55 protein-coding genes and 5 pseudogenes (1 of these 60 running past the window's edge) are annotated in these 56588 nt (G+C 64.1%); 27 read left to right on the top strand and 33 right to left on the bottom strand.

Annotation, left to right across the window (positions count from 1 at the left end; all coding sequences use genetic code 11):
* From QN397_RS18080 to QN397_RS18055, 6 genes and pseudogenes are all read right to left on the bottom strand, one after another.
* Positions 1–637: the 5' portion of a nitric-oxide reductase large subunit gene (locus tag QN397_RS18080; RefSeq protein ID WP_323501582.1), read on the bottom strand. 1718 nt of this gene lie to the left of the window's left edge; only the first 637 of its 2355 coding nucleotides appear in the window; the start codon lies at positions 635–637; the stop codon falls past the left edge of the window.
* 754 nt (positions 638–1391) lie between these two features.
* Positions 1392–2527, bottom strand: a protein-coding gene (locus QN397_RS18075) for an IS3 family transposase (protein WP_323501586.1) whose coding sequence is annotated in 2 segments (ribosomal slippage) — positions 1392–2266 and positions 2266–2527 — 1137 coding nt in all. Because the reading frame shifts where the segments join, the coding sequence is not laid out codon by codon here.
* Positions 2528–2823: 296 nt separating this feature from the next.
* Entirely contained in the window at positions 2824–3120 is a 297-nt protein-coding gene (locus tag QN397_RS18070) for a hypothetical protein (RefSeq protein WP_323501581.1), read from the bottom strand.
* A gap of 144 nt (positions 3121–3264) precedes the next feature.
* On the bottom strand, positions 3265–4389 hold the full coding sequence (locus QN397_RS18065; RefSeq protein WP_323501580.1) for a sensor histidine kinase: 1125 nt from the start codon (positions 4387–4389) through the stop codon (positions 3265–3267).
* 493 nt (positions 4390–4882) lie between these two features.
* A pseudogene (locus QN397_RS18060) lies at positions 4883–5105 on the bottom strand (IS3 family transposase); the annotation flags it as partial.
* 217 nt (positions 5106–5322) lie between these two features.
* Positions 5323–6190 (bottom strand): annotated as a pseudogene (locus QN397_RS18055) (IS5 family transposase); the annotation flags it as partial.
* 399 nt (positions 6191–6589) lie between these two features.
* On the opposite strand from QN397_RS18055, the gene QN397_RS18050 reads away from it, so the two are divergent.
* The 3 genes from QN397_RS18050 to QN397_RS18040 are packed head-to-tail and all read left to right on the top strand — an operon-like array spanning position 6590 to position 9475.
* Entirely contained in the window at positions 6590–7519 is a 930-nt protein-coding gene (locus QN397_RS18050) for a type III polyketide synthase (RefSeq protein ID WP_323501579.1), read from the top strand.
* A 10-nt stretch (positions 7520–7529) separates the two neighbouring features.
* Positions 7530–8237 (top strand): hypothetical protein, encoded by a 708-nt coding sequence (locus QN397_RS18045; protein WP_323501578.1) that lies wholly within the window; start codon positions 7530–7532, stop codon positions 8235–8237.
* Positions 8234–9475, top strand: a complete 1242-nt coding sequence (locus QN397_RS18040) for an NAD(P)/FAD-dependent oxidoreductase (RefSeq protein ID WP_323501577.1) — start codon at positions 8234–8236, stop codon at positions 9473–9475. Before QN397_RS18045 ends, QN397_RS18040 begins: the two co-directional genes overlap by 4 nt.
* A 63-nt stretch (positions 9476–9538) precedes the next feature.
* Here QN397_RS18040 and QN397_RS18035 read toward each other — a convergent pair.
* The 6 genes and pseudogenes from QN397_RS18035 to QN397_RS18010 form a co-directional block, all read right to left on the bottom strand.
* Positions 9539–9937: pseudogene (locus QN397_RS18035) on the bottom strand (transposase); the annotation flags it as partial.
* A 224-nt stretch (positions 9938–10161) separates the two neighbouring features.
* Positions 10162–10542 (bottom strand): PepSY domain-containing protein, encoded by a 381-nt coding sequence (locus tag QN397_RS18030; protein ID WP_323501576.1) that lies wholly within the window; start codon positions 10540–10542, stop codon positions 10162–10164.
* A 236-nt stretch (positions 10543–10778) separates the two neighbouring features.
* Positions 10779–11588, bottom strand: a complete 810-nt coding sequence (locus QN397_RS18025) for a metallophosphoesterase family protein (protein ID WP_323501575.1) — start codon at positions 11586–11588, stop codon at positions 10779–10781.
* Between the two features lie 12 nt (positions 11589–11600).
* Positions 11601–12512, bottom strand: a complete 912-nt coding sequence (locus QN397_RS18020; RefSeq protein WP_323501574.1) for a diacylglycerol/lipid kinase family protein — start codon at positions 12510–12512, stop codon at positions 11601–11603.
* Positions 12509–13195, bottom strand: a complete 687-nt coding sequence (locus QN397_RS18015; RefSeq protein ID WP_323501573.1) for a phosphatase PAP2 family protein — start codon at positions 13193–13195, stop codon at positions 12509–12511. The genes QN397_RS18020 and QN397_RS18015 overlap by 4 nt, the downstream gene beginning before the upstream one ends.
* Positions 13196–13272: 77 nt before the next feature.
* Positions 13273–13479: a hypothetical protein gene (locus QN397_RS18010; RefSeq protein ID WP_323499487.1), complete on the bottom strand. Its 207-nt coding sequence runs from the start codon at positions 13477–13479 to the stop codon at positions 13273–13275.
* On the opposite strand from QN397_RS18010, the gene QN397_RS18005 reads away from it, so the two are divergent.
* Together QN397_RS18005 and QN397_RS18000 are read left to right on the top strand one after the other, a co-directional pair.
* Entirely contained in the window at positions 13426–13800 is a 375-nt protein-coding gene (locus QN397_RS18005; RefSeq protein ID WP_323501572.1) for a GyrI-like domain-containing protein, read from the top strand. The two genes, QN397_RS18010 and QN397_RS18005, sit on opposite strands and share 54 nt — an antisense overlap.
* A 20-nt stretch (positions 13801–13820) precedes the next feature.
* Positions 13821–13979, top strand: a complete 159-nt coding sequence (locus QN397_RS18000; protein ID WP_323501571.1) for a hypothetical protein — start codon at positions 13821–13823, stop codon at positions 13977–13979.
* Here QN397_RS18000 and QN397_RS17995 read toward each other — a convergent pair.
* Entirely contained in the window at positions 13971–14306 is a 336-nt protein-coding gene (locus QN397_RS17995; RefSeq protein WP_323501570.1) for a hypothetical protein, read from the bottom strand. The two genes, QN397_RS18000 and QN397_RS17995, sit on opposite strands and share 9 nt — an antisense overlap.
* A 149-nt stretch (positions 14307–14455) precedes the next feature.
* On the opposite strand from QN397_RS17995, the gene QN397_RS17990 reads away from it, so the two are divergent.
* The 3 genes and pseudogenes from QN397_RS17990 to QN397_RS17980 all read left to right on the top strand — a co-directional run bounded on the left by QN397_RS17990 (position 14456) and on the right by QN397_RS17980 (position 16967).
* A protein-coding gene (locus QN397_RS17990; RefSeq protein ID WP_323501569.1) for an IS6 family transposase occupies positions 14456–15146 on the top strand; the annotation gives its coding sequence in 2 pieces (ribosomal slippage) (positions 14456–14679 and positions 14678–15146; 693 coding nt in all).
* A complete protein-coding gene (locus QN397_RS17985) occupies positions 15094–15786 on the top strand; it encodes a Tn3 family transposase (RefSeq protein ID WP_323501585.1) in 693 nt (230 codons plus the stop codon). The genes QN397_RS17990 and QN397_RS17985 overlap by 53 nt, the downstream gene beginning before the upstream one ends.
* Before the next feature lie 41 nt (positions 15787–15827).
* Positions 15828–16967 (top strand): annotated as a pseudogene (locus tag QN397_RS17980) (IS3 family transposase).
* A 41-nt stretch (positions 16968–17008) separates the two neighbouring features.
* Here the strand turns inward: QN397_RS17980 and QN397_RS26760 are convergent.
* Complete coding sequence (locus QN397_RS26760) at positions 17009–17203, bottom strand: transposase (protein WP_409054307.1); 195 nt, start codon at positions 17201–17203, stop codon at positions 17009–17011.
* Between the two features lie 126 nt (positions 17204–17329).
* On the opposite strand from QN397_RS26760, the gene QN397_RS17975 reads away from it, so the two are divergent.
* Positions 17330–17503, top strand: a complete 174-nt coding sequence (locus QN397_RS17975) for a hypothetical protein (protein WP_323501568.1) — start codon at positions 17330–17332, stop codon at positions 17501–17503.
* Positions 17504–18074: 571 nt separating this feature from the next.
* Here the strand turns inward: QN397_RS17975 and QN397_RS26755 are convergent.
* Positions 18075–18224, bottom strand: coding sequence for a hypothetical protein (locus QN397_RS26755; RefSeq protein ID WP_409054306.1), 150 nt, complete (start codon positions 18222–18224; stop codon positions 18075–18077).
* Between the two features lie 301 nt (positions 18225–18525).
* Between QN397_RS26755 and QN397_RS26750 the strand changes: the two genes are divergently transcribed.
* From QN397_RS26750 to QN397_RS17940, 7 genes are all read left to right on the top strand, one after another.
* On the top strand, positions 18526–18819 hold the full coding sequence (locus tag QN397_RS26750; protein ID WP_409054305.1) for a hypothetical protein: 294 nt from the start codon (positions 18526–18528) through the stop codon (positions 18817–18819).
* Between the two features lie 247 nt (positions 18820–19066).
* Positions 19067–19354 (top strand): hypothetical protein, encoded by a 288-nt coding sequence (locus QN397_RS17965; RefSeq protein ID WP_323498745.1) that lies wholly within the window; start codon positions 19067–19069, stop codon positions 19352–19354.
* Between the two features lie 10 nt (positions 19355–19364).
* On the top strand, positions 19365–20540 hold the full coding sequence (locus QN397_RS17960) for an MlaE family lipid ABC transporter permease subunit (RefSeq protein WP_323501566.1): 1176 nt from the start codon (positions 19365–19367) through the stop codon (positions 20538–20540).
* A gap of 1 nt (position 20541) precedes the next feature.
* Positions 20542–21384, top strand: a complete 843-nt coding sequence (locus QN397_RS17955; protein WP_323501565.1) for an ABC transporter ATP-binding protein — start codon at positions 20542–20544, stop codon at positions 21382–21384.
* Positions 21381–22322 (top strand): MlaD family protein, encoded by a 942-nt coding sequence (locus QN397_RS17950; protein ID WP_323501564.1) that lies wholly within the window; start codon positions 21381–21383, stop codon positions 22320–22322. The genes QN397_RS17955 and QN397_RS17950 overlap by 4 nt, the downstream gene beginning before the upstream one ends.
* On the top strand, positions 22319–22993 hold the full coding sequence (locus QN397_RS17945; protein ID WP_323498740.1) for an ABC-type transport auxiliary lipoprotein family protein: 675 nt from the start codon (positions 22319–22321) through the stop codon (positions 22991–22993). Before QN397_RS17950 ends, QN397_RS17945 begins: the two co-directional genes overlap by 4 nt.
* Before the next feature lie 85 nt (positions 22994–23078).
* Positions 23079–24206: an alkene reductase gene (locus tag QN397_RS17940; RefSeq protein WP_323501563.1), complete on the top strand. Its 1128-nt coding sequence runs from the start codon at positions 23079–23081 to the stop codon at positions 24204–24206.
* 76 nt (positions 24207–24282) lie between these two features.
* Here the strand turns inward: QN397_RS17940 and QN397_RS17935 are convergent, their stop codons facing one another.
* Together QN397_RS17935 and QN397_RS17930 are read right to left on the bottom strand one after the other, a co-directional pair.
* The gene (locus tag QN397_RS17935) at positions 24283–26448 is read right to left on the bottom strand and encodes a copper-transporting P-type ATPase (protein ID WP_323501562.1); all 2166 of its coding nucleotides are present in this window, start codon (positions 26446–26448) and stop codon (positions 24283–24285) included.
* 20 nt (positions 26449–26468) lie between these two features.
* Positions 26469–27017, bottom strand: a complete 549-nt coding sequence (locus QN397_RS17930) for a Dps family protein (RefSeq protein ID WP_323501561.1) — start codon at positions 27015–27017, stop codon at positions 26469–26471.
* 190 nt (positions 27018–27207) lie between these two features.
* Between QN397_RS17930 and QN397_RS17925 the strand changes: the two genes are divergently transcribed.
* The gene (locus QN397_RS17925) at positions 27208–28779 is read left to right on the top strand and encodes an oleate hydratase (protein ID WP_323498736.1); all 1572 of its coding nucleotides are present in this window, start codon (positions 27208–27210) and stop codon (positions 28777–28779) included.
* 45 nt (positions 28780–28824) lie between these two features.
* Here QN397_RS17925 and dnaK read toward each other — a convergent pair whose 3' ends face one another.
* Positions 28825–30771 (bottom strand): molecular chaperone DnaK, encoded by a 1947-nt coding sequence (gene dnaK, locus QN397_RS17920; RefSeq protein WP_323498735.1) that lies wholly within the window; start codon positions 30769–30771, stop codon positions 28825–28827.
* 254 nt (positions 30772–31025) lie between these two features.
* On the opposite strand from dnaK, the gene QN397_RS17915 reads away from it, so the two are divergent.
* Positions 31026–31343 (top strand): hypothetical protein, encoded by a 318-nt coding sequence (locus tag QN397_RS17915; RefSeq protein WP_323501560.1) that lies wholly within the window; start codon positions 31026–31028, stop codon positions 31341–31343.
* On the opposite strand, the gene QN397_RS17910 is transcribed toward QN397_RS17915, so the two are convergent.
* Both QN397_RS17910 and QN397_RS17905 read right to left on the bottom strand, forming a co-directional pair.
* Complete coding sequence (locus tag QN397_RS17910) at positions 31280–32785, bottom strand: mercuric reductase (protein WP_323501559.1); 1506 nt, start codon at positions 32783–32785, stop codon at positions 31280–31282. The two genes, QN397_RS17915 and QN397_RS17910, sit on opposite strands and share 64 nt — an antisense overlap.
* A 21-nt stretch (positions 32786–32806) precedes the next feature.
* Positions 32807–34099: a glucoamylase family protein gene (locus tag QN397_RS17905; protein WP_323501558.1), complete on the bottom strand. Its 1293-nt coding sequence runs from the start codon at positions 34097–34099 to the stop codon at positions 32807–32809.
* Between the two features lie 377 nt (positions 34100–34476).
* On the opposite strand from QN397_RS17905, the gene tpiA reads away from it, so the two are divergent.
* From tpiA to QN397_RS17885, 4 genes are read left to right on the top strand one after another with little or no spacing between them, the layout of a single operon-like run.
* Positions 34477–35223, top strand: coding sequence for a triose-phosphate isomerase (gene tpiA, locus QN397_RS17900; protein ID WP_323501557.1), 747 nt, complete (start codon positions 34477–34479; stop codon positions 35221–35223).
* The gene (locus QN397_RS17895; protein WP_323498729.1) at positions 35220–35684 is read left to right on the top strand and encodes an RpiB/LacA/LacB family sugar-phosphate isomerase; all 465 of its coding nucleotides are present in this window, start codon (positions 35220–35222) and stop codon (positions 35682–35684) included. The genes tpiA and QN397_RS17895 overlap by 4 nt, the downstream gene beginning before the upstream one ends.
* Positions 35685–35689: 5 nt before the next feature.
* A complete protein-coding gene (locus QN397_RS17890) occupies positions 35690–36721 on the top strand; it encodes a class I fructose-bisphosphate aldolase (protein WP_416352341.1) in 1032 nt (343 codons plus the stop codon).
* Positions 36718–37317 carry a histidine phosphatase family protein gene (locus tag QN397_RS17885; RefSeq protein WP_323498727.1) on the top strand — a complete coding sequence of 200 codons (600 nt, stop codon included), beginning with the start codon at positions 36718–36720 and terminating at the stop codon, positions 37315–37317. The genes QN397_RS17890 and QN397_RS17885 overlap by 4 nt, the downstream gene beginning before the upstream one ends.
* A 24-nt stretch (positions 37318–37341) precedes the next feature.
* Here the strand turns inward: QN397_RS17885 and QN397_RS17880 are convergent, their stop codons facing one another.
* A complete protein-coding gene (locus QN397_RS17880; protein ID WP_323501555.1) occupies positions 37342–37908 on the bottom strand; it encodes a PRC-barrel domain-containing protein in 567 nt (188 codons plus the stop codon).
* Between the two features lie 385 nt (positions 37909–38293).
* Here QN397_RS17880 and QN397_RS17875 point away from each other — a divergent pair, with 385 nt between their 5' ends.
* Complete coding sequence (locus QN397_RS17875; protein ID WP_323498725.1) at positions 38294–38554, top strand: hypothetical protein; 261 nt, start codon at positions 38294–38296, stop codon at positions 38552–38554.
* 94 nt (positions 38555–38648) lie between these two features.
* On the top strand, positions 38649–39683 hold the full coding sequence (locus QN397_RS17870) for an NADP-dependent oxidoreductase (RefSeq protein ID WP_323501554.1): 1035 nt from the start codon (positions 38649–38651) through the stop codon (positions 39681–39683).
* A gap of 65 nt (positions 39684–39748) precedes the next feature.
* Here the strand turns inward: QN397_RS17870 and QN397_RS17865 are convergent, their stop codons facing one another.
* From QN397_RS17865 to QN397_RS17850, 4 genes are all read right to left on the bottom strand, one after another.
* Complete coding sequence (locus QN397_RS17865; RefSeq protein WP_323501553.1) at positions 39749–40573, bottom strand: PRC-barrel domain-containing protein; 825 nt, start codon at positions 40571–40573, stop codon at positions 39749–39751.
* A 23-nt stretch (positions 40574–40596) separates the two neighbouring features.
* Positions 40597–41418: a PRC-barrel domain-containing protein gene (locus QN397_RS17860; protein ID WP_323498721.1), complete on the bottom strand. Its 822-nt coding sequence runs from the start codon at positions 41416–41418 to the stop codon at positions 40597–40599.
* 149 nt (positions 41419–41567) lie between these two features.
* Positions 41568–41813 (bottom strand): F0F1 ATP synthase subunit gamma, encoded by a 246-nt coding sequence (locus QN397_RS17855; RefSeq protein WP_323501552.1) that lies wholly within the window; start codon positions 41811–41813, stop codon positions 41568–41570.
* 84 nt (positions 41814–41897) lie between these two features.
* Positions 41898–45782, bottom strand: coding sequence for a GH36-type glycosyl hydrolase domain-containing protein (locus tag QN397_RS17850; RefSeq protein WP_323501551.1), 3885 nt, complete (start codon positions 45780–45782; stop codon positions 41898–41900).
* Positions 45783–46008: 226 nt separating this feature from the next.
* Between QN397_RS17850 and QN397_RS17845 the strand changes: the two genes are divergently transcribed.
* The 3 genes from QN397_RS17845 to QN397_RS17835 are packed head-to-tail and all read left to right on the top strand — an operon-like array spanning position 46009 to position 49156.
* Positions 46009–48393 (top strand): phosphoketolase family protein, encoded by a 2385-nt coding sequence (locus QN397_RS17845; protein ID WP_323501550.1) that lies wholly within the window; start codon positions 46009–46011, stop codon positions 48391–48393.
* A complete protein-coding gene (locus QN397_RS17840; protein WP_323501549.1) occupies positions 48390–48779 on the top strand; it encodes a TraR/DksA family transcriptional regulator in 390 nt (129 codons plus the stop codon). Before QN397_RS17845 ends, QN397_RS17840 begins: the two co-directional genes overlap by 4 nt.
* The gene (locus QN397_RS17835; RefSeq protein WP_323498716.1) at positions 48776–49156 is read left to right on the top strand and encodes a hypothetical protein; all 381 of its coding nucleotides are present in this window, start codon (positions 48776–48778) and stop codon (positions 49154–49156) included. Before QN397_RS17840 ends, QN397_RS17835 begins: the two co-directional genes overlap by 4 nt.
* Before the next feature lie 21 nt (positions 49157–49177).
* Here the strand turns inward: QN397_RS17835 and QN397_RS17830 are convergent, their stop codons facing one another.
* The 8 genes and pseudogenes from QN397_RS17830 to QN397_RS17800 form a co-directional block, all read right to left on the bottom strand.
* Positions 49178–50161 carry a zinc-dependent alcohol dehydrogenase family protein gene (locus QN397_RS17830; RefSeq protein ID WP_323501548.1) on the bottom strand — a complete coding sequence of 328 codons (984 nt, stop codon included), beginning with the start codon at positions 50159–50161 and terminating at the stop codon, positions 49178–49180.
* A gap of 17 nt (positions 50162–50178) precedes the next feature.
* Positions 50179–51174 carry a 2-hydroxyacid dehydrogenase gene (locus QN397_RS17825; protein WP_323498713.1) on the bottom strand — a complete coding sequence of 332 codons (996 nt, stop codon included), beginning with the start codon at positions 51172–51174 and terminating at the stop codon, positions 50179–50181.
* A gap of 75 nt (positions 51175–51249) precedes the next feature.
* Positions 51250–52179: an MFS transporter gene (locus QN397_RS17820; RefSeq protein ID WP_323501547.1), complete on the bottom strand. Its 930-nt coding sequence runs from the start codon at positions 52177–52179 to the stop codon at positions 51250–51252.
* A 20-nt stretch (positions 52180–52199) separates the two neighbouring features.
* Positions 52200–52628, bottom strand: a pseudogene (locus tag QN397_RS26745) (MFS transporter); the annotation flags it as partial.
* Positions 52625–54181: an NAD(P)H-hydrate dehydratase gene (locus QN397_RS17815; RefSeq protein ID WP_323501546.1), complete on the bottom strand. Its 1557-nt coding sequence runs from the start codon at positions 54179–54181 to the stop codon at positions 52625–52627. The gene QN397_RS17815 and the pseudogene QN397_RS26745, both read right to left, overlap by 4 nt.
* Positions 54182–54203: 22 nt before the next feature.
* Positions 54204–55097: an oxidoreductase gene (locus QN397_RS17810; RefSeq protein ID WP_323501545.1), complete on the bottom strand. Its 894-nt coding sequence runs from the start codon at positions 55095–55097 to the stop codon at positions 54204–54206.
* A 10-nt stretch (positions 55098–55107) separates the two neighbouring features.
* The gene (locus QN397_RS17805) at positions 55108–55341 is read right to left on the bottom strand and encodes an SHOCT domain-containing protein (RefSeq protein ID WP_323498708.1); all 234 of its coding nucleotides are present in this window, start codon (positions 55339–55341) and stop codon (positions 55108–55110) included.
* A gap of 59 nt (positions 55342–55400) precedes the next feature.
* Positions 55401–56435: a zinc-dependent alcohol dehydrogenase gene (locus QN397_RS17800; protein ID WP_323498707.1), complete on the bottom strand. Its 1035-nt coding sequence runs from the start codon at positions 56433–56435 to the stop codon at positions 55401–55403.
* Positions 56436–56588: the final 153 nt, after the last annotated feature.

Below are 56588 nucleotides of genomic sequence, written 5' to 3'. Positions count from 1 at the left end.
CCCAGGTCACGAAAGCCGTGAACTGGCGCAGCTCAGTCGGATCGGTGATCAGATCGGCCTTCAGGCCGCCGTTGCGCGACGGGTCGTGGAAATAATCGGTCCAGTGCGCGATCTCAGATTTAAAAGCGGCGGTCTGTCCTATGGTGAACTGCAGCAGCCCGGTGGACGCGTCATAACGGTTCGTTTTCAACGACACGCCCGTCTCGGCCTGGACCGCTGCCGCCTGACCTGGAGTCAACGCGTCCAGCGGCTTGCCATACTGCTCCTGCGCAATGTCCTGGGCGGTGACCAGTCCCATGCGGTGCAGTGCGGCGGCCGAATAGTCGGGCCCGAGATAGGCACCGTGGCCCCAGATGCTGCCGTTGGCCATCAGGCCGTAGCGCAAAAACAAGGTCTGTCCGTCGCCGACATCTTCTGCGGTGAACAGGAGCTCACCCTGTGTATTCACCACCTGTGCCGGAATCGGCGGCGCGTTGCGATACGAGAGGGTGGTTATTAGCAGCAGGCCCGAAAAGCCAAGCACCATCACGATCAGCACAGCCCGTATCCACCAGGGCGACAGCGAGCCGTCGTCCTTGGCCACGGGCTGCGCGGCGACGCCTTTGGCCGGAGGCTTGCTCGCGACCGCATCAGTCACAGCGCCGCCTTCAGCATCGCCAGACAGTTGAGACGCTGGGCGTGGCTGGGCCGCATCAACGCATCAACTTCGCGCGCGGTCCCGATGTATAACTGCGCGCCGCCCTCCAGGCTTTTGCACATTATTCGTTTGCTCGGCGTATCTCCTTGCCGGAGAGCAGAGTTACGCGAAAAACACCCGCACATGCAGCGCTTTGTCCGGAGTCGTGGTGGTGCGGGCGCCAGGGGGTGCACTGCCAAGCGGGCCGAATGTCGATTAGTTCGCCCGACAGTGAATAGTGAATGGCCATGACTTGAAGCTCCTCATCCCATCCTGCGCTCAAGGACGGAAGGCTTCTGTGCGCTATCGAACGCAGCCAGGAAGTTGTAGGTGTCCTTCCTCATCGGCGGAATTGGAGTGCTGCGTACGGCGATTTTCCTTACCCGATACGGACTGCCTCCCCAAGTGGGGATGACCACTTGTTATGCCGCATCCTCATGCCGCCAGTTCTTTAGGAAGAAGGCGGTCATATTCTTTCTTGACCACTGCTTAACACTCGCAGGTGCGCTTTTCAAGCCCAGGCCGTGTCCTGGTCAAATGAATTCGCACACTCGGATGGGTGGAAATCAGTTGGACAGTAAACGTGACGAAATCAACCCTACGAGTCTTTGACGCGCGCTTCAAGCTGCAAGTCGTTCAGATGATCCGCGTCCAGGGAGAGCTGGCCCCATTCGCTTGAACAGATTCCGAATCTTTTTAAGTGGATCCTGCGGGGTCAGGCTGCCTGGGCCGAAGGCCATGGCAGCGAGTCGAAGTACACCACATCGGGTGTGCGGGCTTGCAAGCTCGAGTGCGGCCGGCGGGTGTTGTAGAACTCAATGTACCGGCCGATCCCGGTGCGGGCCTGGCCGACGCTCTCGTAGGCGTGCAGGTACACCTCCTCGTACTTGATCGAGCGCCACAGCCGCTCGATGAACACGTTGTCGCGCCAGCAGCCCTTGCCGTCCATCGAGATGCGGATGCCGTGAGCTATGAGCAGTCCGGTAAAGGCGCTGCTGGTGAATTGGCTGCCTTGATCGGTGTTGAATATCTCGGGAGTTCCGTGCTTCATGATCGCTTCCTCGACGGCCTCGACGCAGAACTCGGTGTCCATCGAGATCGACACCCGCCAGGCCAGCACACGGCGGCTGTACCAGTCGATCACCCCTGCCAGGTAGACGAAGCCCCGGGCCATTGGGATATAGCTGATGTCCATCGCCCAGACCTGGTTGGCCCTGGTGATCGCGAGCGTGCGCAGCAGGTATGGGTAGATCGTGCGTCCTGGTGCCTTCTTGCTGGTGTTGGGCTTCCTGTAGAGCGCGGTGATGGCCATGCGCCGCATCAGCGTGGTCATATGCTTGCGGCCCACGACGACGCCCTCTCCTCGAAGCAGGTCGCCAAGCATGCGCGCTCCAGCGAACGGCAACTCCAGGTGCAACTCGTCAATGCGACGCATCAGATTCAAGTCCGCATCGCTCATCGGCTTGGCCCGGTAGTAAGCGCTGCCGCGGCTGATGCTCACGAGTTCGGCCTGCCGCTTGATCGGCAGCGCATGATCTCGCTCGATCATCGCTTTACGCTCAGCAGATCGGCCCTGCTGAGCGCGCCGGACAAAAAATCGATCTCCAGGGCCTGCTGGCCAATCTTGGCGTGCAGCGAGTTCAGATCCACAGCGGGCTCTGCCGCCGCAGCCTCGCCGCCGAACACGTCAACCGCTCGGCTCAGAAGTTGGTTCTTCCAGTCGGTGATCTGGTTGGGGTGAACGTCATGCTGCTGCGCCAGTTCGGCCAGCGTCTTGTCGCCTCGAACGGCCGCCAGCGCCACCTTGGCTTTGAATGCCGCTGAGTGCGTGCGGCGGGGTCTTCTGCTTATCTTTGCTCCAATCTTCACAGGCGAGGTCCTCGCCAGCAGGAGCAGTTTCCACACTTATCGGATTGTTCAGATTTCCGGGGCCAGCTCTCAACCTCCATGCGCCGCCACGACTTGCCAGACCATCACGAAGCCGAAGCCATGCGTCCTGGCGTCGCGCGGCGCAATGTTGTGAGCCGCTTCAATGTCTCGTTCCAAAGTGGAGCGCGCGGAACCCCCGGTTAGGCCCTGGGGCGCGCGATCGAGCAACGCGTCCAACACGACCGGTGCCATGCCGGTGCCCTCGTCCTGAATAGTGACTACACCAGCTGTGCTACTTTTAGTGCCCTGTCGAACGCAAAAAACACCAACCACATTGAAAGTGCCAAGGATAGGTACAGCACCAATGGCGACGCCCCCAGGATGTAGCGGCCTTGCTGCAGCGCGTCGATGGCGCTCGCGTGGACTTCCGTTGAGGAGACCAATGTCGTGCCGGTGCCGGTGCCGGTAGCGACGTACCACAGCACGGCGAGCGTGCCCAGCGCGACATTGCGCGACTGCCCGACCACGATCGTGCGGCCCTTGAGTTGATCGGGGAGAAGCTTGCCTTCAAGCACATCGGAGGCGGCCCTGCGGGGCGTCGACGCGTTTTCGCTTGGTGAACGCCAAAGATTGAACTCCCCTCCCGCGAGGCAAGGACTGCGGAGTCCTATGCGCCCGAAGATCGCCCTACAACGTCTCGACGGTCGATCGCCGTGCCTCTAAGCAAGTGAGTACCGCGGCAGACTGATGGTGAAGACACAGCCGGTTCCCGGCACGTCACGCACGCTTAAAGTTCCCAGATCTGCTTCAATGCTCTGCCGGGCGATAGACAGGCCCAGCCCCAACCCAGCATTTGCGTGGCCGCTGTGCTTAAAGGGCACGAACATATTCTCGACACCCTTGGGAGGCAGGCCGCCGCAATGGTCCTCGACGTCGATCAGAACGAATTCTCCAAAAGCATGAGCGTTCAAAGTCACGGCGGTATTTGCGTGAGTGAACTTGAAAGCGTTCTGCAGCAAGTTCGCCAACGCAGCGTGCAGAAGCTCTCGATTCGCGTTGATCGCCAGCAACGGGTCCACGTCGCACACTTCAAAAATCCGACCTAGCGAATCGGCACTGAATCGACCTGCAATCGCAGAATCCGCGATGAACGAAGCTACGGAAAACGTTTGCCGTTCATGCGGCTTCTCACCACGCACTTCGACGAGTGCACCACCGATCAGCAGAGTCAACGCTTCAAGACTGCGCGACAGAACCGCACCGGTAGCGCCCCGGACTGTCATGTTGCCCACATCCAGCGCGCGAAACGCAAGGGTGGCCGTTCCCAATGCATTTCGGAGTTCGTGAACCAAAAAGCCCAGCCTCTGTTTCTCGCCAGCAATCTGATGCACCGAAATTTGCGCGTCGCGCTGGAAGCTGAACTCCGCGACTGCATCCGCGATGGCGTTATCCAAGCATCGGTTCAGTGTGCGGAATTGATCAACGGTAAAAGGCGCGTCCCGCTCAAAAGCCAGATCAGTGATTGCCTGACACACATCGCCGTAGTCGTGGACCACCTGATCTACCGTGTAGCCCAGATTCAAAAGCGCTTTGCCGTGTGCTGTCGCGCTCACGCCAATTTCAGACAAGGCTAGCGCATCCCCGCCGGACGGCCCGGAGATCTTGACGCTCGCATCGCCGTCGTTGTTTGTTTCGGCGGCAAGTGTTCGAGTTAGTTGATCCAGGAACATCGACACGCCTTGGACCAGACGCTCTTCGGACGCCGCGCGGTAAGGCCGCTGTGCCGCTTTGAGCTTGCACCGGGCGATTAACTCATCACGGTTGTTGACGAGAAAACGATGCATAGGAAACTTTCTTGCCCAACGGCAGATTATTCAACGCGCTTTTGTTGCTCCTGCTTAAGAGTTTGCAGCGCTCACACTGAGTCGAAATTTTGTCCTAGCGGCAAAACCCTCACCCCTCTCCAGCGCGCAGCATGTAGTGAATAACTTGGTGTCTACGTAGGACGACATCTTGCAGACCTGTCATCCCGCTGCAATGGGGAAATTCGGCCGTGCCAAGCGGAGAACGCTGTGCAAAGCTGCCATGTCACTTTCAACGCCGTAACCGGTGTACCTGCCGAATTCTCAGCATTCACGGCGTTGGGAGTCGTTCTTTTTGATGGTGCATAGCCGCACGTAGCTGGCGCAATGTCTTTTCAAAGCCCCCGGCATATGCATTGCGGGCCGCCAAGGCTTTACCCTCGGGGCTCTTTGGGCCGGTGGACTTTGACCGAGGCTGCCATCGCTGGATTGCCTCCCTGACCTTGTCCCTGGAATCCGTACCCCATAGCCGAGTTCATGAGTTGGCTTGCTGTGGCTGATTGGCAAGCCAGTCCTGCTCGAACTGCATCGGGCTGACGTATGCCAGCGTAGAGTGCAGCCGGTCGCGGTTGTACCAGAGCAGCCAATCGATGGTTTCGTCCTTCGCCTCGCGCCCGGGTCTTGAACCGTTTGCCGTGCAGCCGCTCCACCTTCAACGACCCGAACAGCGTCTCACTGCAAGCGTTGTCCCAGCAGTTGGCCGCCACGTCGGTCAAGTCGGGCCTGGCGCGCGCCATCTTGTACTCGCACCGCCGATGGGCAGCCCTCACGCGCTATGCCAGCGATGGCCGAATCGACTCTGACCACCCTGGACCAGTCGCACCGCCTCCTGCTTGAATTCGAGCGTGTAGCGCGCTCTTGCCGTCTTCGTCATTTCCGTTCTCCTTGCTTGAATTGAAACACTCAGCAAGGGGTACGTTTTTCGAGGGCAAGGTCAATATGCCGTGTGGTTCGCCCATTGATGTCGCGGCACGCCCGCACGAAACCACGTGTGTCGTAGGCCTTGTCGGCTCCAACGGTGATGCGCTGCTCCCGAATTTCGATCTCCCCGAGCATCACCGCGGCCGCATCACACTCGGCAGTCCCAGTGGCCTTCATGGTCTGCACGTTCACCACCAGGCCATGGCGGTTGTCAGTGGCGATGTGCCTCAGGAAGCTGGGCAGCGCCGGTGCCGCGTTGCTCTTGCGATAGAACTGCGAATCGGGATCGGTCCGGGACTCGTGGATCTCGTCGCTGCGCCGCTCACCACGCCAGTCCTCGGGGTCGCGCCCGTCGTCACCGCTGTCCTTGCGTCGCATGCTCTTGTGACTAGCCCAGGCCTTGATCTGCGTGCCGTCGACGCTGAAGTGTTATCCAGACAGCAGATCCGTGGCCTTGGCCATGTCGGCCGTGGCGTTGAACAGTTCGATGAGGAAGTCATGCTCGATCATCCGGTCGCGTTTCTTCGATGTTGACCGAGTGGTTCGACACTCCATCTTCGATCGACAGGCCGACAAACCAACGGAACAGCAAGTTGCAGTTATTCTGCTCGACAAGTTGCCGCTCGCTGCGAACGCTGTAGAGCACCTGCAGCAGCATGGCACGCACCAGCTTCTCGGGCGCTATGCTCGGATGGCCTCCATTGACGTCGGCTTAATACACAGCCGAATGACGCTCGTCCGTCTTGGCAAGCGCTTCGTTTATCCATGTGCGAATCGGTCGCAGCGGATGATTCGCAGGCACGGAGTCTTCCAGCGTCACCTTCGAAAACAGACTCGCGTTGTAGCCGCCACTGCCTCGCATCGTCGCTCCTCGGTCTGCTCAATATCGCAATTGTCGGAAAGATCTCGGGGTTCTTCAACGTCCCTGCCAACACACGACGCCAGAGGGCCTACCAGTCGCGTGGATGTCCTACACAGCTGTCTTTGGCTGGCGGACACCATGGTTTATGACGCTTGCTCCGTTGGACGCGCACCCCTCTAGCAACACAACCCTCCTACCGCGCGCAGCTGGCCAAGTGCCGAACATCGTTGCTTTGGGGATTTCAGGAGTAGGCAGTTGATTTCGAGGCCGACGTTCATTAGAAGCGTTGAGACGTCCGTTCCGCAGAACCGATTCACGAAAGCTGAGTGCCTGGCTGAGTTTGAAGCTTCAGACTGGTTCGGCAGGCTCGACCGCAGGTCTCACACCATCGCGCGTACGGTGCTGCAACGCGACAACGGTATCGACGCGCGTCGGTTGGCGGTGGATCGCCTGGCAGATATTTTCCAGATCGACCCTGACACGTTGAGTGAACGATTCCTCCGCAACGCGCCCGCGCTCGCATCCGACGCGGCGTTTCACGCGGTGGAGAGGGCCGGTCTCCTGGTCGCCGACATCGATGCTGTCGTCGTCAGCACATGTACCGGCTACCTGTGTCCTGGCCTGTCCGGCTATGTTGTCGAACGCCTGGGGCTCCGACCGAACGTCCAAGCCTATGACTTAGTAGGCCAGGGTTGCGCCGCGGCCCTTCCGAACATGCAAATGGGTCGGGCCCTGCTGCTCGGCGGTGATTGCCGCCATGTTTTGTCAGTTTGCGTCGAGGTCAGCAGTGCGGCGATGTACCTTGACGACGATCCCGGGGTTCTCATCAGTGCCTGCTTGTTTGGTGACGGCGCGGGCGCGGCGGTGTTGTCACGCGAGCCCCGCTCGGATGGGCGCTCCATCGAGTGGACGGACAACACCTCGCTGGTATTGCCCGAGCACAGGCGCGCTCTCAGGTTCGAAAGCCGCGCGGGGATGCTGCGTAACATTCTTACCAAAGAAGTTCCCGGACTCGCCGCATCCAATGCACTTGCGGTGCTGAATACGGTGCTCGATCGCGCTCGTGTCACGCTATCAGACGTGACCACATGGATCATGCACGCGGGTGGGCGGGATGTGCTGCAAGCAATCGAAACGCGGTTCGAACTCACAAAGCCGGACCTTCGCTACAGCGCGGAGATGCTGCGGGAATACGGCAATCTGTCGAGCGCGTTTGTGTATTTCGTGCTGCAGGCGGCGCTGGCCGACGAGGCCCCCGATGGCTGGTGGTGGCTGTCGTCGTTCGGCGCTGGCTTTTCTTGCCACGGTGCTTTGCTCAAGGTCGGGTGAGCATCGGCGAATGAACACTTCATCCCTGATGCCGCGCCAGGTGACGCCCGAGGCGCTTGACTCGCTTGGTGCCGACGACCCTGCCGCGCAGCGATCTCGCCGTGACCTTCGCCGCCTTCACGTCGTGATGGGCACTCTTTCGATCATGACGCGTGCGATCGGCGCCGAGCCAAACCGCGCGCCGCTACGCATCCTCGAGCTCGGTGCAGGCGACGGCTCGCTGGCACTGCGCTTCGCGCACAGACATGCGCGGCAGTGGCCGCGCGTGTCATGGACTTTGCTCGATCGCCAGGACACCGTCGCCGAGTCGACGCTGCACGGTTTGCGCGCGGTCGGTTGGCAGCCCATCATCGTTGTCGCCGACGTGTTCGACTGGCTAAGTAGGAACCAGCAATGCGGCTGGGACATCGTTGTCGCGAACCTGTTTGTCCACCACTTCGAAGGCGATGAGCTCGGACATCTGTTGCGCGCGCTATCCAAGGTCACGCCACTGTTCTTCTGCTGCGAACCACGGCGAAACATCACAGCGCTGATTGGCAGCCACCTCGTCGGCCTGATCGGCGCCGGGACAGTGACTCGCGAGGATGCGGTGCTCAGCGTTCACGCCGGCTTTCGGGACTGCGAACTGTCGGCGCATTGGCCGAGCCACGAAGGCTGGTCGCTGCGCGAGTATTCGGCAGGTTTCTTCAGCCACTGCCTGCTGGCGCGCAAGACGTGAGCGCCTCACCCGCTTTGCAGTACGACGCTATCGTGGTCGGCAGCGGGCCTTCCGGCGCGACCGCAGCGCTGCTACTGTCGCGGTCGGGCTGGCGTGTAGCGATCGTCGAGAAAGCTGCATTCCCGCGTCGCAAGGTATGCGGTGAGTTCGTCTCGGCCACGACGTGGCCTCTCCTCGATGCGCTTGGGGTCGGCGACGAACTCAGGGGCCAGGCGGGGCCCGTCGTGCGCCGCGTCGGGGTGTTCGCGCGCACGTCGATGGTCACGGCGCCGATGCCTGCCACAGGCAACGGGGTCGAAGGGGGACGCGCGGTCAGCCGGGAGTCGCTTGACGCAGTGCTCCTGTGCCGCGCCGTGGCGGCAGGCGCGACGCTCTGGCAACCGTGGACCGTGGCAACGTTTGAGTCCGGCGCCGGGCGACATGCTTGCACTATTGAGCACCGCGAGCGGGGCGAACGCATCGTTCTGGAGGCGCCGGTGATCGTCGCCGCGCACGGCTCGTGGGACCGCGGCCCGCTTCCCACACAGCCACGGCGCAAGGCTGCCGCCGCGTTGGACCTTCTCGGCTTCAAGGCAAGGTTCCAGGGCGGCACTCTCGATGAAGATCTGATGCCGCTGGTCGCGTTCCCCGGCGGTTACGGCGGCATGGTCAACACCGGCGCGGCGCGAGTCAGTCTTTCGTGCTGCATCCGCCGAGACCATTTGGACGCCGCCCGCGCTCGGCACCCGGGGCGTACTGCGGGGGAGGCCGTGCTCGCGCACATCTTCGAACACTGCGACGGTGTCCGCGCAGTCCTGGCCACAGCCTCTTGCGATGGCCAGTGGCTCGGGGCGGGGCCGATCCGGCCCGGCATACACGACTTCGGCCGAGATGGCGTGTTCGCGGTCGGCAACGCCGCTGCCGAGGCGCACCCCATCGTGGCCGAAGGTATCAGCATCGCGATTCAGTCCGCAGCGCTGCTAGCGGAGACCCTTGGCTGCTTCTCCGCTGCCGCGTCTGCACCCTTGGCGCTGGCGGTGGCACACGCGCGGTACCAACGGCTTTGGCGCCGCAACTTTACGCCGCGTATGCGCGCCTCCGCGCTTTACGCCCGAATGTTCATGCGGCCCTTGTCGACGCGGCTTGCGGTGGTGTCGATGCAGGTCTTCCCATCTATGCTGCGCATCGGCGCCGCGTGGAGCGGCAAGTCGCGCCAGCTGCAATTGCACTTGAACGCACCTCTCGGAGACGACGCATGACTAAGACTGCTGGCGCCGGCTCATATTTAACCTAGAGGAGCTGCGGCTAAAAACTTGGACTGTTTATGCCATGAACTCCAAGCTTCGACGGTAGTCAAGAGGGCTACGCGCGCCCAAGGACATCTTGATCCGCTTCTCGCTGTACCAGCGGATGTAAGAGTCCAAGGCTTGGGTGAACTGCTCAACGGTCGTTGACTGCCAGTTGCCAGGATAGAACCATTCGGTCTTCAATCGACCGAAGAAGCCCTCGCAAGCCGCATTGTCGGGCGAACACCCTTTGCGGGACATCGAACGCGTCAGCTCGGCATCCGCGATGCGTGCCAGCCATCCCGGCCATCGATAGTGAGCGCCGCGATCCGAATGCACAACAGGCCGGTTGGTGCTGATGTCGATCGTGTCGATAGCGGCATCCAGCATCGTGTTCACGCGCTGCGCGTCCGGGCGCATGCCGATCGTCCAACTTGAGTATTCCGGTCGAACGTGACCGCCATTCCGGCGAACGTGACCGGTACGGCGGTATGCGCCTCCGGCATGGGGATTGTCTGCATAACTCGACCCTATCCGTACCTCGTCAAAAGCAAGAGAACACGGACGACATGGTCCATCATGCAAGCTGATCTGCGCATCACGACCGTATGACGGCTGTGCTGCCAGGGCAACCGGCGCTGCGCTGCATGCAAAGCGACTTACTTCTTTGCCTTAGTTGCGGCGAGATCGGCCGCTGCTTCGGTGCCCTGAGCCTTTGGCCCTTCCCACACCTTCCACAATACCTTGCCTGTCCCGGCATCCACGGCGACCTCGACGATCGACGTCTTGCTCAGCAGTTTGATGTCGAACGTATAGATCAGGCAACCGCCTTCGGATTCCAGTCCGGAACTGGAGACCGAGGTCGCCGCCACGTTGACGGCCTTGAGCGCGGTGCTCTCAGCGTCAGCCTGGGTCACTTTGGCCAACGCCGGAAGGTCTGCATCCGTGATACCCGCTTTGAGATGAATCGAGCAGGGCAACTTGGCGGCACTGGCGCCAAACGATGCCAGGAGCGCGACGACGAGAAAGACTTTTTTCATGGGAACTCCGACCTCATTTCAGGGGTGGTCGAGGGCAGTAGGGCCATGACGTATGGCCGCTGTCGCTCTAGCACGATGGATGGTGCAGTCCGTGCGACCGGAGCGTCTGTGCGATGACCAATACGACCCGGGGCATTGCCTTGCCGAGTCGCATGAACAGCTTCAACGCTGGCGGCGAAGACTGTCGTTACTTGCGAGCACTGCTAACGGCTGGTTCAGCGAAACAGCGCACACCTTCAGTAGTCGACCCAACGGCCAGTCTCTTGTCTGAACCGTTCGGTCTGTACCAACAAAAAGGCCCCAGCGTCGGCATGCCACGCGTGGCGCTCGACGCTGACGGATTCCTCGCTGACCCGCAACACGTTGAACGCGTTCACTTCACCGCGGCTGCGCGTGGAGGTCGCAGTGCCGGCTTGTACAGCGAGCGCTGCATAGCCAGGAAAGTCGTGACGGCTGGACGTATCACCCGCATGGCTAGTGTGGAAGTGGCCCGCAAGCAGCAAATCGACGCCGCAGGTCGAGAAAGCTTCCATCGCCTGGCGTGCTCGCCCAACCAGTTTGGCCTTGCCCGTCACGTCGGGCAGGTCGAAGGGGTGATGGGTGACGATGATCTTGGTAGTTCCAGACGGCAGTGCGGCGATGCGGCAACGGATCGATTCGATTTGGGCGTCGTCGATGCGGCCGCCCTTGAAAGTCATTGCGCGCGCGGTATTGACGCCGAGAACGGCAATCTCCTCATCGATGAACGACGGCTCCAAGTCTTCATTGATGCTGCGACGGTAGTTGCCGAAGGGATCTAGGATCCGCTCGAGGACCCTGTACAGCGGTACATCGTGGTTACCAGGAACGACGACCTGCGGCCTGGGCAAGCGATCAAGAAAGGCACGCGCATGACGGAACTGATCGACCCGCGCTCGTTGAGTCAGGTCACCTGAAACAACGACGCAATCCGGTCGGCTCGCCTGCACTCTGGCGAGCAAGGGTTCGATCACGGCCGGGTCGGTTCGGCCGAAGTGAAGATCCGAAAGATGGACCAAAGTGCGCATCAACGACCCATCTCAAGGGCCTGGCCGATCCGACGAAACCGCGCCGAGAACCGTCAGGCAGGCCGGGCGGATGCGATAGTGCAGCGGCGGCTTCATGACGCTGGTCTCGCCGTCGGTCGCCACGCGCAGGTGATGATGACTGCTCTCGACAATGATCTCGGTGCCGAGCACAACGTCGAAATCTCGCGCCTGTTTCAACTGCCCCACGAGCGCTCGAAGCGCGAGTTGCACGAGCCGTATGCGTCCCGCTCGCTGTGTTGCGTAAAGGCTCAGACTGCCGCCGGTCAAGCTCTCGCGGTCGCCCATAGAAAAGCCTTCCATCCGATATTCATTGTTGCCGATGAAGACGAAAGGGGTACGCCGCCGATGCTCAATCCCCTTCACCGAGAGACAGACGCTGAGGAACGGGTACTTCCGAAGCGCCGTTACGGATGCCCAAAGAAGTGCCAGCCATTTGCCGCGGCCGATACGTTTTCGCTGTCGATCCCGCTCGTGGACGATGTCCGGGTACAGGCCTAGGCTCGAATTATTGATGAAGACGCGTCCGTTGACTTCGCCCACGTCGACTCGAGTGCGTCGCCCAGCGGCGATCTGCCTGACCGCTGCATCGAGGGCCAAGGGAAGCCCCAGATCCTTGGCAAAGTGATTAAGCGTGCCGAGCGGTAAGATCCCAAGTGCGATATCGCCGCCCGCCAACTCTGCTGCGACCGTGCTGGCGGTTCCGTCGCCGCCACCGGCGACGATGACGTCAGCGTGCTCGGAGATGGCATCGGCGATCTTCGCGGCAATCTCCCCGCCCCCTCTGGCCAGACAAACCTCCGCGGGTACACCGGCAGACACGAACAGGCCCTGAACCTGGCGAGTTAGTGCCTCATCGTGGCCGCTCCCGGAGTTGGCATTGAGGATCACGAAGATGCGGCTCATCGCAATGAATGCGGCCGGTCCCGCCCGCGCTCAGCCAAAAGCGTATCCGGCGTGGAGCCGACTTTGCGCCAAAACGTGGTCAACGCGCTCAGGCAAAGCGCGACCCAGGCGACGCCTTCGGCGAAGGCCGCACCGACGTCACTGAGGTAATGCACGCCGAGATACATCCGAGAAAACGCCACCAGCAAAATCGCCAACGCTGCTGCGGTGACAGCCAGAACCCGCCATTGGAGCGCCCGCGTTTGGCCGAACACCCAGACTACGCCGAGCCCATAAAAGATCGTGCTGGCCGCGACGTGCCCGCTCGGAAAGCTGTAGCTCGTAAGGGTAAGAAGTGGATCAGCAAAGTGTGGTCGGGCGCGATGAAATGCGAGCTTCATCAGCACGTTGAGTAGCATGCCGCCGACCACACAAAGCGCCAGCGTCGAAACGCGGCGCCACCGCCGCTTTTGGAAGGCCAGAATGCCGACGATGCTTGTGTAGAAGGTCATCGCAACGGTCGAGTGAAGTTCCGAAACTACCAACATCCAGTGCGTCGCGCCGGTGCGCGCGTGCAGGTGCAGCCATTGGGCGACCCGCTCATCCATAACGGTCAGGCGGTCCCCCGTCACGACGTCTTCGGCAATGGAGCCGAACAGCCACGCAGCGGCGACGAGGAGCACGGCCCCAACGCCGAGTTGCATGACCAGACGAACCCGAGCCGATGGATCGCGAGCCTCAGGCACAAGGCAAACAGGTTTTGCAAAGATGATTCATACCGTCATTTGGTGGCTGCGGGCAAAACCCCGAGCAGCAATAGCTGTTGATTAAGAACCGAAGTGCACACTATCACCTCCAAGTCGAGTTGCGAGAACTCCTTGGCCTTGGCCTTGGTCTGTCGAACGAAAGGGCTTTCGACCAACTCTTCGCGCGCATGGCTGCGCTCGGGCTTGGGCGGTCCGCCATGCGCATATTGACCTTGTTTCATAAGGATCCGGGTAGCTTGAAGACGGTGGCCCTCCGCTCGACGGCCGTCTTCGTGGGATGCGCACCGGCGGCGCCGGGGGCGGGTCTGACGCCGCTGATGATCGATGGTGGCTTGTTCGCGCGTCTTGCGCACACTGGCCCCTATGCAACGATGCCGGCGGCTTACCGGTGGCTGTTTGGTCACCGGCTTGCAGCAAGCGGCCGCCATCTCGGCGCCAGCCCGGTGATTGAAGAGTACCTCAACAGCCCGCGGCAGACAGCGCCGAATGACTTGCGAACCTACCTTCAAATGCCGCTCCAGCCGATTGAGACTTTGGCATAAGTGAACGCGAGGTTGACAAAGTGACCAGGGCCCTGCCGCCGCTTCCGGCCGAGGTACGCAAAGTCTTCAATACCTGGCCAAGCGAAGCTCGCGCGCAGTTGCGCAAGCTGCGTGCGCTCATCTACGCGACGGCCGAGCGCACGCCCGGTGTCGGCATGCTCGAAGAAGCACTACGCTAGGGCGAGCCGGCGTACATCACCTCGCAAACGAGCAGTGGCAGCACCGTGAGGATCGGCTGGAAACCCGCACGCCCGAAATACGTTGCGATATATTTTCATTGCCTCACAGGGCTCGTCGGAACGTTTCGCACGCTTTTCCCGGGCGGGTTCGCATTCGACCGCAATCGAGCCATCCTGCTCAGGATCGGCGAGCAGTTTGATCGCAACGCAATCGCCATGTGCATCGCGGCAGCGCTGCGCTACCACCTCGAACGCCGCTCGCGTCGATGAAGCATTGGCGTCGACTACGCTCTCAAGCGGTCGCTGTCGCCAAGCCATGGCGGTCATGGCGGTCGGCTCGGTGCCGAACAACTGACATCAAGTCTGGTGCTGCCAACTGTAGTGAGCAAAGCAATGCCGCGATGCGCTCAATTTGGTTCTGTCGCGATAAGCCACATCGGCTGCTCTGCGAGGTTGGCGAATCAGGGAAGTTGACGATGAACGGAACGTTGCGCAAGGAGCTCAGGCGACTGCACTACCCGCTGGAGGTGATGTTGCTGTGCGTGCGCTGGTATGCGGCCTACCCGCTGAGCCTGCGGCACATCGAAGAGATGATGGCCGAGCGAGGCGTGTTCGTCGATCACGCCACAGTCCATCGCTGGGCGATGGAGATCTTGCCGGTGCTGACCGCCGTGTTCCGACGACGCAAACGGCCGGTGCGCCAGTTGGCGCATGGACGAGACCTATTTCAAGGTCGCCGGCCAGTGGAAGTACCTGTACCGCGAGGTCGACCGCGATGGCCACACGATCGCCTTCATGTTGCGTGCCAAGAGAGACTGCGCTGCTGCACGTTGTTTCCTGGAGCGGGCCATTGGCCTGCACGATGTGCCCGAGAAGATCACCATGGACAAGAGCGGCTCCAATACGGCTGCCATCCTGAGCGTGCAGGCTGCATCTGGCGCACGCATCAAGTTGCGTCAAAGCAGATACCTCAACAACGTCCTGGAGCAGGACCACCGCGCGATCAAACGCATCGTGCGGCCGATGCTCGGATTCAAGTCCTTTCGCTGTGCGCGCGTCTTCATTACCGGCATTGAATTGATGCACACAATCAAGAGGGACCAACTCGACTGCACTGAAGGCCAAGTTTCGCCTGCAGCATCGAAGTTCTACACACTGGCATTTTGAGCGCAAGGAAGCAGCCTCGCTTCACTGGGCTCCGCGGCACTACTGCGACAGAACCGACCTGCGCCGGATCATTCAGGCCGCTCAGAACAAGTGCGAGGGATTCAACAGGTTCGCGCAGTGGGCGTACTTCGGCGCCGACCCGATCGCCGAGAACGTGCGCGACGAGCAGGTCAAGATCATCAAGTACAACCACCTGATCGCCAAGCTGGTCATCTACGCTACGCGCGTTATTGGTCGGGTACTTGAGCTTAGGCTCTTTGGCGAACCAGGGGATCAGGCCCCATTGACCCACAACCAGCTCGCGTTCGAAGCGTGTCGAGTGTCGCGCGCGGCGGATGAACGGCCCGGGTGCGCGCGGGAAGATCTACTTCGGAACAAGCGGCGGCTGGTTCGTCGGTCCGAGGTGCCAGAAGCGTTCGATCTCAGCCTGGGCCGGCTTGACATAGCGATTGCACATCTTCGGATGCTAGCGGCTGGCTTTGGCGCTTGCCCAAGTCGTCCGAACAGATCGCGAATCTTTTCAAGTGGATCCTGCGGGGCCAGGCGGTCTTCGCCGAGTCCGTGGCTGCCCTTCCGGCAGCGCCTCCAAGACGAGCGCGTTGATGAGCGGCAGACCTTGTCTTCGTTCAGCATGGGCTAAAGGCAAGAGCTGGCCCCGGAAATCTGAACAGCTCGATAAGTGTGGAAACTGCTCCTGAAGGCGAGGATCTCGCCTGTGAAGATTGGAGCAAAGATGAGCAGAAGACCCGCCGCACTCACTCAGCGGCTTTCTTGGGGGTTGGTTGCGTTAGCTGCCGTTCGAGGCGACAAGACGCTTGCCGAATTGGCGCTGCAGCATGACGCACACCCCAACCAGATCACAGACTGGAAGAACCAGTTGCTCAGCCGAGCGGCCGACGTGTTCGGCGGCGAGCAGGCGACAGCGGAACCTGCGATCGATCTGAAGGCACTGCACGCGAAGATCGGCCAGCTGGCGCTGGAGAATGACTTTTTGGAAGGCGCGCTCATCAAGGCCGGCATGCTGAGCGCGAAGCGGTGATCGATCGAGGCCACGATCTGCCAATCCGGCGCCAGGCCGCACTGGTGAACATCAGCCGCGGCTCGGCGTACTACACGGCCAGGCCGGTGAGCGATGACGACCTGAAGCGGATGCGCCGCATTGACGGGTTGCACCTTGAACTGCCGTTCGCCGGAGCGCGCATGCTGCGCGATCTGCTGGGAGAAGAAGGCATCGCTGCGGGCCGCAAGCGCATGACCACGCTGATGCGGCGCATGGGAATCACGGCGCTCTACAGGAAGCCCAACACCAGCAAGAAGACACCCGGGTGCACGATCTACCCGTACCTGCTGTGCACGCTGCCAGCCTCCCGCGCCAATCAGGTCTGGGCGATGGACATCAGCTACATCCCGATGGCCAGGGGCTTCGTCTACCTAGCGGCGGTGATCGACTGGTACAGCCGCCGGGTGCTGGCCTGGAAGTTGTCGATCTCGATGGACACCGTGTTTTGCACTGATGCTGTCGAGGAGGCGATCACCAGATACGGCACGCCCGAGATCTTCAACACCGACCACGGCAGCCGCACCTCAATGGACGGCAAGGGCTGCTGGCGCGACAACGTGTTCATCGAGCTACTGTGGCGATCTATCAAGTACGAGTAGGTGTACCTGCATGCCTTCGAGAACGTGAGCCAGGCCCGAACCGGAATCGGGCGATACATCGAGTTCTACAATACTCGCAGGCCGCATTCGAGCCTGCGGGCGCGCACACCCGATGTGGTGTGCAGCGACTCGGTGCAACGGCCTTCGGCCGAGGCAGCCTGACCCCGCAGGATCCACTTATAAATCTTCGGAATCTGTTCAGATCAACGGGGCCAGCTCTCTATTCCAGGCTGACCGAGTTGTTCGGCACCGGCCTGTGCCAGCCAACGCCTCACAGCCGTCTCGCCCAATCGCATGTCCCGGCACACTTGGCCGATATGGAGCCCCTGGACGCGGATCATCTGAACGACTTGCAGCTTGAAGCTCGCGTCAAAGACTCTTCGGGTTGATTTCGTCACGTTTACTGTCCAACTGATTTCCGCCCATCCGAGCGTGCGAATTCATTAGACCAGGACACTTCAATGAGACGGCGGCACCCCACGGGCGTCAACTTTAGCGGCCATTCCGCACTACACAGAATTGCGATGAACAAAAATCAAGCCAAAGGCGCGCTGGGAAACAAAGGCAGTGCCAAAGAAGCATCAGGCAAAGTCATCGGCAGCGAAAAGCTCAAAGCCGAGGGCAAAGCTGCCAGAGCCGTGCAAGAGAAAGTTGGTGATGCCAAGGATGTCGCCAAAACCCTCACCCAAAAAACCTGAAAGACGGAGTCAGTGTCCGCACTATCACCCCGCGTGCCGCTTACGTATTCCGCGTCCGAAATTGAACGCGGCCGTCTGCATGCAATTCATGTCGAAAAGGACTTCCAAAGCCTGCATGCCCACATGATTACCTGTGCTGCACGTCGAGGGGTACCGATCACGCTGCGATGCACACTCGAAGCTGCACGCACCGTCATGCTGCTACGCATCGTCGCAAGCGTGTTGTGTGCTGCTGCCTTGGGTCTGGCACTTGGAAGTTTGCTCAGACTGGTCTTTGCGGCATAGGTATGGCATGCCACGGCCGACAAGGGCGCAATCGCAAATCGAGCGAAGGACCCGGGACTGGTGGCATGAAGAGGTCGTCTATCAGATCAGGGACGCGAAACCACATTGACAAGTGATCTAGAGAGAGAACCTTGAAAAGCATTTCCAGCTTCGTGGAGCAACAAGTACGCGAGTCAGCTTTACAGCTCAACACGGTCGAAGCGAAACGCGCGCCCAAGGACCTCAACAGGCCGGGCGATCCCGCAGCGCTGCTCGAGGAAATCAAAGTTACTCGCGCACGCTTGTCTCAGGGTCTGGAGGACATACGTGGCCAGTTTCCAATTCCTGGTAACCACAAGGTGCGAGCAGGGATGGCGACGGCACGACGCCCCGTGCCTGCGACACCGCCAATGCCCACGATCAGGAACGAGACGCGCCGCACACGGTCGACAGTCATGTCGCAGACTTTGGCGACTTTCTCGCCGGCTTCGTTGTTTACTACCCTGCCGACGATGCTCTCCCTGACGCTCCAGCCTCAGCTGCGCGGTTACTTGCGATGGTCGCCTAGCGCAGGATGGGCGACCCTTCGACCTTTGCCTGCGCGCCTTGCGAAGTCGAACCCCCAAGGCGATTCCCAGCACGGCTGGCCATCAAGACGTTCCTACGGCGCGGCCCGTTCATTCGAACTTTCCGGCGGCAGAGTCCGAATGCGCCGAAAAATAGCGGCGCGCCAGCGCGATCAGCTTGGTAGTACTTGGATGTTCCATCGCCTGCCAGTGGACGACCCGGCCCACCACCAGCGGCTGGAAGCTGTCGATATAGCGACGGAAGTCGGACTGTGCCACGGGCGAGCCGGCCACCAGCAACTGGTCGACGCCGGCCAGCGCTTCGCAGATCTCGGCGAAGAACGCGTGCTCGCTGCGCGTCTTGCTGTCGTGGTGTCGCGTGTAGTGGATGTGCGATACGACCTACTCGGCCAGCATGTAGGTCGCATCGAACGTCAGGATCTGCGCGCGGTGGTGATCAATCCAGGCGATGGCATGAAACAGTGACATTAGATTCCTTGTGAGCAGTGCGTGGAGTCAATGGGGCGCGCCACCGGCGCACGGGTCCGTGCGCTGGCGCACCGACGAATCGCGCGTTCGATACGACAGTCGCATTGAGTCCTCATGCCCGCACGCCGATGCCGATTGCACGGCACGGTCATTCCGGTTGAATTCTTAAAGGTCCACCCATGCGCCAAGACAACGTCACGACCAGCTTCCGGCAACTACCCGCCCGTGCCAAGGAGATCACCTGATGGCCTACAACCTCCTCCAGCGGTTGTGCACGGCGCAGCTTCCCGAAGAGATCGTCCTGCAGGCGGACATCGACAAGCTGCAGCAGCTTCGCAGATGGGGGCTGGTGGAGGCTGACATCCCGCTGGCCATGGCGGAGTGCGGAGGGCACTGCTATGTTGGCAATGCCATCGTCATGCGCGTCACGTCGAAGGGGCGCGCGGCTGCGAAACGCAATACGCGCGCCCTGCCCTGCGGCGCCGTCGTGCGGACCGCGCGCCGGCAGAGCGCCCCCTCGCCCTTTCTCTGACGTAGCAAGCGTGGCCACACCCCGGGCCACGCCCGCCCCGCAGGCTCCAAGCCAACATGCACACGCCAGTCCCGCGGCGTTTTCGCAGGCCTCGCCACTGTCGCTCGTGTTGACCGGCCGGTGGACCGCAATCGACATGGGCAACATCGAATGCGGTCTCGATGCACTGCAGCCCGTGAGCGGCGGCGCGCTCGCCGTCAACGCGAGCGGCGTCGCCGCGCTCGATACCGCCGGCGCCTGGGTCATCCAACGCCTGCTTGAGCACGCCCGCACGTCCGGCAGCGAAGCCACCCTCAGAGGCCTGCCGCAACGGTTCGAGGCACTGATGGACCTGGCGAGCCGCCAGTTAGCCACGAAGGCGGCGCGACCTGCCATCGTGGCGCCGCCAGTACCGGGTGCCCTCGCGTTAGTGGGCCGGGGCGCCATGTCGGCGCTCCGCGAAGCGCACGACATACTCGGCTTCGTCGGCGAAATCGCGGTGTCGATCGCGCACTGCATCGTGCACCCCTCGCGCTGGCGCTGGCGGCCGGTGCTATTCAATATCCGAACTGCGGGGTTCGATGCTTTGCCCATCGTCGGCCTGCTTTCGTTCCTGCTGGGCGTAGTCGTGGCCTATCAAGGCTCGAGCCAGTTGCGGCAGTACGGCGCCAACATCTTCGTGGCCGATCTGGTGGGCATTTCGATGCTGCGGGAGTTTGCGCCGCTGATCACCGCGATCATCGTGGCCGGCCGTTCGGGCTCGGCCTACGCGGCACAGATCGGCACGATGGCCGTCACCGAGGAGATCGATGCGATGCGCACGCTCGGCATCGACCCGCAGGAGATGCTGGTGCTGCCTAAGGTCATCGCGCTGATGGTCGCGCTGCCGCTGCTCACGGTGTTCGCCGATGCACTCGGCGTGCTGGGCGGGATGGTCATGGCACGGCAACAACTTGACGTCGGCTTCGTCGACTTCCTGGACCGCTTCGCGAAGGCGGTCGTCACGTCCACCGCGCTCACCGGCATCGGCAAAGCGCCGGTCTTCGCAGGGATCATCGCGGTCGTCGGTTGCTACCAGGGCTTTCGCACCAAGGGCGGTGCGGACAGCGTGGGACGGCAGACCACGCGCAGCGTAGTGCAGTCGATCTTTCTCGTCATCGTGGCGGATGCCTTGTTCTCGATCGTGTTCAGCGCACTGGATCTATGACATGACCAGCCCCCTTCGCGCACGCGACGCGGCCATCGAGGTCGACAAGGTCGTCACGCGCTTCGGTAGCCATGTGGTGCACTCCGACGTGACGTTCACCGTCGACCGTTCGGAGATCTTCGCGCTGATCGGTGGCAGCGGCTCGGGCAAGTCGACCCTGCTGCGCGAGATCATCCTGCTGCACAAACCCGACGCCGGTTCGATCCGCGTGCTCGGCCAAGAACTGACCGGCATCGGCGAGGACGATGCTGCGGCACTGCGCCAGCGCTGGGGCGTGATGTTCCAACATGGCGGGCTGTTCGACGCCCTGACCGTCAAGGAGAACGTCGGCCTGCCGCTGCGCGAGCACACGCAGCTCGATGACGACCTGATCGACGAACTCGCGATGGCCAAGCTGGCCATGGCCGGGCTCACGGCCGAGGTCGGCGCGCAGCACCCGTCCGAGCTCAGCGGCGGCATGCTCAAACGCGCGTCGCTCGCACGGGCGCTGGCACTCGACCCCGAATTGCTCTTCCTCGACGAGCCTACGTCGGGCCTCGACCCGGTCAGCGCCGAGGGCGTGGACAACCTCGTGCTCAAATTGCGCGACCTGTTTGGACTCACGATCTTCTTGATCACGCACGACCTCGACCTGCTGTGGCAGGTGGCCGACAGGGTGGCAGTGCTAGCAGACGGCAAGGTGCAGGGCGTGGGCTCGATGACGGAGCTCTCACGACGGGACGAACCGTCGATCCGCCAGTTTTTCGACAGTGCGCGCGGACGCGCCGCGCAGGCACAGGAACAGCGCGTGGCCGCGAAGGCGCCGGCCCGCGAGAACGGGAGCACCCCATCGAAACCAAGGTGAACTACACGGTCGTCGGCGCCTTCGTGCTGCTTCTGGGCGCGGTGATGATTGCCGGCGTGCTGTGGATCGCCACGGGCGGCACGATGCAGAAGAAGTACGACACCTACCTCGCGATCGAGGACGAGTCGGTCGCAGGGCTCAACCTCAACGCCCCGGTCAAGTACAACGGCGTCGAGGTCGGCAAGGTCGGCGCCATCCAGCTCGACGCGGCAAACCCGGAGCGGGTGCACTTGAGCTTTGCGATCGAGCGCGGGACGCCGATCAAGACCGACACCGTGGCCGTGCTCAAGACGCAGGGGCTTACCGGCATCGCCTATGTCGAGCTGGGCGGCGGCAGCCGCGATGCGCCGCTGCTCCCGCCGAGCGCCGGGGCACCGTATCCGGTGATCCGCACCAAGCCTTCGCTGAGCGCCAGGCTGGAGAACGTCCTCACCACCGTTCTGACGAAGCTGGACCGCACGTCGAGCAACATCGACGCCCTGCTCAGTCCCGCGAACCGGGCCGCGCTGACGAGCGCGCTGGCCGACATCGCCACCGTGACCCGCACGATCGCCGCGCGCAAGGACGACATAGACGCCGGCATTGTGAACGCGGCGAAGACCGCGGACCACAGCGCGCGCGTGACAGCGCAGCTGGGCCCGATCGTCGAACGCATGGGACGTGCCGCCAATGCGGTCGAGAAGATGGGCAACGAAGTCGCGCTCGCGGGCACGGCCACCTCCAAGACGGTGAACGCCGTCGGCGGCGAAGCCCAGCGCTTCGCAGCCGACACGCTGCCCGAGATCCAACGCCTTGTTGGCGAATTGAGCGACCTGTCGAACTCGTTGCGGCGCCTGAGCGAACAGACCGCGCGCGACCCCGCGGGCCTCATTCGCGGACGCAGCCCGGTGCCGAACGGCCCCGGCGAAACCGACCCACAGCCAACGAGCACACCATGAACTACCCCCCCTTTTCGGGCACACGCAGGACCCTCATCGGTATCGCCGCCACGTTGGGCATGACGCTGGTCGGCGGTTGTGCCGCGCTCTTTCCGAAAGAAGCCACACCACCGGCGGTCTACGTGCTCGACGGCGGTCACACGGCGCTTGAGGCAAATGCAGCCGCAGTGTCCGCTGCCGCCGCGGCGCCGGCGCTGGTCGTCAACCCGACGCGTGCCGCACCGGGCTTCGACAGCCAGCACATCATGTATGTGCGGGTCGCCCACCAGCTCGAACATTTCGCCCACAGCGAGTGGGCCGACACCCCTGCGCGCATGCTCACACCCCTCATCGTGTCGGCCATCGAGCGCACCGGGAGCTTTCGCGCCGCCGGAGCGTCGACCAGCGGAATCGCTGCGGACTTGCGGCTCGACACGGAAGTGCTGCGACTGCAGCAGCAATTTGGCGACACGCCCAGCCACGTGCGCTTCACCTTGCGGGCCACGCTGTCGGACAACGGCACGCGCCAGGCCATCTCGTGGCAAACCTTCGATGAGACCATGCCCGCGGCAAGTGACGACCCGTACGGCGGCGTGGTCGCGGCCAATCTCGCGGTGCAGCGCGTGATGGCACAGCTCGCCCGCTACTGCGCGACGGTGGCCGCTGCGCATCCGCGTGCCACCGCACCCTGAAACCCCCGGGGGCCGGGCGTTCGGCGGCGTACAGACACCAGGGAGCGGCACGCAGAAGCTGGCATCCCATTCTAAGGAACCCGACATGCCTTCATTGTTCGACCCGATTCGCATCGGCAGCGTCACGGCAGCCAACCGCATCTTCATGGCACCGCTGACGCGGGGCCGCGCCACGCGCGACCATGTGCCGACGCCGCTCATGGCGGACTACTACGCACAGCGCGCCGGCGCTGGCCTGATCATCAGCGAGGCCACGGGCATCAGCCGCGAGGGCAGCGGCTTCCCGTGCGCGCCGGGCATCTGGACCGATGCGCAGGTCCAGGGCTGGAAGCCGGTCACGGCGGCGGTGCACGCGGCCGGCGGCCGTATCGCGCTGCAGCTTTGGCACATGGGCCGGCTGGTGCATCCGAGCTTCATCGGCGGCACGCAACCCGTCTCGGCATCGGCCACCACCGCACCGGGCGACGCCTACACATACGACCACGGCAAGCAGCCCTATGCGCAGGCGCGGCCCATGACACCCGACGACATCCGGCGCTTGCTGGACGAATACGCACTGGCGGCCCGCAATGCGATCTCCGCGGGTTTCGACGGCGTGCAGATCCATGCTGCCAATGGCTACCTGATCGACCAGTTCCTGCGCGACAACTGCAACTTCCGTGACGATGCCTATGGCGGCTCCGTGGCCAACCGCATCCGCCTGCTCGTCGAGGTCACGCAGCGCGTCGTGTACACGGTGGGTGCCGAACGCACCGGCGTGCGCCTGTCACCTAACGGCGAGGTGCAGGGCGTCAACGACAGCCATCCCGAGATCCTGTTCCCTGCCGCGGCCGCGGCGCTCGATGCGCTCGACGTCGCCTACATCGCGTTGCGCGAACCGCAGCGCAACGGCACCTTCGGACATGCCGATTCGCCGCCGGTGCACCCGGCGATTCGCAAGGTGTTCCGCGGCCCGCTGATCCTGAACTCGGACTTCACCCTGTCAGAAGCTCAGGCGGCGCTGGATGCTGGTCAGGCCGATGCCATCGCCTTCGGACGCGCGTTTATTGCCAACCCGGATCTGCCGAGGCGTTTCGCCGAACACCTTCCCCTTGCGATCGGGGATATGGCCGGCTGGTATTCGAAGGGCGCAAAGGGCTACACCGACTATCCGGATGCACCGCATGCACGGCTGGCGGCTACCACGCCCGCCAGCGCAACCGCCACTGGCTAACCCGTAAGAAGCGAGTATTGAGGCGCGACTGCGGTGCTTGCAGCGCCACGTCGCGCTGCTGTCGCATGGCGACCGCTCATTCCAACTTCAACCGTTGCAGCCGAAGCGCGTTGCCGATGACTGAAAGCGAACTCAGGCTCATGGCCACCGCGGCCAGCATCGGGCTCAGCAGGATGCCGTACCACGGGTAGAGAATGCCGGCCGCCAGCGGCACGCCTAGCAGGTTGTAGACGAAGGCGAAGAAGAGCCCGACCTTTATGTTGCGCAGCGTCGCTTCGCTGACACGACGTGCACGCACGATGCCGCCCAGGTCGCCTTTCAACAAGGTGACGCCGGCACTCTTCATCGCCACATCGGCACCGGTCCCCATGGCAATGCCGACTTGCGCCTGGGCCAGCGCTGGCGCGTCGTTGACGCCGTCGCCGGCCATTGCCACCACGCGGCCCTCCGCCTGCAGCTTCTTGATGCTGGCCGCCTTCTGATCGGGCAGAACACCGGCGACGACGTCGTCGATGCCCAGGGCCTTGCCCACGGCGTCGGCCGTGGTCTTGGCATCGCCCGTGAGCATGACGATACGCAAGCCTTCCATGCGCAGTTCCTGGATGGCCCGGGCCGCGTTTGCCTTTACGGTGTCGGCCACACCGATCAGTCCGGCGAGTTGGCCATCCACCACCACGAACATGACCGTCTGGCCGAGCTGGCGCATCGTCTCGGCGCGCGCAGCCAAGGCGCCTGGGTCCACCTGCAGGTCGGTCAGTAGCGCCGCATTGCCCAACGCGACCGGCCGGTCGTCGACGCGGCCGCTCACGCCCTTTCCTGTCTTGGCCGAAAACTCCGTGGCGCTCGCGAGTGCCAGCTTGCGCCCCTGCGCGTCGGCGACGATGGCGGCCGCCAGCGGGTGTTCGCTGCCCTGCTCCAGGCTCGCAGCCAGCCTGACGAGTGCGTCCTCGTCCAGCCCGGCAGAAGGGCCGGAGCCAGCCTGCGCGAGCACGACGGCCACGACCTTTGGACGGCCGTCGGTCAGCGTGCCGGTTTTATCGACTACCAGGGTATCGACCTTGCGCATCATCTCGATGGCCTCGGCATTCTTAAAGAGCACCCCGGCAGCCGCCGCCTTGCCCGTGGCCACCATGATCGACATCGGCGTGGCCAAGCCGAGCGCGCAGGGGCAGGCGATAATGAGCACCGCCACCGCATTGACGATACCGTGCGCCACCCGTGGCTCGGGGCCAAAGAACGCCCAGACCACCAGCGTGAGGACGGCGATGCCCAAGACAGCGGGGACAAAGTAGCCGGCCACCTGATCCGCCAGTTTCTGGATCGGCGCGCGGCTGCGCTGGGCTTCGCCCACCATGCGCACGATCTGCGCCAGCAAGGTGCCCTCCCCGACCCGGTCGGCGCGCATCAGCATCGCCCCGGTGCCATTGAGCGTGGCACCGATCAAGGGGTCTCCGGCCTTCTTTTCGACGGGCATGGATTCCCCAGTGACCAGCGACTCGTCGACGGAACTGGTGCCTTCGAGCACCACGCCATCGATGGGCACCTTCTCGCCAGGGCGCACGCGCAGCCGGTCACCCACCGCCACGGCGTCCAGCTGAACATCGGCCTCGCCACCGTCGGCTGCAACGCGGCGCGCGGTCTTGGGTGCCAAGTGCAGCAGCGCGCGGATGGCATCGTTGGTCTGGCTGCGGGCGCCAAGCTCCAGCATCTGACCCAGCAACACCAAGACGACGATCACGGCGGAGGCCTCGAAGTAGACGGCCACCGCACCGTCATGGTCGCGGAACGTCGGGGGAAAAATGGCCGGAAGAAACAACGCGACGACGCTGTAGCCATAGGCCACACCGATGCCCAGGCCGAACAGGGTGAACATGTTCAGGTTGCGGCTGACAAGCGACTGCCATGCGCGCACGAAGAAAGGCCAGGCGCCCCACAACACCACGGGCGTGGCGAGTGCGAATTCGGCCCAGGCCTCGGCTCTTGCACCGATCAAGGCACGCATCGGTGCCCCGGGCAGCATGTCCGACATGGCGAGCAGGAACACGGCAACGGCTGGCCCCACCGTCCACCGGAACCGATGCGTCATGGCCACGAGTTCCGTGTTCGGCGCCTCGTCGGCGGCGGCCACCCGGCGCTCCAGCGCCATGCCGCAGATCGGACAAGCGCCCGGTGATGCACGAACGATTTGCGCGTGCATGGGGCAGACGTACTGCGACGTCGGATCAGCGGTTTGCGGTTCCATAGCGCTCGACCTGACCGGCTTCAATGTTCGGTGGTCCCGCCGTTGCGGCTGGCCTCGAATAGGAACCAGGTGCGCCGCTCCGTCTCGTCGATCCAGCTTTCGATCAGGCTGATGGTCGCGATGTCGCGGTGCTGCTCGCAGACCCCGTGCGCCTCGCGAAGGCTCGCTGTCAGAGTCTTGTTGTCCTCGCGCAGCTCCGCCAGCATGTCCAGCGGCTCGACGTAATCGGCATCGTTGTCGAGCACCCGCTGCGTGCGGGCGATGTGGCCGATCGAGCGCAGCGTGGTTCCTCCCACCTTGCGGATGCGCTCGGCGATAGCGTCGGTCATCGCGTAGAGCTGGTCGCCCTGGTCGTCGAGCAACAGGTGGTAATCGCGGAAGTGCGGCCCGCTCATGTGCCAGTGGAAGTTCTTGGTCTTGAGGTAGATCGCGAACACATCGGCAAGGATGCCATTCATGGCGGCGGCGATGTCCCGGGTCGCGTCGCCCTTGAGGTCCGTGGGCGTGACCAGCGGCGCCTCCTGTCGTTTCATGAGGTCCCGCACTTTTTTGGCGTCTGGTGTCTTCATGTGATGTCCTTGAATCGGTTCTTGAATCGATGGCTTGCTGCAGCCTCGGGCATCCAGCAGCCCTCGTCTGTGTGTCACCGCACTCAGTTCCGAGATGCGTCCGGCGCCCTGCGTTGCCGAGCGCACAGACCGGCGGGCGTGCCGCGCTTAAGTTGGGTGCCCCAAACACACTCACGAGAAAGCTTTCAACATGACCTCGACGCGCAAGGCCTATTTCGTCGGTGGTGGCATCGGCTCTCTGGCCGGCGCCGCCTTCCTAATACGCGACGGCGGCATGCCCGGCAGCCAGATCTCGATCCTGGAGACCGGCAGCTTGCTGGGCGGCAGCCTGGACGCTGCGGGCGATGCCGATCGCGGCTACTCGATGCGCGGCGGTCGCATGCTGACCACCGACAACTACGAATGCACCTGGGACCTGTTCAAGTGCATCCCCTCGCTCACGCAGCCGGGTCGCAGCGTCTTCGAAGAAACGCTGGAATTCAACGAGAAGCATGTCTCGCACGCAATGGCGCGCCTGGTCGACCGCCGCCGCGCCAAAGTGCCGGTGTCGTCCATGGGCTTCTCGATGCAAGACCGAGTGGACCTGCTGAAGCTAGTCAATGCCGAGGAATCCTCGCTCGGCAGCAGCTGCATCACGGACCACCTGTCGCCCGGCTTTTTCGAGACGCCGTTCTGGTTAATGTGGGTCACCACGTTCGCCTTCCAGCCCTGGCACAGCGCAGTCGAGTTGCGTCGATACCTGCACCGCTTTATGCTGGAGTTCTCCCGCATCGAGACGCTCGCCGGCGTGAAGCGCACCGTGTTCAACCAGTACGACTCGATGGTCGTTCCGCTGCAGCGCTGGTTGCAAAAGCAGGGCGTGCGTTTGGTCACGGACTGCACCGTGACAGACCTGGACCACAAGACCGAAGATGGCCTGTTCGAGGCCATTGCGCTGCACTGCACAATGAATGGACAGCCCGAAATCCTGCAGCTGGAAGACGGTGACCTCGTCTTCGTCCAGAACGGCTCGATGACGGACGCATCCAGCCTGGGCTCGATGACGGCGGCACCTGCCAAGCTGAAGAAGGCGCGCAACGGCAGCTGGGCCTTGTGGGAGAAGCTGGCCGAGGGCCGGCCGGCCTTCGGCAAGCCATCAGTTTTCAACAGCTGCGTCGCCCAGTCCGACTGGGCCTCGTTCACGGTCACGCTGAAGGACCCGGCCTTCTTCGATCGGATGCAGCGCTTTTCCGGTAACGAGGCCGGTACTGGCGGGTTGGTCACTTTCAAGGACTCGAACTGGTTGATGTCCATCGTGCTGGCGCACCAGCCGCATTTCGCCAACCAGCCGGCCGGCGTGCAGGTGTTCTGGGGCTACGGGCTGTTCCCCGATCGCATTGGCAACTTCGTAGCCAAGGCGATGGCTGACTGCACCGGTGCGGAGCTGCTGCTAGAGCTCTGCGGCCACCTGCGCTTCGACCTGGAAACCATGGCCACGGCCAACTGCATCCCCTGTCGCATGCCCTACATCACCAGCATGTTCATGCCGCGCGCGCCCACAGACCGACCGCTGCCGGTGCCGCCGGGCACGAAAAACTTCGCCTTCGTCAGCCAGTTCGTCGAGATTCCGCTGGACACCGTGTTCACCGTCGAGTTCTCCGTGCGTGCGGCGCAGATGGCGGTGTACGAGTTGCTGCACATCGCCAAGGCCATCCCGCCGGTGACGCCGCACGATGCATCGTTGCATGCGAAGTTCGACGCGCTGGTCAAGGCGATGCGTTGACCCACATCGCAATCACTTGCTCAGTCCGGATGCCGCTCGCCGGATTCAGGCGCTCCTGACCTCTTTCACCTCGGCGTCGACCACGCTGTCATCGGCGGTGGCATGCGTCGCAGCTTCAGGGCTTTCGGGGCCGCTGCCCGTCGAAGCCGCCGACGCTGCCTGCTCGGACTGCGCTTTCGCGTATATCTTCTCGCCGAGCTTCTGGCTCGCCGCAGTCAGTTTCCGGGTCTCTTCCTCGATCGCAGCCCTGTCTTCTCCCTCTAGGGCTTCTTCCAGCTTTTTGATCGTGCTTTCCATCGATTGCTTCTCGGCGGCTTCGAGGTGAGCGCCCTGCTCGGCGAGCGTCTTCTTCGCGCTGTGGACGGTGGCCTCGGCCTGGTTGCGAGCCTGGGCGAGTTCGACCTTTTTCCTGTCGTCCATTGCGTTCAGTTCCGCGTCCTTCACCATCTTCTGGATCTCGGCTTCCGAGAGGCCTGAGTTGGCCTTGATGGTGATCTTGTTTTCCTTGCCGGTGCCCTTGTCCTTGGCGCCGACGTGCAGGATGCCGTTGGCATCGATGTCGAAGCTCACCTCGATCTGCGGCGTGCCACGCGCCGCCGGCGGAATGCCCTCGAGGCTGAATTCCCCCAGCGCCTTGTTGCCCGAGGCGATCTCACGCTCGCCCTGGAAAACCTTGACGGTCACGGCCGGCTGGTTGTCGTCTGCCGTGGAAAAAGTCTGCGCGAACTTCGTCGGGATCGTAGTGTTCTTGGCGATCATCTTGCTCATCACGCCGCCCATCGTCTCGATGCCCAGCGACAGCGGGGTCACGTCGAGCAGCAGCACGTCCTTGCGGTCGCCCGAGAGCACCTGGCCCTGGATGGCGGCGCCGACGGCCACGGCTTCATCCGGGTTCACGTCCTTGCGTGGCTCCTTGCCGAAGAACTCCTTGACCTTCTCCTGCACCTTGGGCATGCGGGTCATGCCGCCGACCAGGATGACGTCGTTGATATCGCCCACGCTCACGCCGGCATCCTTGATGGCAGCCCGGCATGGCGCGATGGTGCGCTCGATCAGTGCCTCGACCAGGCTTTCGAGCTTGGCGCGGGTGAGCTTGATGTTCAGGTGCTTCGGACCCCCTGCGTCGGCTGTCACGTAAGGCAGGTTGATGTCTGTCGAGGCGCTGCCAGACAGTTCTATCTTGGCTTTTTCCGCCGCGTCCTTCAGGCGCTGCAGGGCGAGCACGTCCTTGGTCAGATCGACACCCTGCTCCTTCTTGAATTCGGTCACCAGGAAGTCGATGATGCGCTGGTCGAAATCTTCGCCGCCCAAGAAAGTGTCGCCGTTGGTCGATAGCACTTCGAACTGCTTTTCGCTATCGGCGCTCGAGATCTCGATGATCGACACGTCGAAGGTGCCGCCGCCCAGGTCGTAGACGGCGATCTTGCGGTCGCCCTTGTCATGTTTGTCCAGGCCGAAGGCCAACGCTGCAGCGGTGGGCTCGTTGATGATGCGTTTGACATCGAGACCCGCGATGCGGCCGGCGTCCTTGGTCGCCTGGCGCTGCGCGTCGTTGAAGTACGCGGGCACTGTGATGACGGCCTCGGTTACCGGCTCACCCAGGTAGTCCTCGGCGGTCTTCTTCATCTTGCGCAAAATCTCGGCACTGACCTGCTGGGGCGCCAGCTTCTTGCCCCGCACGTCGACCCAGGCGTCGCCGTTGTCGGCCTTGCAGATGCTGTAGGGCATCAGGTCGATGTCCTTCTGCACTTCCTTCTCCTCGAACTTGCGTCCGATGAGACGCTTGACGGCGTAGATCGTGTTCTTGGCATTGGTGACCGCCTGGCGCTTGGCTGAGGCACCGACTAGGACTTCACCGTCTTCCTGGTACGCGACGATCGAGGGAGTGGTGCGCGCACCTTCCGAGTTCTCGATCACACGCGCAGTGTTGCCTTCCATGATCGACACGCATGAGTTGGTAGTGCCGAGGTCGATGCCGATGATTCTGGACATGATGTGATTGCTCCTTCAGTGGGATAAATGGGTCGTCGCGAACTTCAATTAGTCTGCGCGGATGCACGGCAACCGTCTGTGGGCCACCGCACGATGCATTCGGGTCGCATGGGCTCGTTGGCACGCCGTTGTGCGGCAACGAACCGCCAAAGCGCGTGTCACCGTGAAGCTCGGGTCACCGCCACCCCGGGGCCAGGAAGCTTGGTCGATCTGAAATGTCAAACCACCATGACATCACGCCGCCTGGTAACGCGATGAACCTCTTCATCGACACCGAATTCAGTTCGCTGAACGCCCCGAAATTGCTCTCGATCGGCTTGGTGGCGGACGACGGCAGGGAGTTATATGTGGAAATCGCAGACGACCGAATACCGATCCTCCCCCACGTTCAGACGCTGAAAGTTGAACGTGGTGATGACTGCAAGGTTTTTGACGCCATGAACGCGGTCTTGCTGATATTGGTTAGCTTTGCAACGACCGCGATGGGTGAACTGATCGCACTTGGCCATCAACGCGCCCACCACCTACGCAACCGCGTGAAGCGCGCTGCCGTAAAGCGCGTCTTCGCATAGGCATCCGCCGCTTGCCGGATGGCTGCGCCCTGCGTCGGATAGGCATGGATGACCCTGGACAGTGCCTGCAGCCCGATACCCGTCACCATCGCGAGAGAGATACTGTTGATCATCTCTCCGGCATGCCGGGCCACGATGGTCGCGCCCAGGATCGTGTCGGTGCCCTCGCGCACATGAATTTTCACGAAGCCATCTTCCTCGCCATCGGCGATGGCGCGGTCCACGTCGTGCATCGGGATCGTGAAGGTCTTGACCGGAATGCGTTGTTGTCTGGCCTCCCTCACGTAGAGGCCGACGTGCGCGACCTCGGGGTCTGTGTAGGTACACCACGGGACCGTGAGCGCGCTCATGCGCTCATGCCCCAGCAGCAACGCATTGCGGACCACGATGCGGGCTGAGGCCTCGGCGGTGTTGGTGAACTTGCGCGTCAGGCACACATCGCCCGCGGCGAAGATGCAGCGGTTGCTGGTGCGCAGCAAGTCGTCGACATGAATGCCGCGTTCTGCGTCGTAGGCCACGCCCGCGGATTCCAGGCGCAGACCCTGCACGGCGGGCACTCGGCCGATGCCGGTCAGGAGGGTATCGACGCGCGTGGTGGCCGTGTTGCCGTCGTTCATCAGGTCGACCACCTTGCGGCCGTCTTCCATGCGCACGCGTGTGACTTTGCTGTTCAGGTGGATCTCCACGCCGTCGCGCGCCAGAGCGTCGGACACCATCTGCGCCGCGTCGCGTTCCTCCTGCGGCAGGAAGAGCGGCTCGCTGTGCGAGATCAGCGTGCGTGATCCGAAGCGCGCGAACACCTGGGCCAGCTCGCAGCCGAGCGGGCCGCCGCCGATCACCATCAGGCTGGGCGGCAGGACGTCGAGATCGAACACCGTCTCGTTGGTGAGGTAGCCGGCTTCGTCGAGGCCCGGAATGTCGGGCAACAGGGAATGCGACCCGGTGGCGATGAGCGCCTTCTTGAAGCGCAGCGGCATGCCGCCGACCTCGACCGCGTCAGGTCCGGTGAAGCGCGCCACGCCGAAGAACAGGTGAACGCCGGCGCGCGCGAGGTTCATCGCCGAATCCCGGCGGCTGATGCGCGCCGTGACGCGCCGCATGCGCCGCATCGCCGCAGCGAAGTCGAATGCCACCTCGGCCGGTGAAGTCACGCCGAAGTTCTCCGCATTGCGCATCTCCGCCAACAACCGCGCCGTACGGATCAGGGACTTAGAGGGAATACAGCCGTCGCTCAACGAATTGCCACCGAGCTCATGACGCTCGACCAGCGCCACATGGGCTCCCAGGGCCGCGGCGGCGTGGGCAGCCGCCAGCCCTGCCGGCCCCGCGCCGATGATCAGCAAGTCGTAGCGCTGCAGCGGCATCGGGCTGCGCCAGCCGGCGGGCCGGGTGTTGGCCAGACGCGCGTCGGCGGGCTCGGCGGCTTGGGAGAACGCGGGCATAAGGAATCGGCGGCGCTGCGGCTAGAGCCAACCGCCGGTGAATCCCGCTCGCCTCAGACCGGCACGCAGACAAGGAATGCTGCGGGTCAGACGCCAATACAGGCCGGTACGGAAGTTTTCGATCATGAGGACTGTCAGCCCTTGGTCGAGGCCGAATACGCCTTCCGAGATCCAGGGCGTGTCGCCGCCTGCCGTGACGTTGACGCCGCTGGCGTACAACGCGTTTCCACCCGTTGCGCCCGCTTCGACGACCAGCCGGCGCAGTGCGGGCAGCGCAATCTCGGGCGCGAACACCAGCGAGGCGGCCACGCAGGCGCTGTTGAGCGTTCCGTCGTCAGGGCCCCACGGGACCCCGCGCGCGGCATACCCGAAGAACGCCTGGCGGCGACCCGCCACTGTCTTCGAGTCGACGCTGGGGCCGTCGCTGGCCGTCAGGCCCCAGCTGTCCTGCCCATAGCCGCCGAAGCCACGCGGATTGCGGATCGCGTACTGCCGCTGCACTTCAGTGGCGCGCCGGCTGTTCTCGAAATAGTCGCAGTCCTTCTCGCGCATGAAGCTGTCGCGGATGCCGCGGAAGTCGATCCACGCATGCGAGAACTGATGCATGAACAGCGGTCCAGCGTACAGGAAGTCGATGCCATAGAGATTCTCCCACTGGTAGGTCTCGGTCCATGTTTCGAAGCTGGACCTTGTCAGCCGGTGTGTGTCCGAGCCCAAGCCGAGCGCATACAGGACGATGGCCTCGTTGTAGCCTTGCCAGCCGTAATTGAGGAAGCCGCATTCCGTCTTCCAGCCGAGCGCGACCGCATCGTCGTCGTGCTCGGACCAGTTCCAGTTCACTCGGTCATAAAGGAGGTTCGCGAGCCTTCTCAGCTCGTCCTCGGCAGGGGTCGGGGCATCGAAATAAGCGGCGGCCGTCAGCATGCCGACCACCAGCAGCGCGGTGTCGATGGACGACAGCTCCGAGGCCCACGCACGTCGGCCTGTATCGCCGTCCAGGAAATGGAAGTAGAAGCCGCGCCAGCCCGTCGCGTCAGCCGCGCCGGATTGGTCGCTCCCGGCGAAGAAACGCAACGCGTCAAGACATCGACCGACTGCGTCTTCCCTGGCGATCCATCCGCGCTCGACCGCTACCGGATAGGCAGACAGCGCGAAGCCCACGACGGCGATGCTCGCCGGTGCGTCCGGCCGGGATGTGTCGGCCACCAATCCAGTGCGCGCATGCGTATGGGTAAGAAAGTAATCGAATGCCGTGCGCTGCACGCCGTCTATCATTTGCTCGTCGGCACGTGTCGGCGCACCCAGAGCAGTCACCGGGTTCGCATCGCTGGGCTGATCTTGCGGCCCCAGCGCTGCCACCAAGGGGCCGACGGCGGCACGGCGTCAAGCAATCCGTTGAAAGCCGGGATTGAGATGCGCGCTGCCTCAGGTTCAGGGTTCGTCCTGTCCTCGAAGCCCGGCATGTCGGCAGTGGTGCGAAACGGGCTCATGGCACGTGGCCTCCAAGTCAAAGAAAGACCCACTGTCCACGCGTTCGCTCACAACGTCTGTTCGCTGGCGTACGTGCAGCCACGCTTGCGGCCACGGTCTGTTCTCAAACGCACAGACGCGCCGACCCGGAAAGCCCATTCTTCATTTCCAAAGGAGCACAGCTTGACGAAACCAAACTCCCACGTGCAGGTCCGGTCAACGTGACCCGGCCGCTAATTGTCGGAAACTGGAAGATGCATGGACTGACAGCGCAACTGGCAGACATCGAGGCGCTTGGCGTGGCGATGACTGACCGTCCCGCGCAGGCAGATGTCCTGATTTGTCCGCCGTTCACCTTGATCGAGCGTGCGGCGCGCGCAGCAGGCGCCCTGGTGTCCATCGGCGCACAGAACTGCCATCACGAGACCTCTGGCTCCTGGACGGGTGAGATCAGTGCGCGGATGCTGAGGGATTCGGGAGCATCGGCGGTCATCGTCGGCCACTCCGAGCGCCGTCAACAGCAAGGCGAAACCAGCGAGCGGGTGGCTGCGAAGGCGAACGCTGCAGTCGCCGCCGGTCTGCTCGCCATCATCTGCATCGGCGAAACGCGAGCGCAGCGTGAAGGTGGTAGCGCCCTGGACGCCTGTGCTGCGCAGTTGGCCCTTAGCGTGTCGAAGGACATCCGCGCTGGGGCGTTCGCCGTTGGTTATGAACCGCTTTGGGCGATTGGCAGTGGACAGGTACCGACTGCCGATCAGATCACCGAGATGCATCGGCATATCAGGCAGTGCCTGATCAATCGGCTGGGCACATCCGGGAATGCCGTGCGTATCGTCTATGGCGGCTCGGTGACACCTGCCAACGCGCGTAGCGTCCTTGCGCTGTCCGATGTCGGCGGCGTGCTGGTCGGCGGGGCGAGCCTGGAGCCCGAAGAATTCGAAGCCATCGTGCGAGCGGCTGCGCCATGAATCTGCGCGTGGGCATCGCGGCCGACCACGGCGGCTACGCACTCAAGACGGAACTCGTGCGGGCACTGCGAGGATGGGGCTGCCAGGTCGAGGACTTCGGCGCCTTTGAGCTCGACCCCTCGGACGACTACCCGGACTTCGTCGCTCCTCTGGCCAGCGCCGTTGCCAAGCGCTACATCGCGCGCGGCATCGCACTTTGCGGCAGCGGCGTGGGCGTGGCCATTGCCGCGAACAAGTTCGACGGTGTCCGTGCCGCACTGGTCCACGATGTCTTCACCGCACATCAGGGCGTCGAGGACGACGACATGAACGTTGCGTGCCTAGGCGGCGCGGTGATCGGCACGCGCTACGCGCTCGACCTCGTGCACGTGTTCCTCAACGCGCGCTTCTCGGGCGCTGCGCGCCACCAACGTCGCCTGGACAAGGTCAGGGCACTGGAAAACAGGAATGCCGAACCATGAAGACGATCGACATGCCGCTGCTCGCAGACACCGCCCGCCGCCTGATGGCAGACGGCAAGGGCCTGCTGGCGATGGACGAAAGCACCGGCACCTGCAACCGGCGCTTCGGCGCCGCAGGCATCCCGCAGACCGAAGCGTTCCGGCGCGCGTACCGTGAGCTGCTGGTGAGCACCCCCGGGCTCGGCCGCACGATCAGCGGCGCCATCCTCTTCGAAGAGACTTTGCATCAGCGAACGAGGGACGACGTGCTTTTCACGCAGGTGCTCGAAGACGCCGGCATCGTCCCAGGCATCAAGGTCGACCTGGGCGCCAAGCTGCTTGCAGGCCACCCCGGGGAGCGTGTGACCGAGGGGCTGGACGGTCTTCGCGCACGGCTGAAGGCATATTCTGAAAAGGGTGCGCGATTCGCCAAGTGGCGCGCGGTGTTCAGCATCGAGACCGGCACGCCCGGCCCGGCGTGCATCGCGGCCAATGCGCATGCACTGGCGCGCTACGCAGCCCTGTGCCAGGAAGCCTCGCTGGTGCCGATCGTCGAGCCGGAAGTTCTGATGGACGGCGCGCACACCCTGGCCGAGTGCGGCGAAGCCACGCACCGCGTCCTGCACCAGGTCTTCGAGCAGCTCGACCAGCAGGGCGTTGTGCTCGAGGCGATGCTCCTCAAGCCCAACATGGTCCTGCCGGGCACCGAATGCCCCGTACAGGACGACATCGATGCCGTGGCAGATGCCACGCTGGCGTGCCTGCTGCGGGCTGTGCCCGCCGCCGTGGCAGGCATTGCGTTTCTCTCGGGGGGTCAGCCGGCCGAGCTGGCCACGGTCCGGCTCAACGCGATGCACCGCCCCCGCGACACCGCGCCGATGAGCAACCCCTGGCCGCTGACCTTCTCGTTCGGCCGGGCACTCCAGCAACCCGCGCTCGCGGCGTGGGCGGGAAACGACGCCAACCGGGTAGCTGCCCAGCAGGCGCTGCTGCATCGCGCGGCTTGCAACGGCGCCGCCGTGCTAGGCCGGTACGGCGCCGTGATGGAGACCCCATGAGCACGCTGCTGCAGTTGTACCTCGTGCGGCACGGAGAAACCGCATGGACGATCACCGGCCAGCACACGGGTCGCACCGACCTGGGCCTGACCGCGCACGGCGAAGCGCAGGCGCGCGAGCTCGCACCGCGGCTGCGCGACATCGCCTTCTCCGGGGTTCTGGTGAGCCCCGCGCGAAGGGCTCGGCAGACGTGCGAGCTGGCGGGCCTGGAGGCATCGAGCCGGATCGAGCCCGACTTGGCGGAATGGGACTACGGCGATGACGAGGGACTGCGAAGCGTCGAGATTCGCAAGGCGCGACACGGGTGGGACCTCTGGCGCGACGGGTGTCCGAATGGCGAGACCCCCAACGAACTGGCGATCCGCGCGGACCGACTCATCGGCCATCTGTCCAAGCTGGAGGGCAACGTCGCGCTGTTCTCGCACGGCCAGTTCGGCGCCGCGCTGGCTGCAAGATGGATCGGTCTGCCGCTAATTGCCGGAGCGCACTTCGCCTTGCACCCGGCTTCCCTCAGCATACTGGGCCACGAGTCAGCCCATCCCCACCGGCGGGTGATCGAACTGTGGAACGAGGTGCTCACGCTCCAGGAGCCGTGAGACCGTCCCGGCGCAGGGGCCGCTTCAACTCGCACGCGCGACCGTCGTGACCTCGAATCCGAATTGGCGCAGCCGTTGAACGTCGGTCTCGCCGGCGAGCCCGGCAGGAACCGACTCACCCTGCAGCCATGATTTGTGGATGAGAATCTGCGCGGCCTCTTCGGCGGAGGGCCGCGTGCCTCGCTGGACCTCGTCTTCGATCGGCGGACCGCCCTCCTCGCCCATGCGTGTGGCGGCGACGCGCCAGCGGTTGAGTTCGTAAGGAAGCGACCGTTGGATCGCTTCGCGCGTCAGGCCGACAGAGATGCTGAGATCGGGCGATCGCACGTCGGTAACCCACTGGGGTGCGATGAGAACGCTGTGGCCCATCCACCAGTGGCTCGTGTCGATCACGATGGCGTGCACGGCCCGTGTCTCCGCGTCGACCAGCAGGTCCTGGACATGCCCGGCTTCGCCGTCGAGCGCATGGACGCGATAGCCCTTCAGTGCCTTGCAGCTGCGCCAGTGCGAAGCCTCGCCGCACAGCGGTCGGTCGCGCGTCGACACGCCGGGTCCGTCGGCCTGGGGGAACGGGCTTGCGAAGACCGGCATCGCGTGGCATTCGAGCCAACCGCTCGAATCGACCACCAGGCCACGGACGACCCTTGGCCGTCATCGAAAGAAAAATGCATGACTTGACACATGGCCTCACTGTGGAGGGGCCCGGGTGCGGCGTCTGTTCGCTGCCGTACCCACGGCACCCATTGGCGACAGCCGACGGCGCGGCGCGCGAGCCGTGCACGCGTGTGCGCCAACGAACAGACCTCCTTGCAGGAGTTGCGCAAAGTGACGGCAACGAGTGCGCTCACCTTGTGCAGAGGCGCGACACCCCTACCCACCCGCCTGAAAGCATTGCCATGGAACCCATTGCAGAAGCAGTCGATGCCACTTGCTGCCCCCGGCGCAAGGACCCCAGGGCGCTCGCGAGGCGGTTTGCGTGACGACGCAACTTCCCCCGCCAGAACGCTTCGCCTTCGTCTACCGAGGCTGCTCGATGGTTTGCACCGCGGAGTTCGTTGCGCCTGCCGCTTATCGCCCCGTCGTGATCTATCGATCCGGTCTGCCCGAACTCGGGACCACGATCGTGCCGGTGATCGAGGCGAGCTGCGCAACGATTTCCGCTGCGATCCTGCGCGGACAGCAGACCGCCATGCTCTGGATCAACGAGCGGACCCGGCACCTGAACTGGTGGTTCTGATGCTGCACCCAACGCTCGCATCTGCCCCACCCCGCGAGAGCCGCCGCTGCACGCTCAACTCTCTCTTTCCCGATCCGGAACGAAAGCCGAACCCATGACGCAAACCCGCACCCGCAATCGCCGCATCGTCCTGAACGCTCGACCGGACGGCGCGCCGACCGCGCAAGACTTCCGCCTGGAGCACCTCCCGATGCCACAGGCCGGGCCGGGCCAGGTGCTGCTGCGCACGCTGTACCTGTCGCTGGATCCGTACATGCGCGGGCGCATGAATGACGAAGCGTCGTACGCGTTGCCCACGGCCCTCGGCGACGTGATGGTGGGCGCCACCGTCTCGCGCGTCGAGTCTTCCGGACACGCCAGCCTCAATGCCGGCGCCCTGGTGGTGGGTGCAGCCGGCTGGCAGGACTATTCGCTCGCGGACGCCGAGGGACTGAACGCGCTGTACCCGGAGGATCCGTACCCGTCTCGCGCGTTGGGCGTGCTCGGTATGCCGGGCTTCACCGCCTACATGGGACTGCTGGACATCGGTCAGCCGGTGGCGGGAGAAACCGTCGTGGTCGCGGCCGCCAGCGGCGCCGTTGAATCGGTGGTCGGACAGATCGCCAGGCTCAAAGGTTGCCGTGTCGTGGGCCTCGCCGGCGGGGACGAGAAGTGTCGCTACGTTGTCGACCAGCTAGGTTTCGACGACTGCATCGATCACCTTGCCGACAATATGGCAGACGCGCTCGCGGCCGCCTGCCCGGCAGGCATCGACGTGTACTTCGAGAACGTTGGCGGCGCGGTGTTCGACGCCGTACTGCCGCTGCTGAACACCCGCTCTCGCATTCCGGTGTGCGGCCTGATCGCCAGCTATAACGCCTCCGCGTTGCCGGCAGGTCCCGACAGGCTGGGCCTGCTGGAGGCCACGCTGCTGAAGAAGCGCATCCGCATGCAGGGCTTCATCACAATGGCCGATTACGGGTCGCGCTGGAACGAGTTCGCCGGCGCGATGCGAGAGTGGGTGCGCGAAGGGAGCGTAAAGGTCCGCGAAGACATCGTGTTCGGTCTGGAGAACGCACCCGACGCCTTCATGGGCCTGTTACAGGGCCGGAACTTCGGCAAGCTGATCGTGCAGCTGGCGTACGAATGAGGCATGTGGCCGCAAGGCGGCCACATGCCATCAGGGTGCGTGCCATCACGCGGTCTGCCGGTAGTTCACTGTCCCGCGTGCGCAGCCCAGAAGGCGTTGACCTTGACGCTCTCGGCCACAAAGTTGTCCTTTTGGAAGTTCTGGTCCTTCTTCACGTGCGGTGCGGCCTCCAGCGTCGACTTCACGGTGGCCAGCACGAGTAGCTTGTTGCCGGGCGCTGCCTTGAAGCTCTCCCACGGCACGGGCACGTACTTCTCGTCGATGCCGAAAATGCCTCCCCTCCCGATGACAAGGTAGGCGACCTTGCCGGTCTGCGGGCTCATCACGATGTCGTCGACGCTGCCGAGGTCTTCCCCCTTCGGATTCACCACGCCCGCACCGAGCAACTGGTCCGAGCGAAACGCCATGTCACCGCCGGAGACGGACACGGCAGCAGCGATCTGCTGTCGGCGCCAGGCCGACACGTCCAGGCGCGGAACCTTGCCACTGCTCAGGTCCGCCGCATAGGCGACATACACGGTGCGCGCGGCGCTCAGCGAACTCTCGCAGGCCTCCTGGTCACCGCGCTGCGCCAGGATGTTGGCCGAAGCGATGAGCGTGCGGACCTCGTAGCCCGGGCGGACGTTGGAATAGCCCACGCCTGCGACGTTTGGTTCCGCGACATAGCCGTACCCATAGCCGTACATCGGATAGCCATACCCGTAGCCGTAGCTGTGCAGCCAATAGCCTTCCTTTTGCAGCTGGCCGTCGAATGCCTTCAGGTCGGTGAGGCACTGCTGCGCCGGTTTCGCGGCTGCGGGCTGGGCGAGTGCCCCGGGCGAGAAGACTCCGAGGCAAACCGATGCGGCGAGAGACGCGATGTCCGACCGAGAGAGAGAGAGTTTTTTCATGATTCGTAACCTTGGATGGGGCTTCAGACTTTGTCTTCGGTGGCGAACGAGTCAGACCAGTAGCCCGCACGTCCGTAGTGGCCGCGCAGGTCGATGTCCGACTGCATCCTCCAGGTCTCGCTCGGGTCATAGACGGGCGAGGACTTCACTGCATCACGGCTCAGGTCGACCGACACGGTTTTGTCCGACCAGTGCACGCCGGTGATCCACTCCGGTGCCACCAGCACTTGGTGGCCCATCCACCAGTTGCTCGTGTCGACCACGAGGTAGCGGATGGCCCAGGTTTTCTGGTCCACCAGAAAGCCGGAGACATGCCCGATCTCACCGTCGTTCGCCCGAAGGTGATAGCCGGTGACGGCCTTGCAACTGCGCAGGTGCGGATCGTCGTTGCGGTGGCGCTGCCGCTCGGTGCGCAGATAGGTTTCCATCTCGCGTTCCCGCTCGGCGCGATCGATGCCGTAGCCCATGTAGCCGGGAACCATGCCGTAGGGATAGAGACCGCCGCCCCACAGGCCGGCCCCGCCCCAATAGTTGCCGTAGCCGTAGTACCCCATGTACTGCGCTTCGTTCTGCCGCGAAATGGGCTTTTCGGTGTCGACGTCCGGACTGTTCTTGACCTGCTCCTTGGTGATCGACACCGGGAACGTCTGGCCCACCCAGTTGGGATTGTGGATCGCAACGGGGGAAATAAGGACCTTGCGGCTCGTGAGCCAGGAGCCCGCATCCACCACCAGGTAGCGGACGACCCACGTGTCATCGTCGAAAAAGAAATCCTTGACCTCGCCGATCTCGCCGTCGGTGGCCTGGATCACGTACTTCTCGAGTTCATGTGTGCTTCGCAACATGGGAATGTCCTTTCAGAATGCCGAATCGGATCGATCGACGGAATGCGTCATCGCGGGGGTTCAAGAGACCAATGTCATCGCAACCGCCCCGGCCGTCTGTTCGCCACCGCACGCGGCGCGTCAGCGACGACGCCGGTTCAGGTGTCAACCTAGTCGCGCAGAGCCTTGAATCCCGAGATGACGTCCGATAGTTCTTCGTCGATCTTGGCTTGCCGCAAGCGATGCAAGGCGTCTTCGAGCGTGCCCAGCATCTCGTCGATGTTGCGATCGGCACGGTCCATGGCAGCCAGTCGGCTCGCGTTCTCGCTCGCGAGCGACTCGGCACAGGCGCGAAAGATGGAGACGAAGAGGTACTCGCGGATCAAGGCACGCAGGGTGGCTCGGTGCCATCGCATCGGCGTGCGCGTCGTGAACCACGCAGGCGTGGTTCACGCGCATCAAGCGGGATGTCATGCTGGCGCCCATGCGCCCGAGTCCGATCATGCCGATCTGCATTCCTTGCCTCCTGTGTGGTGGATGCGAATGACCACCGCGTGCTCGCAGCGATCGTCGATCAAGGGAATGACCGAGCCGGACAGAGCCATGCCGTCCAGCATTAGCGCAGGGCCTTCACCCTCCGACGACTTGGTCAGTACCTTTATTCGATAGACGGTCTCTCGATAGCGATAGTTCACTCGAAACGAAACCCAATGTTCCGGCACGCAGGGAACGATCCGCAGCGCATCCGACTCGACCTGCAAGCCCAGCAGCGACTCCAGCACGAAGCGCAGCATCCATCCGGCCGACCCGGTGTACCAGGTCCATCCGCCACGGCCCGCGTGCGGGGGCAACGCATAGACATCCGACGCCATCACATAGGGCTCGGTCTGGTACGTTGCGAGCGCATCGGTCGAGTCGGCGTGGCGGACCGGGTCGAGCATGCGGGCGAGTTCCCACGCGCGCGGCGCATCGTCGAGCGCCGCGAACGCCATCGCCGACCACACGGCCGCATGCGTGTACTGCCCGCCGTTCTCGCGCACGCCGCGCGGGTAGCCCTGGATGTAGCCGGGGCTCGGATCGGAATGGTCGAATGGCGGGGCAAGCAGTCGAATGAGGGCCGCGTCGCGGTCTACGAGACGACTGTCGAGCGCTTCCATCGCCTCGCGCGCGCGACCCGCATCCACCGCGCTCGACAGCACGGCCCAGCTCTGCGCGATCGCATCGATGCGGCATTCGGCGTCATCGGAACTGCCCAGCGGCGAGCCGTCGTCGAACCAACCCCGTCGATACCAGCCACCGTCCCATGCGCTCCGCTCGATCGCAGCGCGCAGCCGCACGGATTCGGCGGCACAACGTTGTGCGAAAGGCAAATCGCCACGTCGATCGGCCAGTCGCACGAACTGCACGAGCACCGTGTCGAAGAAGAAGGCGAGCCAGACGCTTTCGCCCTTGCCGTGCACGCCGACGAGGTTCATGCCATCGTTCCAGTCGCCGCCGCCGATCAACGGCAGGCCGTCTGCGCCAAAGCGCAGGCCGTGCGTGATGGCGCGCACGCAGTGCCCATACAGGCTGGCTGATTCGGGCGACTCGGCAGGCAGGTCGTAGCAGGAAACCTCGCCGTCCTCGAGCGCCCTGCCCGACAGGAAGGGCACGGGCGCATCGAGCACCGCCATGTCGCCGGTGACGAGGGCGTAGCGACAGGTCGCGAGCGGCAGCCACAGGTAGTCGTCCGAACAGCGCGTGCGCACGCCGCGGCCCGATGGCGGGTGCCACCAGTGCTGCACGTCGCCTTCGGGGAACTGGCGGCCCGCGCTGCGCAGCAGGTGCTCGCGCACGAGCCCGGGTGCCGCGTGCACCAGGGCCATCACATCCTGTAGCTGATCGCGGAAGCCGAAGGCGCCGCTCGACTGATAGAACGCGTTGCGCGCCCACAGCCTGCACGCCAGGGTCTGGTACGGCAGCCAACCGTTGACCAGCAGGTCGAGCGACGGCTCGGGCGTCTCGACCTGTACTGCGCCGAGAGTGTCGCTCCAATGCCGGTGCACGGCGGCCAGAGCCTCGCGCGTCGCGCTCGCCCCGCGCCAGCGCGTCGCGAGCGCTTGCGCCGCCTGCGGCGTGGTGCCGGCACCAAGGCGAAACACAATTTCGCGCGTCTCCCCAGCCGCCAGCTTGAACGGGACGCGGAGTGCGGCGCACGGATCGAGCGCCGCACCCGCCGCGCCGCAAAGGTGTTGCGACGCCATCGCTGCGGGATGGCGCAGGCTGCCGTCGTGCCCGATGAAGGCGCGGCGGTCGCAACACACACTCGTGCCAGCCGCAGTCGCTTCGTCGACATCGAAGAAGGCAGTCCGCCCCGAAAAATCCGTGGTGTACGCATTGGTGGCGTACACGGTGCCGTCGCTGGCGTCGACGCGCGTGCTCACATGCATCGCTGTATTGCGTCTCTCGTCGCCGAGGACCCATTCGAGGTAGCCGGTGACGCTGAGGTGTCGCATCCGGTCCGACCGGTTGATCACCTTCAAAACCGAGAACTTGATCGGCGCATCGATGGCCACGAAGATCGTCAGTGCGGTTTCGAGGCCGTCCTCGTGGTGCTCGAAGACGCTGTAACCGAAGCCATGGCGCGTGACGTAGGGCGTCGCGCCGGGGCACGGCAGCAAGGTGGCCGAGGCGTAGCGCCAACTGTCTTCGTCGCGCAGGTAGAACGCCTCGGTGTTGGGATCCGACACCGGGTCGTTCGACCAGGGCGTGAGCCGGAAAGCTTGCGCGTTCTCGCTCCAGGTCGCGGCACTGCCGCTCTCGGACACCAGCGTGCCGAATGACGGATTCGCCAGGACATTGACCCAGGGCATCGGCGTCATGTGATTTGGTGTGACCGTGACCACGTACTCGCGCCCATTCGGCGTGAAGCCGCCGATGCCGTTGCGAAAGATCAGGTCACGCTGCGCAAGCGGTGGCGACGGCTCGGCAGAGCCTTCGGACTCGGCCGCGGCCACGGCGCTGTCCGGTGGCGAGACACGGTCGCCCACCGGCCGACGTTGCGCGAGCTGCTGCGGCAGCAGCCCATCGCGATCGTCGAGCACGACACGGGCCACGGCCTGCAACAGATCGCGATCGGCAGCCGGCACCTGCGCCAGCGCGAGCACGAAGACGCCGCCCGGCTTGCCGAGCCGCTCGACATCGACCAGCGCAGTGAGTCGCTGTTGCAACGACGCCCCGGAATCACCGCTGTCGTCGACGAGCACCACGAGGTCGACAGCGAGACCCGACAGGCGCCAATAGGCGTGGGCCCGGATCAGTTGACACGTCAGATCGAGCCGGACCGAATCGGCCGCCAGCAGCAGCACGATCGGCAGATCGTCGGAGACCGCATAGCGCCACAGGCCCGCCTGACCTTGCCGGTTTCTCGCCAGCACAGCGGGGTCGGCCCGCATCGCCGCATCGGGCATCAGAAGCGCCCCGGCCAGTTCGGTATAAAGCCGCGCATCGTCGGCACTGGCATGCAGTCGATCGAGAACGGCCTGCGCGGTAACCCTCGCGCCGCCGTCCACACCGTCGGCCGTCGTGCGGTCCCGGTACTTGCGCATCAAGTCCACGCAGGCCTTAAGGGTGGCGCCGACGCCGCTGATCCAATCGACCGTCGTCGATTCGCCGGGGGCCAGCGACACTGCGCAACGGATGCCGGCCATTGGGTCGAGCACCGGACCGGCGCTGCCCGACAACGGTGCCCAGTCCTCCATGGCCTGCGGATCGGTCGGATCGCGACCGCGGCCTACGAATCGCGCGCGATCCGTCTCGAAAGACAGGGGCTCCGAAGGCGGCTGTTCGGTGACGACCTGATGGAACCAGGTCGGCGTTTGCTCATCTGGGGAGCGTGCACGCCGCCTGCACACGACCGCCTGCAACTCGTGCAGCACGTCGGTCTCGACAAAGAGCTTTTCGAACGCCGGATGCGCCGCATCGGCAGCGGCAGATCCCAGCACGAGCTCCGCATAGCTCGTCAATGCCAGCCTCCGGCGGATCGACGAATGGTTGGTGATGCAAAGGCGCCGCAGTTCGACATCATCGTCAGCCGACACGGCGACCATGGTCTGAATCTCAATGTCGTGCGCTCGCACACGGAATGCCGCGAGGCCCCGGGAGAACTGCGCCTTGTACACGCCAGCCCGGGCCGCGACGGGGTTTCGGGTCGTCGACCACACCTCGCCACCGTCCATGTCCTTGATGTAGCAGAACGCACCGTAGGCTTCGCACGTGGCGCCCTCTCGCCACCGAGTGAGCGCAAGGTCGTTCCAGCGGCTGTACCCACCGCCAGCGTCGGTGACCATGACGTGGTAACGCCCATTCGACAACAGCTGTACGCGCGGTGATGTCGACTCACGCATCGGCATTGCCCTTGGCGCGGCAGCGCAACGCATGCGGATCTGGCGTCGCTTCGCGAAATGAGTTCATGCCGACTCCTTGATTAGGCGACGGCGTCCGGAATATGAGCGTTACCCGTCATAGAAAAAGAGTCTGAATCGGCCCGCCGGACAAGTCTGTTCGTTGACGCACAGACGGCTTCGCGCCTGCCTTCTAAAACCGAACACCGAACTCCCGGAACCCCTGCCCATGAAGAACGATCCGCTCAGCCCGGACCTGCTGCACCAGATGAACGCCTACTGGCGGGCCGCCAACTATCTGTCCGTCGGTCAGATCTACCTCTACGACAACCCCCTCCTCAAGGAGCCGCTGAAGCTGTCGCATGTGAAACCGCTGGTCGTCGGACACTGGGGCACGACACCGGGCCAGAACTTCATCTACGTTCACCTGAACCGGTTGATCAAGGCCCACGACCTCGACATGTTCTATATCGCCGGGCCCGGGCACGGAGGACCCGCGATCGTCGGCAACGTGTACCTCGAAGGCTCCTGGAGCGAGGTCTATCCCGACGTGACACAGGACGAGGCGGGTCTCAAGAAGCTATTCAAGCAGTTCTCGTTTCCTGGCGGGATCTCCAGCCATGTGGCACCGACCACCCCGGGCTCGATCCACGAAGGTGGCGAGCTTGGCTATTCGCTCAGCCATGCCTTCGGTGCTGTCTTCGACAACCCCGAACTGATCGTGGCCTGCGTGGTCGGCGACGGCGAAGCGGAGACAGGTCCGCTCGCCACTGCATGGCAGTCGACCAAGATGCTCGACGCGGTGACCGATGGCGCGGTCCTGCCGATCCTGCACCTCAACGGCTACAAGATCAGCAACCCGACATTGCTGGCGCGCATCGAGCACGACGAACTCGAGCAGTTCTTTAGCGGCTGCGGTTGGACACCCCTGTTCGTCGAAGGCAACGATCCGGCGACGATGCACCAGCTAATGGCCCGCGCGATGGACGAAGCCCTCGAGATGATCCACCAGGCGCAGCGCGATGCGCGCGAGCGCAAAAGCGCGACGCGACCGCGCTGGCCGATGATCGTGCTGCGGTCCCCCAAGGGTTGGACCGGGCCGAAGACCGTCGACGGACTGCCCGTCGAGGGGACTTTTCGTTCGCACCAGGTTCCGCTGCTGGTCAATGCCCAACACCCCGAGCATGTCGCCCAGCTCGAGCAGTGGATGAAGAGCTATCGGGCCGAAGAGCTGTTCGACGCGAATGGGCGCCTGCTCCCTGAACTGGCTGCACTGGCACCAGATGGCAACAGGCGCATGGGCATGAATCCACATGCCAACGGCGGCTTGCTGCTGCACGACCTGCACATGCCGGACTTCCGCGACAACGCGGTGACAGTGCCGTCGCCCGGTGCGCTGCAAAGGCAGGACACGATGGTGCTTGGCCGGTTCCTCGGCGATGTGGTGCGGCTGAACGAGGGCCAGCGCAATTTCCGCGTCTTCGGCCCTGACGAGACCTTGTCGAACCTGCTCGGCGCGGTCTTCGATGTGACAAACCGGCAATGGGACGCGACGACCGTGCCGAACGACGAGTTTCTCGCGCCGGCCGGCCGGGTCGTCGACTCGATGCTGAGCGAGCACCAGTGCGAAGGCTGGCTCGAAGGCTACCTGCTGACCGGCCGGCATGGCCTGTTCAACAGCTACGAGGCCTTCATCCGCATCGTCGACTCGATGTTCAGCCAGCACGCCAAGTGGCTCAAGGTAACGCGCGAGCTGCCGTGGCGACGGCCCATCGCTTCGCTGAACTACCTGCTCGCCTCGCACGTCTGGCAGCAGGACCACAACGGCTTCACGCACCAGGACCCGGGCTTTCTTGACCACGTCATCAACAAGAAGGCCGACATCGTGCGCGTTTACCTGCCACCCGATGCGAATTGCCTGCTGTCGGTCTTCGACCATTGTCTGCGCAGCCGCAACTACGTCAACGTGGTGGTGGCCGGCAAGCACGCCCTGCCGCAGTGGCTCACGATGGAGGCCGCTGTGGTGCACTGCACCGAGGGTATCGGTATCTGGACATGGGCCAGCAACGACCGGGGCACAGAACCCGACGTGGTGATGGCCTGCTGCGGCGACACGCCGACGCTGGAGATCATGGCGGCTACGTCCATCCTGCGCGAGCACCTGCCGGGCCTGAAGATCCGCGTGGTCAACGTTGTCGACCTGATGAAGCTGCAATCGGCCAGCGAGCATCCGCACGGACTCGATGAGGCCGACTTCGATTCGCTCTTCACCCGTGACAAACCCGTGATCTTCGGCTTCCACGGCTACCCCTCGCTGGTACACCGCCTGACCTACCGCCGCACCAACCGAAACCTGCACGTGCACGGCTACAAGGAAGAGGGAACCATTACCACGGCCTTCGACATGCGCGTGCAGAACGAGCTGGATCGCTTTCACCTTGTGCAAAAGGTGCTGGACTGCCTGCCCCACCCGGGCAGCAGGGCCGACTACCTCAAGCAGATGTGCCGCGGCAAGCTGGTCGCGCACAAGCTCTACATCGACGCGCATGGCCAGGACATGCCGGAGATCCTCGAATGGAAATGGGGTGCCCCGACACAGGAAGACAAGCGATGAACGCGAACACACCGTCCCACCTTTCGCATGCGCAGCGCCTCGTTCTCACGGCGCTGCTCGAGTCCCGGCGCGTCGCTTTCGAGCGCCTGAGCACCTTGCAGCTGGAGGGCCAGTCGCAGGTCGAAGCGGCCCGCCGCGTCTTGCTGCAGGACGCCGACGACGCACGGCAGCGCGAGGGCACCCACGAGGCCGAAGGCATCGTTGCGGACATCGACAGCGGCGAGTACACGGCGATCCGCGCTGCGTTGGAACGCATTCATGGTGCCGCCTACGGCCTGTGCGTCGATTGCCACGTCGAGATTCCGTTCGACCGCCTGCAGATCGAACCCCAGACCTTGCGCTGTACTACCTGTCAAACCCTTCACGAACGGAAATCCAAGCCATGAGCCTCTTTCACGCGGTCGCATTCGTCGACCATCAATCCGCCCACCTGCTGCAGTTCGCACCCGACGAGAGGGTAGAGCAGCATGTACACGAGCAGCTGAAGTTCACACGCCAGCATCACAGCGGCGTGCGCACCGAACACGAGTTCTTCGGAGCCGTCTGCGATGCGTTCGACGGCATCGCCGAAGTGCTGGTCGTGGGCGGGCACACGAGCGTCGCCGACTTCCAGAGTTATGTGGGGAAGCACCGGCCGCAGACGATGCCCCGCATCGCCGGCTACGAAGTGGTGGACCACCCGACCGACAACCAGCTCGTCGCGCTGGCACGCAGCTTCTTCGTGAACCACGACCGCATGGTCGGCACTCGCGTGCCGACCTGAGTCTCGGCGCACACGGGCCCGTCAGGTCACCAACACCGCCGCCCCCTCGAAGCGGCCCGCGCGCAGGTCGGCCAGTGCCTCGTTGGCCTTTTGCAGCGGATAGCAGGTGGTCTTCGTCACGATGCCCATGTCGGGCACTTGGCTCAGAAAATCGAGCCCGTCCTGACGTGTGAGGTTGGCCACCGAGAGCAACTCCCGCTCTTCCCACAGGAGGCTGTACGGGAAGCGCGGAATGTCGCTCATGTGGATGCCGGCGCAGACGACGCGGCCACCCTTGCGCACCGCCTTCAGCGCCAGCGGCACCAGCTCACCGACCGTGGCGAAGATGATCGCGGCATCGAGTGCCTGCGGTGGTATCTCGTCGGACCCGCCGGCCCAGGTGGCACCCAAGCTGCGCGCGAAGGCCTGGGTCTTCTCGTCGCCCGGGCGGGTGAACGCGTGCACCGAACGCCCCTGCCAGCGGGCAACCTGGGCCAGGATGTGCGCCGCCGCGCCGAAGCCGTAGAGGCCGAGGCTCCTGCCCTCGCCCGCGATGGTGAGCGCGCGCCAGCCGATCAGGCCGGCGCAGAGCAAGGGAGCGAGCGAGGCATCGCTTCCCTCCTCGGCCAGCGGAAAGGCAAAGCGCGCATCGGCCACCGTGGCGGTGGCGAATCCGCCATTGCGCGTGAAGCCGGTGAACACAGGGTGGTCGCACAGGTTCTCGCGCTGCATCCTGCAATAGGGACAAATGCCGCAGGTGTGACCCAGCCACGGGATGCCCACGCGCTGGCCGATCGCCAGGCCGGAGACGCCCGCGCCGAGCACATCGATGCGGCCTACGATCTCGTGGCCCGGGATGATCGGCACTTGCGGGTGCGGCAACTCGCCATCCACTACATGCAGGTCGGTGCGGCACACGCCGCAAGCTGAAACCTGCACGCGTATCTGGCCCGGACCGGGCTGCGGGTCGGGCAGCTCGGTCCAGACCAGGGGCGCGTGCAATGCGTTGAGGACCATGGCGTGCATGAGAGAACCCTTTGCAGTCAAGTGGCTTCGGTGACTTCGTGGACCGGCTTGCCGGTCCTGGCGAAAGCGTCGACGTTGGCCATCGTGGTGTCTGCGATGGCTTTCATCGCATCCGCGGTGAAGAAGGCCTGGTGCCCCGTCACCAGCACGTTGGGGAACGTGAGCAGGCGCTCGAATACGTCGTCGCGGATCACTTGGTCCGACTTGTCGTCGAAGAAGAGTGCGGCTTCTTCCTCGTAGACGTCCAGGCCGAGGTGACCGATGGCGCCGCTCTTGATGCCATCGACCACCGCTTTTGTATCGACGATGCCGCCGCGGCTCGTGTTGATGAGCATGGCACCGCGTTTCATCTTGCCGATCGCGGCGGCGTCGATCAGGTGCCGCGTCTGCGGCGTCAGGGGGCAATGAAGCGTGACGATGTCGGCCTGCGCAAGCAATGTGTCGAGCGATACATACGCCACGCCGATTTCCGTGCACGCGGGGCTGGGCTCGATATCGCTGGCCAGCACCTTGCAACCGAACCCGGTCATGATCTTCGCGACGCTGGTCCCGATGCGGCCGGTACCCACGATGCCCACGGTGCGGCCGTGGAGGTTGAAGCCGAGCAACCCCTCCAGCGCAAAGTTGCCTTCGCGCACCCGGGCGTAGGCACGATGGATGTTGCGGTCTAGCGAGAGCATCAGCGCCACCGCGTGCTCGGAAACGGCCTCGGGCGAGTAGGCCGGAACACGCGCGATGACGATCCCGAGTTTCTTCGCCGCGGCCCGATCGACGTTGTTGAAGCCCGCCGACCGCAGGGCCACGAGGCCCACATCCAGCGACTTGAACGTTTGCAGTACCGCGCTGTCGACCTTGTCGTTGACGAAAGCGCAGACGGCACCCGCGCCACGTGCCAGGACCGCGGTATCGGCCGTCAACTGCGCGTCGAGATAGTGGAGCTTGTGCCGACCCGAGCACGCTGCGTTGATGAATTGGCGATCGTAGGGCTTGGTGCTGAAGACGGTGATTTCCATGGGGTTCCTTTGCATCGTGCCATCGAGAGGTCGCGGCAGGGGTATTCGGTCTTGACTTCGGACGGTCCGCGGCTGCTAGGCGATGGCAGGCTTCGGCACCTTGCCGGATGCCTTGTCGATCTTGGGCGCGGTTGCGGACGAGCCGGTTTCGCGCAGAAAGAAACTCAGCACGATGGCCAGCACCACGCCACCGACGAGTGGCAGAAACGCGGTCTGGAATTCGGCCAGCGTCATGGTGGCGCCTTGCGCGGGCAGCATCAGCCGCGAGATGAAGGGCGACATGATCCCGGTCGTGACGAAGACGAGAAAGTTCATCGCGCCGGCCGCCGTGCCCTTGACCTCGGACGGGTTGACCTCCTTCATCATCGCAAAGGGGATCATGGCCGCCCCGGATGCGATCCCGAGTACTAGGGCAACGCTGTAGCGAGGGAGAGTTCCGACCGGAACGTAGATCGCCGAGAGCCCCGCAGCGAGCATGAGCAAGGCACCGCAGATCAAGACGGGTTTCCGGCGGCCGATCTTGTCGGAAATGTAGCCAAGCAACGGGCAGCCGATGACCCAACCGATCGGAACCATTGAGGCATCGGTCGCGGCAGCCGCCATCGTCATGTTCTCTCCGCCGTGCAGGAAGGAGGTCGCCCAGACCAGCGCGCCGATCGTAGTCGGCAGAAAGAGCAGGCCGCCCACGACGCCTGCCAGCCAGCTTTGCGGGTTGTCGAAAACGACCTTGAATGGCTTGACGACGCTGGCCAGCGACAGTGCACCGTGATGTCTGGGGCTGTCGCCCTTGTCAGCCGGCATGATGAACCAGGTCGCCACGGCCAGCACACTTCCGACGCAGGCGAATGCAATCCATACTGACTGCCAGGGCACATGGAAGCTTCCGCTCGGATCGATGGCCATGTGCACCGGCTTGGCGCCGAACGCAGCGCCCGCCATGCCCAGGCATTGCGTGAACCCGATGAACATCGCCAGCATGCGCGCGGGCAGGTAGCGCGCCGCCACATAGAGGACGACCCGATGAACGCGAAGATCGCGCCGATGGCCTGCAGCACGAACCCCACCATGCCGGCGGCTTCACTGCCCTGCGCGAAGACCAAGCAGCCGACGCCCACGACAGCGATCCCGAAAGGAATGGTGCGGCGAGGTCCATACCGGTCAAGCAGGACACCGGCTACCAGCGCCATCACGGCGTAGGCCACGTAGTAGGCCGAGATCATCGCGCCGATGTGGTTGGCACCCCATGCGGCGGTCAGCTCAGTCTGCATGACGCCGGGCGCAGATCGCACGGCGTACTGGAAAAAGTAGAAGACGGCGCACAGCAGCCAGGCGACGAAAAAAAGAGGTTTCAAGTCGTATGGCGGCGCGGTGCTGGACGACGCTGGCAGAGGTGCCGTCCCTCGCGGCGATGCAGGCGGCGCGGCCGCATTCGGGTTTTCGACCGAGGGGGTCATGATGCTTGATCCTGTTCAGAGTTGTGCGGGTGGTTTGGGGATGTAGAGTCCTGTGCGATAGAAACGCTGGAGCGGCGGGGCCTCCTGTCCTGGAGGTTGCGCAACACGGTGGGCAGCAGGTCGGGCAGGTCTTCCGCCATCAGCCCCGGCCCGAAACCGGATGCCGCCGCGCCATGCAGCCACACCGAAGCGGCCGCCGCGAGGAACGGCGCCATGTCCTGGGCCAGCAGCCCGAGCACCATGCCAGCCAGCACGTCACCCGCGCCCGCGGTGGCCAGCGTCGGCGGCGCATTGGCGTTGATGATGGCGCGCCCGTCGGGTGCGGCAATCACCGTGTCGCTGCCCTTGAGAACCACGATGGAGCCGCTGGCCTGCGCGGCAGCGCGGGCACGCGTGAGCTTGTCGGCGCCCATGTCGATCACACCCTCGAACAGGCGTTTGAATTCGCCTTCGTGTGGGGTCAGCACGCAAGCGCCGGTGAGGGCGTTGAACAAGGTTACCGGGTCGTCCTTGAATGCCGACAGGGCGTCGGCATCGAGCACGGTCGCCCGTCCCGTCCCGAGCATCGCCAGCACGCGTGCCCGCGTGTCCGGCCCCACACCCGCGCCGGGGCCGATCATCAGTCCGGTGTACCTGCTGTCGGCCAGCAGGTGTTCGAGGTCTTCGAGCCGAGTGATGGCGCTCACCATCACGCTGGTCAGCGCGGCAGCGTAGACCGGCAGCGCGGCGGCGGGCACCGCGACGGTCATGAGGCCCGCGCCCATTCTGGCGGCCGCCCTCGCGGCCATGCGTGCCGCGCCGGTGGTGGGCCAGCCGCCCCAGCCCAGGGCGTGCCCGCGGGTGTATTTGTTGCCGTCGGCTTGCACCACCGGCAGCGCGTCGACCCACAGCGTCGGATCGTTCTCGAAAGTGTCGGGCGTGAAGTGTGCGAACACCGAGGCGGGTGTGCCAATATCGGCCACGATCAATTCGCCGCACAGGCTGCGGCCCGGTTGCAGCAGATGTCCGGGCTTCTTGCGAAAGCACGTCACCGTGAGCGCACAGGGCACTGCGCCCGCGCTGGCGCCGGTATCGCCCATCACGCCGCTGGGGATGTCCACCGCAACGAGCGTCATCTGCCTTGCGGCTACCTCAGCCAACGTTCGAGCTGCCATCCCTTCGAGCGGGCGGCTCAGACCTGCGCCGAAGATGGCATCGACGATGAGCGCGGCGCCGTCCAGCGCTGCGGGTGTCAGCGCCTCGATCGGCCCGCACCACAGCCCGGCGTGGTGGGCCGCTGCGCCGCGCAGGCTCTCGCGTGGCACCAGCAGCGCCACACGCACCGGCCAACCAGCCTCGGCCAGCTGGCGAGCCGCCACGAAGCCATCGCCGCCATTGCTGCCGGGGCCGCACAGGACTAACACCGGGCGCGAGGTCCAGCGCTGTTGAATGGCCTGGGCCACGGGACGACCGGCGTTTTCCATCAGCGCCATCTCACTGATGCCACAGGCCACCGTCAAACAGTCCGTAAGCGCCATCTGCTTGGCGGTGAGCAGGGCCGTGTCGCAGTTCATCGCATCTCGGTTGCCGGGGGTGTCAAACGCCAGCACCTAGAGCCGTCGCATGCGCCGGCTGGGGAAAGTCGGCGGCGCGCGCTACAGCCTCGCCCGCCGCGAACTCGGTGCGCAATTCGTGGACCTTGGTCATCGCACCGTCGAAGGCGTCGTTGCCCAGCAGCAGATGGTCCGGCGGATGGCCTGAGACCACCGCGTCGATGAGCGCATTGACGGCACGCACGGGATCGCCCGGCTGCTGGCCGGAGGAGGCGCGGATCTGGCGCCGCACATTGCCGGCCGTGGCGATGTAGTCATCGATCTGGTGCTTGCTCTCGTTGGCGGAGCGGCCGGCCCAGTCGGTGCGAAACCCGCTGGGTTCGACCACCATCACCTGAAGACCCAGTTCAGCGACCTCCTGCCGCAAGGCCTCAGACAAGCCCTCAACGGCGAACTTGGTGGCGCAATACTGGCCCAGCGCCGACATGCCGCGGATGCCGGCCAAGGAAGAGAGGTTGACGATGCAGCCGCGCCGACGCTTGCGCATGTCGGGCAGCACGGCCTGAATCATGCGGGTCAAGCCGAAGACGTTGACATCGAACATCTTGCGCACCTGGGCCTCTTCACCTTCCTCGATGGCCGCGAAGTAGCCGATGCCGGCGTTGTTCACCAGTACGTCGATGCCGCCGAAGCGGTCCTGCGCCGCCTTGACCGCTGCGACAACCTGGTCCTGCCGGGTCACGTCGAGCGTGAGCACCAGAACGTTGTCGATTGCGCCGAAGCCTTCCAGGGCGGCGGGATTGCGCGAGGTCACCACCGTCCGGTAGCCATGGTCGATGGCCTGTCTTGCGAGTTCGAGACCGAAGCCTGTGGAGCAACCGGTGATGAACCAGATGGGTGGCTCGGTCGCGATGGCGTTGTGAACTTGGGTATTCATTCGTTTACCCTCACGCCAGGATGGCCGCCTTCATGCGGCTGTAGTCGTCGTGGGTGATCTCGCCCCGCGCATAACGCTCGCTCAGGATGTCCTGCGCTTCCTTGCCGAGGGGCCTGCCGTAGTTGCGATGGACGCGGTAGGTGTAGCCCCAGTTCCCGGCGCTCGAGAAGATGAGGATCATCATCCCGAACCAGAGGAACCAGCCCCAGCCCGAGTACCAGTCGTTCCAATAGGTGCCTGCCATTTTTCAAACTCCTTCAGTGAAAGGGATCTACCCCGAAAAGCCTGGTCGACGCAGAGGTCTCACCGGGCCGAGAAATCGAGCACCACGCGCGAGGGCACCTCGCCCCTGGACAGTCGCTCGAACACATCGTTGATGGCCGACAGCGGCTGCAACTCGATGTCGGCCTTGACCTGGCCTGCGGCAGCGAAGGCCAGCGCCTCGGCCATGTCTCGCCGGTTGCCGACGAAGGAGCCGCGGATGGTGATGCAGTTGGCCACCACGTCGAACAGCGGCGTGGGGAATTCGCCCGGCGGAATGCCGACCAGCACGCAGGTGCCGTGCTTGCGCGTCATGCGCACGCCCTGCTCGAAGGCGGGCAAGGAGGGCGCAGTGATCAGCACGCCATGCGCGCCACCGCTCGTGGCCTTGACCACAGCCGCGACCGGGTCGCCCTGCTTGGCATTGACCACCGCATCCGCACCCAGGCGCGTCGCATGTGCGAGCTTGCCGTCGTCGATGTCGACCGCGCAGACGTGCAGACCCATCGCCCTGGCGTACTGCACCCCGAGGTGACCGAGCCCGCCGATGCCCGAGATCACGACCCACTCGCCCGGTCGGGCCTGGGTTTCCTTGATGCCCTTGTACGAGGTGATGCCGGCGCAGATCAACGGTGCGGCGTCGACCGCCGACAGCCCGGCCGGAATGTGCGCGACGTAGTTCGGGTCGGCGATGATGAATTCGGCGAAGCCGCCGTTTCGGGTGTAGCCACCGAACTGGGCCTCAGCGCAGACCGGCTCCTGTGCCGCCAAGCAGAACTCGCAGTGCCCGCAGGCGGAATAGAGCCAGGGCACGCCGACGCGGTCGCCCTCCTTCACCGCCGTCACCCCTGTGCCGAGCGCGGTGACGATGCCGATGCCTTCATGGCCTGGCGTGAACGGCAGCGGCGGCTTCAACGGCCAGTCGCCATCGCGCGCGTGCAGATCGGTGTGGCACACGCCGCAGGCCTCGGTCTTGACGAGGATCTGGCCCGGTCCGGGCGTCGGCACATCGAGCTCTTTCATCACCAGGGGCTGGCCGAATCGTTCGACCTGGGCGGCTTTCATCTTGGGTGTCATGGAGAATCCTTATGTTGAAAATCTTTCAGGCCGCGGCTTTCAACCCGAGCCCGCGCACCGCTTCGATCATCTCGACCAGCACGGCTTGTGCGTCGCCATAAACCATGTGGCAGTTGTGGCCATAAAAGAGCGCGTTGACGATGCCTGCATAGC

Source organism: Variovorax sp. RTB1, assembly GCF_035018765.1.
In the GTDB taxonomy this organism is placed as follows: domain Bacteria; phylum Pseudomonadota; class Gammaproteobacteria; order Burkholderiales; family Burkholderiaceae_C; genus Variovorax.
This window is presented reverse-complemented; position numbering and strand designations above follow the sequence as displayed.

Bases quoted from the DNA above. Each gene is read 5' to 3' on its own strand.
- QN397_RS18025 (WP_323501575.1), bottom strand. From the start codon at position 11,588: ATGCGCACTTTGGTCCATCTTTCGGATCTTCACTTCGGCCGAACCGAC.
- QN397_RS17995 (WP_323501570.1), bottom strand. From the start codon at position 14,306: ATGACCGCCATGGCTTGGCGACAGCGACCGCTTGAGAGCGTAGTCGAC.
- QN397_RS17930 (WP_323501561.1), bottom strand. From the start codon at position 27,017: ATGAAGACACCAGACGCCAAAAAAGTGCGGGACCTCATGAAACGACAG.
- QN397_RS17865 (WP_323501553.1), bottom strand. From the start codon at position 40,573: ATGAAAAAACTCTCTCTCTCTCGGTCGGACATCGCGTCTCTCGCCGCA.
- QN397_RS17850 (WP_323501551.1), bottom strand. From the start codon at position 45,782: ATGCGTGAGTCGACATCACCGCGCGTACAGCTGTTGTCGAATGGGCGT.
- QN397_RS17885 (WP_323498727.1), top strand. From the start codon at position 36,718: ATGAGCACGCTGCTGCAGTTGTACCTCGTGCGGCACGGAGAAACCGCA.
- QN397_RS17855 (WP_323501552.1), bottom strand. From the start codon at position 41,813: ATGCGATGGCACCGAGCCACCCTGCGTGCCTTGATCCGCGAGTACCTC.
- QN397_RS17955 (WP_323501565.1), top strand. From the start codon at position 20,542: ATGACCAGCCCCCTTCGCGCACGCGACGCGGCCATCGAGGTCGACAAG.
- QN397_RS17935 (WP_323501562.1), bottom strand. From the start codon at position 26,448: ATGGAACCGCAAACCGCTGATCCGACGTCGCAGTACGTCTGCCCCATG.
- QN397_RS17895 (WP_323498729.1), top strand. From the start codon at position 35,220: ATGAATCTGCGCGTGGGCATCGCGGCCGACCACGGCGGCTACGCACTC.
- QN397_RS17965 (WP_323498745.1), top strand. From the start codon at position 19,067: ATGGCCTACAACCTCCTCCAGCGGTTGTGCACGGCGCAGCTTCCCGAA.
- QN397_RS17840 (WP_323501549.1), top strand. From the start codon at position 48,390: ATGAACGCGAACACACCGTCCCACCTTTCGCATGCGCAGCGCCTCGTT.
- QN397_RS17940 (WP_323501563.1), top strand. From the start codon at position 23,079: ATGCCTTCATTGTTCGACCCGATTCGCATCGGCAGCGTCACGGCAGCC.
- QN397_RS17805 (WP_323498708.1), bottom strand. From the start codon at position 55,341: ATGGCAGGCACCTATTGGAACGACTGGTACTCGGGCTGGGGCTGGTTC.
- QN397_RS17945 (WP_323498740.1), top strand. From the start codon at position 22,319: ATGAACTACCCCCCCTTTTCGGGCACACGCAGGACCCTCATCGGTATC.
- QN397_RS17975 (WP_323501568.1), top strand. From the start codon at position 17,330: ATGAACAAAAATCAAGCCAAAGGCGCGCTGGGAAACAAAGGCAGTGCC.
- QN397_RS18015 (WP_323501573.1), bottom strand. From the start codon at position 13,195: ATGCAACTCGGCGTTGGGGCCGTGCTCCTCGTCGCCGCTGCGTGGCTG.
- QN397_RS17860 (WP_323498721.1), bottom strand. From the start codon at position 41,418: ATGTTGCGAAGCACACATGAACTCGAGAAGTACGTGATCCAGGCCACC.
- QN397_RS17910 (WP_323501559.1), bottom strand. From the start codon at position 32,785: ATGCCCGCGTTCTCCCAAGCCGCCGAGCCCGCCGACGCGCGTCTGGCC.
- QN397_RS17815 (WP_323501546.1), bottom strand. From the start codon at position 54,181: ATGAACTGCGACACGGCCCTGCTCACCGCCAAGCAGATGGCGCTTACG.
- QN397_RS17830 (WP_323501548.1), bottom strand. From the start codon at position 50,161: ATGCACGCCATGGTCCTCAACGCATTGCACGCGCCCCTGGTCTGGACC.
- QN397_RS18065 (WP_323501580.1), bottom strand. From the start codon at position 4,389: ATGCATCGTTTTCTCGTCAACAACCGTGATGAGTTAATCGCCCGGTGC.
- QN397_RS17915 (WP_323501560.1), top strand. From the start codon at position 31,026: ATGAACCTCTTCATCGACACCGAATTCAGTTCGCTGAACGCCCCGAAA.
- QN397_RS17825 (WP_323498713.1), bottom strand. From the start codon at position 51,174: ATGGAAATCACCGTCTTCAGCACCAAGCCCTACGATCGCCAATTCATC.
- QN397_RS26755 (WP_409054306.1), bottom strand. From the start codon at position 18,224: ATGACTGTCGACCGTGTGCGGCGCGTCTCGTTCCTGATCGTGGGCATT.
- QN397_RS18020 (WP_323501574.1), bottom strand. From the start codon at position 12,512: ATGAGCCGCATCTTCGTGATCCTCAATGCCAACTCCGGGAGCGGCCAC.
- QN397_RS17800 (WP_323498707.1), bottom strand. From the start codon at position 56,435: ATGACACCCAAGATGAAAGCCGCCCAGGTCGAACGATTCGGCCAGCCC.
- QN397_RS17925 (WP_323498736.1), top strand. From the start codon at position 27,208: ATGACCTCGACGCGCAAGGCCTATTTCGTCGGTGGTGGCATCGGCTCT.
- QN397_RS17880 (WP_323501555.1), bottom strand. From the start codon at position 37,908: ATGCCGGTCTTCGCAAGCCCGTTCCCCCAGGCCGACGGACCCGGCGTG.
- QN397_RS18010 (WP_323499487.1), bottom strand. From the start codon at position 13,479: ATGAAACAAGGTCAATATGCGCATGGCGGACCGCCCAAGCCCGAGCGC.
- QN397_RS18030 (WP_323501576.1), bottom strand. From the start codon at position 10,542: ATGAAAAAAGTCTTTCTCGTCGTCGCGCTCCTGGCATCGTTTGGCGCC.
- QN397_RS18045 (WP_323501578.1), top strand. From the start codon at position 7,530: ATGAACACTTCATCCCTGATGCCGCGCCAGGTGACGCCCGAGGCGCTT.
- QN397_RS18005 (WP_323501572.1), top strand. From the start codon at position 13,426: ATGGCTGCGCTCGGGCTTGGGCGGTCCGCCATGCGCATATTGACCTTG.
- QN397_RS17845 (WP_323501550.1), top strand. From the start codon at position 46,009: ATGAAGAACGATCCGCTCAGCCCGGACCTGCTGCACCAGATGAACGCC.
- QN397_RS17810 (WP_323501545.1), bottom strand. From the start codon at position 55,097: ATGAATACCCAAGTTCACAACGCCATCGCGACCGAGCCACCCATCTGG.
- QN397_RS17835 (WP_323498716.1), top strand. From the start codon at position 48,776: ATGAGCCTCTTTCACGCGGTCGCATTCGTCGACCATCAATCCGCCCAC.
- QN397_RS17870 (WP_323501554.1), top strand. From the start codon at position 38,649: ATGACGCAAACCCGCACCCGCAATCGCCGCATCGTCCTGAACGCTCGA.
- dnaK (WP_323498735.1), bottom strand. From the start codon at position 30,771: ATGTCCAGAATCATCGGCATCGACCTCGGCACTACCAACTCATGCGTG.
- QN397_RS26750 (WP_409054305.1), top strand. From the start codon at position 18,526: ATGTTCCATCGCCTGCCAGTGGACGACCCGGCCCACCACCAGCGGCTG.